Raw genomic sequence first — 45,917 nt, forward strand, 5'->3', positions numbered from 1 at the left:
CCAATGTGACAAAAGAATTTAACACGGGCTACGTAAGAGTTTATGCCAAACATTTAAATGATCGCGCCGCCAGTTATATGCCAATGCCAATGTATTCCGATGGCAGCTCAGTGCCAGGCTACGATGCACAAAAGGACACTTTGCAATCGGTCTATTTAAGCCAAACTGTGCGATTAAACGGTGATAATCAGATCTCCCGCGGTGATGTACGCGACGGCATGAATCCGAAAGTTGACAGTTTTGGGGTTGAAGCCCAATTTGATTTAGACGAAAACTGGACCTTAGACAATCGCTTCAGAATTAGTGACATCAGCGGTAATTTTATTACGCTGTTTCCTGCTGAAGTTGGCAACGCACAGGATATTGCCAACAGTATTACTGGCGATAACGCGACGCTCACTTATGCTGTTGGCCCTCAGGCTGGCCAGGAATACACTGAAGCGGATGCCATGCGGATCCATACCTTTGATGTTGAAATCAATGACTTTGGCTCTATAGTAAATGATTTGAAATTGGCGAGAAGTTTTGGCGACGTAGATGTCACTTTTGGCTACTACATGGCAGATCAGACTATCAGTATGTCATGGCTATGGAACTCTTACCTGATGGCCTTAAAAGGAGATAATGCAGAACTGTTAAACGTTAACGCCGCGGATGGAACTGCGTTTTCAGAACAAGGGCAGCTGGCATATGGCGTTCCGTTCTGGGGAAACTGCTGCCAACGTAACTACGACACCCAATACAGTACGAAAGCCCCTTATATTAATGTGGGCTGGGCCTCTGGTGACTGGTCACTTGATGCCAGTGTAAGGCGGGATAATGGCAAAGCAACGGGCACCTATGCCGGCGCTTCACAAAGCAGCCGGGATATGAACAATGATGGCGTTATCAGTCAAATTGAGCAAAGTGTATCTGGTATTGATTTAGCAAACCCGCAACTGGTCAATTACAGTTGGGGCTATAATTCGTACTCTGCTGGCGCTAATTACCAGTTCAATCGCGACTGGGCAATGTTTGGCCGGATCAGTAAAGGCGCCCGCGCTAATGCCGACCGCCTGCTATTTGGTAAAGTTAATGCTGATGGCTCAGTGGCTCGTGAAGACGCAATTGACGAAGTAAAACAATATGAAATTGGTAGCAAAAGCCGCCATGGCAATCTTAATCTATTTGCTACCTTGTTTTTCGCTGAAACTGATGAGCAAAACTTTGAAGCAACGACACAACTCTTTTTTGACCGGGTTTACAAGGCTAAAGGTATAGAACTGGAAAGTAGCTACCGGATAGGTGACTTTGACTTTCGTGGTTCAGTAACGTTTACTGATGCGGAGATCAGCAGTGACGCATTAAATCCTGATGTCGTTGGCAACACGCCTCGCCGCCAGGCAGATATGATCTACAATTTACTGGCACGTTATACCATGGATAATGCGCAGATAGGCGTTAGTCTGGTGGGCACAACTGATTCCTATGCTCAGGATAATAATGATCTGAAATTCAGTGGCTATACTCAAATTAATGCTTTTGCAAATTATGAACTTGCCGAAAACCTGACACTCTCGCTGAACGTCAATAACCTGTTTGATACCATTGGAATTACCGAAGCTGAACAGGGTAGCGTTCCGGACAATGGGATTATTACCGCGCGGACTATTAATGGTCGTACCGCTTCTTTAGGCTTGCGTTATCAGTTTTAACAAAGATTGCTAACAAATATAAAGCGGTTGCAAAGGCAGCCGCTTTTGTTTTTGTGGGCATTTAACTCATTTTCGCACAATAAAACTTAACGTTTAAGAACATCTGTAATACAGTGCTGCCGGAACTACTTTACACTTTTCGCATAAGGATCAGCTACTAAATGGCCAATGTTACGCTTAAATCATTAGCAAAACACCTTGGCGTGTCGATTGCTACCGTTTCCAATGCTTTTAACCGCCCTGACCAACTATCAGCTGATTTAAGGCGTCATATATTAAAAGAGAGTGAGAAACTCGGCTTTACAGGCCCGAATGCTACGGCGCGAAGTCTTCGGACGGGTCGTTCAGATATGATAGCAATTTTATTGTCAGACACCCTTGAGTATTCCGTCAGTGATCCTGTAGCAAATCAGCTGATTAAAGGTATTGCTGAGGTGTTACAGCAACAAGGCAAAGATATGCTGTTATTGTCGGGTAGCAAAGCGGTGCACAGCACAGCTGAAGCGCTTCCTGACGGTTTCATTATTTATGGCAGTCCTAAAAATCACGAACAGCTGGAGCGGGTCATACAAAGTGGCAAGCCGGTGATTAGTGTCGATTGCAACCTGGCTGGTATTGGCTCAGTTAATATCGACAACTACCGCTATGCTTACGATATTGCCCACTACGCCCTGCAGCAGCAACCTGGCAAGGTGGCAGTACTGGGCTTGCGTTTACTTGATTCTAACCGGGTATGTCGCATGCAAAGCCACGAGCTCTACGATCAAAATGAAGCCATCTCCCGTCGTCGACTTGATGGCTATCTGGCGGCGGTGACTGATTTAAAACGTGAAATTAGTGCAGATCAAATCTGGCATATTCCGGTTAATAACCATCACTATGCAGAAATTGCTGCCCGTGAAGCGCTGACACAACACCCGAGACCAACTTTGTTGTTGTGCATGAGCGATCGGATTGCACTTGGTACAATGAGTGTAGCAAGGCAACTTGGCTTAAAAATTCCGGAAGATGTTAAGTTGGTTGGTTTCGATGGTATTGAAGAAGCCGAGCGAGCTTATCCTACCCTGACAACTATCGCTCAGCATAGCGATGAAAAAGGCCGCACAGCAGCCAGCATGCTACTGGCCGGTGATGTGCAGCAGGACATATTGCTGGAGTGTGAATTAAGGCTGCGTGCCAGCTGCTAACAGCCTAAACTGATTAATCCGCAACTTTTGTGTTCATTTTTCGAACTCCGGCTTGATACTTAAACGTTTAAGGTGTAATTTCAAGTATGGCTTTAGCGAGCCTGGAAAACCAATAAATCAAAAGCCACCATACAGTGGTAGCCAGAAAACAATAACACTACTGGCATTATAAAACTGACAGGCAAAATGCCTGCATAAGACAGGGTAATAACATGCAACACAAACCAGTAATTACCACGGCTGTGGTGACCGAGCATACCTATACCCAGGTAAAGTGGATGACTTGCCTGATGTTCTTTGTTTTCGCTATGACCACTGATGCCGTAGGGGTGATTATACCGGAAGTGGTCAAACAATTTGATCTGAGCCTGACCCAGGCCGCAGCGTTTCACTACGTGCCAATGATCTTTATTGGATTATCTGGCTTATTTCTAGGGCAACTGGCAGATCAACTTGGGCGCAAAAAGATCATTTTATTTGGCCTGTTTATTTACACACTTGCCTGCTTCGCTTTTGCGCTTAACCAAAGTTTTTACTTTTATATGCTGCTGCTCGGCTTATGCGGCCTAAGCATCGGTTTATTTAAAACCGGTGCCCTGGCTTTAATTGGTGATATCAGCCCCAACCCCCTTAGCCACACCCGTTTAATGAACCGGGTCGAAGGTTTTTTTGGACTGGGTGCTATTGTTGGCCCGGCACTGGTCGCCGTCCTGCTGATGCTGGATATGGCATGGGAGCAACTGTATCTGGTTGCAGGTTTGATTTGCGCGATTTTACTGATTATCGCCTGGCGCATGGACTACCCTGCTTATGTCACCCAGCCAAAAACGTCTATCTGGCACTGTCTGAAACTGGTTAAAAACCCTTATGCGCTTGGCTTTTCGCTGGCAATAGCCTGCTATGTAGCCACTGAAGTGGCGGTGTTTGTCTGGCTACCCACCCTGCTACAACAATACGAAGGTCAATACACTTTACTGGCAGCCCATGCCATCACAGTATTTTTTATCTTACGCACCACGGGTCGGTTTTTAGCCGAATGGTTATTAACCCGCTTTAGCTGGACCATTTTGCTAGCCTGGTTCAGTACTGCCATTGCGTTTTGTTTTGTTTTAAGTATGAGCCAGGGTGTTGCCTGGGCATTGTGGCTGATGCCACTCTCGGGCTTATTTATGTCAATGATGTATCCAACTCTTAATTCTAAAGGCATTAGTTGTTTTCCCCGACATCAACACGGAGCGGCGGCAGGTTTAATTTTAGCTTTTACCGCATTGGCCGCAGCTGTTGGGCCATTAATGATGGGCATTGTTGGTGATATTTTTGGCGATGTCCGCTACGGGTTTTACCTGGCAACGGGCTTTGCCGTTATTATGAGCATCGGCTTATGGTGGAATCACCTGAAAAACCCTGCGGAGCAACAACTGCAGAGAATGTCACACTAATTTGTTTTATAAAGCGGTTTCTTTCCTTTTCTGCCCCGTACAACGGGGCTTCTTTTTGCTTTTGCTAACGTTATTTTCTTAACAACAAAAAAAGCCGGCCGGTAGTTTTACTACAGGCCGGCGTGAACTGCTTATGTAAATTTAACTAATTGCGCTTAACCACAGCACTTGGTAAGGCTTTAACATCATACTTTGGCTGTCAAACCGCTGCCCGGTTAATTCGTCACGCCATTTTCCTGCTGTTAATCCGGTATACAGCTGGTCTGATTCACTAAAATTTACCACACAATGTAAAGCTTGCATGTCAGCTTGTCGCTGATAGACAAACACATGTGGATTGCCACTTGCTAAGATTTCTGTGCTGCCCGGCCCTAACACGGCTAACCCGGCCCTCACGTTAAACAGATGCTGTAACTGCTGATAAATACGTCCGGATAAACTTGCAGGGTCTTTTGCTGTTAACAGCTGCTGTTCCGACACTTTAACCCGGTTTACCCAGCGGCTATCATCCTGTTTCGCTGGATCTTGCTGGTAGCTGTAGTCATTTAGCAAGCCTAACTCATCACCCATATAGAGTAACGGTAAGCCGCCAATACTTAAAATAACACTGTTTAAAATAAAAATTCTAGCCAGTGCTTGCTGAAGCTGACGCTGTTTTTGTGTTTCATCCGCATTTTGTAGTGCCTGCTCTACCCCGGTAAGCGACGCCAGCATGCCAGCGACACGACAATCCCCCGTAACAGGGTTTTGCTGAAATGGCACGCCAGTGGCAAAACTTCCGCTAAATTGACCGGTGTAAAACTGGTTTAAAAACTGGCGGTGATGCTCAGGATTAATACCCAGTTGCCAGGCCACATTGTCATCAAAGGTCCAGCCAATATCATCATGGCAACGAATATAATTTACCCAGCTGCAATGCGGGTCTATCGCAAAACGTCGCTGTAGTGATTCGGTTAATAGACGGGTTTTACGGGTTGCCAGGCTATTCCACAACAACGCCATCAACAATGGGTTATATGATAGCTGGCATTCTTCGGGCGAAATGTATTTTACTACCTCATCCGGATGCACTATTGCTTCAGATTTAAATTGTAATGCCGGTGCAGCAATGCGGGCAACCGCATTAAATGCCTGAATTAACGTGTGAGCTTTTGGCAGGTTTTCACAACTTGTGCCAGCTTCTTTCCAGACAAACGCCAGAGCGTCTAACCTTAGTACCGCCGCGCCCTGATTGGCAAGAAATAACATTTCTTCGGCCATGGCATTGAATACTGCAGGATTGGCGTAATTTAAATCCCACTGAAAGCTGTTAAAAGTTGTCCAGACCCAGCGTTGAGCAAGGGGTTCAAATGTGAAACAGCCGCGGCGTATCTCAGGGAAAATTTCACGCAACCATGGTGAATACTGCTCGCGCTGCTGCTCGGTAAAAAAGAAATAAAACTGCTGGTAATCCGTATCACCTGCTTTGGCTTTTTGTGCCCAACGATGTTCATCAGAAGTATGGTTAAACACGAAATCAAGCACCGGCCGGATACCATTCTGATGCAGCTGCTGCATTAACTTAGCCAGCTCTGGCATGCTGCCAAGCGCAGGCATCGTTTTACGGTAATCAGACACAGCGTAACCACCATCGCTATTAGGCTCAGGTGCTTTAAATAAAGGCATCAGGTGCAGATAGTTAATGCCGGTTTGCTTTAAATAAGGAATACGAGCTGCCAGACCAGCAAAATTATCGGCAAATAAATCGACATAACAGGCAGAGCCCAAAGCGTGCTGATGTTTATGCCAATCTTGTGGTTCTTCATCCTCAAGGTGCAGATAATCAGGCCGTTGCGAAACAGACTTAGCCAATAACTTTAATAGCTGTTCAAGATAATAATAACTGTCAAAACGCTCGCCATAGAGGGGCAGATATAACTGCAATAACGCAGGTAAATGCTGTTTCAGGCGAGCCTGAAACAGCGGCCAGCGATCTTTCGCTATCGCTCTGAGTGACGAACTATATCGTTTAAGTATTTTGGCAGAAAAATCGGCCAGCTCAGCTGAGTCAAGTTGTAATTCTGATATGCTTTTCTGAACCATTTGTCTCATCCTCACGCAATAACTAACCGCTATAGTTGCTTTATTTAAGCTTAAATGCAACATCTCAAAAAAAATATAGCTGTTTTTTTGCGCTTAACGTTTACTAATTACAAACTATGACGTAGTGTTATCTTAATCATTTCAGAAAGCATCAACAAACTCTGATTTCTGATGTCCCTTTAACAAAGGTTCCCAGATAATTGATAAGAGTAAAGGTTAGAGGGGCAGGCATGTCATTACCCGTATATTGTTTTGGCGAAGTGTTGATCGACTTCTTACAAGACCCGCAACAACCAGGTTTATTTCGTCGTTTTGCTGGCGGCGCGCCAGCGAATGTTGCGGTTGCCGTTGCCAAGCTGGGCGGTGAAGGACGTTTTGTAGGTATGCTTGGTGCTGATATGTTTGGTGAGTTTTTGCTTTCAGAGCTTAGCCATTACGGCGTAAATTGCCATGCCTGTGCAACTACCAGCGACGCAAAAACAGCGCTGGCCTTTGTTGCATTAAACGAGGAAGGAGATAGAAGTTTCTCATTTTATCGGCCACCGGCTGCAGACTTACTTTATACCATGGCGCATCTACCAGACGGTTTTTGGCAAACCCCGGCAATTCTTCATTTATGCTCAAACAGTTTGACAGATAGCGCAATTGCGGACACTAGTTTTGCAATGGTTGAGCAAGCGCATAAGCATGGCTGGTTGGTGTCGGTCGATGCCAACTTACGCCATAATCTGTGGGCAAGTAGCCAGGCAGATATTAGTTTGGTAACGAAGTTACTGGAACAGGCCGATATCGTTAAGCTTAGTGATGACGAACTGAATTACCTTGCTCAGCAGCAGGAAGCGAAAACCTGGCTTGAACAATTACAGGCTAATCGTAATAGTTGGTTAGTGGTTACTGCTGGTAGTAATGCAGTAAATAGCTATGCAGCACATCAATTCAGTTTACCTGTTGCTGCAGTTAAGGTGGTTGATACCACAGCTGCCGGAGATGCTTTCGTTGGTGCCTGGCTTTATCAGCTTAGTCAGCACTTATCTGAGCACAGCTGGTCTTCACTATTGCAAGACAATATCAAACAAAAACTGATACTTAGCAAAGCGATTAAAGCAGGTTCGCTGACCTGCCAACACTTCGGCGCTTTTACCGCCTTGCCAACGCGATATAAGTGGGAGTCTGAATAATATTTTATGACCCATACATTCTGCATTGTGAGGAATTATTTATCGGATAGCGTTTAGTAGAATGGCTTACTGCAAATTATTTCCGCTCACTCCAGTTACGCTGCATCTCAAAAAATAAAAATGATGCGGTCCAGGTGATCAACACCAGGCCGGTTAGTGATTCAATGCCGGTTAAATACCGCAGCTCACCCAAAGGCGCAATATCGCCAAAACCAACGGTGCTGTACACGGTAAACGAAAAATAGACACAATCCATCAGGCTGCCATCAAAGTTGCCAGTGAGCTCACCCCAGCCAGCGGCCCGGTGCATCAGATAATACGCCAGCGCAAATACCCATATTTCAATAGCGTGGGCAATCAGCGCCCCGAACACCCCCACCACAATCCGATAGCGGTGTTTGATGTTCAGGCTGGGAATAAGCCGGGTCAGCCGGTACAAAAACTCGTAATGAATAAGCACCACAATGGCGACAACCACGCTGTTTAACAGCCACACTGAAATCATGTATTGCCCCTGGGTAAAATTAAACAAACACGGCTAGCAACATACACCACCCTCATACCGAACCGCACCTTAAATCGTTTTTATAGTTCAGGGCAATCAGTTTATTTCACATAAAACCATTAGGAACTTACTATACTCTGTTCATTGTTGTGCAGCGCCCACCGTTTTAGCAAGGTAGTTCCGGTGATTAGCCGCAAACAACGCGCGACTGGATATAACAACCATAGATAACTTTAAAGGACGCGAGTAATGAAAACACAAGCATTTAGTAAAAGCATACTGGCCGTTACCATGAGTATGCTATTGGCATCAGGCGCTGCTTTTGCCAACGAGCCACAAAAACCTGAAATGGTTAAGCCAAAAGGTGCAGTGGCAACCGGTGCAGTCAAAGGCGTGTCAGTACGAGACAATCAATTCTGGTGGCCAGATCAGCTGGACTTATCAGCCCTGCGCGACCACGATACACGTTCAAACCCCTATGGCAGCAACTTCAGCTATGCTGATGCGTTTAGCAAACTGGATCTGGCTAAGGTTAAACAAGATATCAATGCCCTGCTAACCGAATCGCAAGACTGGTGGCCGGCTGATTTCGGAAATTATGGCCCGTTCTTTATCCGGATGACCTGGCACAGCGCCGGTACCTATCGCACCCTGGACGGTCGTGGCGGCGCCGGTGGCGGCCAGCAACGTTTTGAGCCACTTAACAGCTGGCCGGATAACGGTAACTTAGACAAAGCACGACGGTTATTGTGGCCGGTAAAACAAACATACGGTGAGGCCCTGTCCTGGTCAGATTTAATGGTACTGGCCGGTAATGTTGCGCTGGAGAATATGGGCTTTAAAACATACGGTTTTGCCGGAGGCCGGGCCGATGACTGGGAACCCGACATGGTGTATTGGGGACCGGAAGTGGAAATGCTGGCCAGCGATCGGGAAGATGCCGATGGCAAGCTGCAGCGACCACTCGGTGCTACTCACATGGGCCTGATTTATGTCAACCCCGAAGGTCCAAAAGGAGTGCCGGATCCAATGGGTTCAGCTAAAAATATCCGGGTCGCCTTTGAACGCATGGCGATGAATGATGAAGAAACCCTGGCATTAATCGCCGGTGGCCATACTTTTGGTAAAATGCATGGTGCGCACAAACCCGCAGATTGCGTTGGTGCAGAGCCCGCAGTAGCTGGTATTGAAGAGCAAGGCTTAGGCTGGAAAAATAAATGTGGTAAAGGTCACTCTGAAGATACCGTCACCAGTGGTTTAGAAGGCGCCTGGACCCAGGCCCCTACCCGCTGGACCTCATTGTATTTAAGCAACCTGCTTAATTTTGAGTGGAAACAAACCCGCAGCCCGGCTGGCGCCATTCAGTGGATCCCCACCGATGAATCACTGCATAAAGCCGTACCTGATGCGCATGTCAAGGGTAAGTTTAACCCGCCAGTCATGACCACCGCTGACTTAGCACTTAAAGTCGACCCACAGTATCGCAAAATTGCCGAACGCTTTTTAGCCGATCCGGAAGAGTATCGCTTAGCCTTTGCCAAAGCCTGGTACAAACTAACTCACCGCGATATGGGCCCACCTCGTAACTTTCTGGGCAGCGAAGTACCGGCAGATGTGTTGGTATGGCAGGACCCGATTGACCAAAAAACCCAATCCACCATTAACGAGCGGGACGTTAAGACGCTTAAAACCCAAATTATGGACACCGGTTTAACCGTACCGGAACTGGTGCGTGTGGCCTGGGCCTCTGCTGCCAGCTATCGTGATACTGACATGCGTGGTGGTGCCAACGGCGCCCGTATTGCGTTAGCCCCCCAGAAAGACTGGGCAGTGAACAACCCGGAGGAAACCGCTAAGGTACTTGAAGCTCTAAAAGGCATTCAGACCGACTTTAACAAAAGCAGACGAAAAGTATCACTGGCCGATTTAATTGTGTTAGGTGGTGCCGCTGCAGTTGAGAAAGCGGCCAAAGACGCCGGTTATAACATTACGGTGCCATTTAAACCGGGCCGTGGTGACGCCACGCAGGACATGACAGATGTTAATGCCTTTAGCTTACTTGAACTGACCGCTGACGGTTTCAGAAACTATTTTGATGCCGACGCCAGCTACAAATCACCAACAGAAATGCTGGTGGATAAAGCCGACCAGCTGGATTTAACTGTACCGGAAATGACCGTGTTGGTTGGTGGCCTGCGGGTACTTGATGCCAACTACATGGGCGCAAAACACGGGGTATTTACCACCAAACCGGGTACCTTAAACAACGACTTCTTCGTTAATTTGCTGGATATGGCTACGGTATGGCAAAAAACCGATAAAGAAGGCGTGTATCAGGGTTCAGACCGTAAAACCGGTCAAGCAAAGTGGACTGCAACGCCGGTTGATTTAGTCTTTGGCTCAAACTCAGAGCTTCGTGCAGTAGCCGAGGTATATGCTTTTGATACCTCTAAACAGAAGTTCGTTGACGACTTTGTCAAAGCCTGGACTAAAGTAATGAACCTGGATCGATAAGCCATAACCAAACCTGGTTATAACTATTAAGGGCCTGCGGGCCCTTTTTTCCTGGCATGCTTTACCGGAGACTCGGGCTCAGTGAATTCTTCATTCAGCCAGGTGCCACAATATTTGCAGTAACGGGCATCCTGCTCATGCTGGTGAGCGCCACAGCCGGGGCAAGCTTCATCTGAATATTGCTCTTCACGCAGTGCCCGGATCACTTCCATCGAAAACACCCCAGCGGGTAACGCGATAATGGAGTAGCCCGACAGCATAATCATCACTGAAATAAACTGACCCAACGGCGTAACAGGCGCAATATCGCCGTAGCCAACAGTGGTAAGCGTGACAATTCCCCAGTACACCGACTTTGGAATGCTGGTAAAACCGGCATCGTCCGGTTCAATCAGATAAAGCATGGATGAAAACACCACCACCAGCATCAGCACAGAAAATAGAAACAACAGGATCTGACCCCGGCTGCGTTCCAGCGCTTTTAACAATAAGCGGCCCTGCCCGACCAGGGCGGTCATTTCAAGTACCCGGAATAAGCGCAGGGTGCGCAGTAAACGCAGTACTACCAGAGTTTGTGCGCCAGGGAAAATCAGTGCCAGCCACGTAGGTAATACTGCCAGCACATCAATGATGCCAAAAAAGCTTTTCAGGTAAATTTCAGGTTTTTCAAGGCAATAAATACGCAGAGCAAGCTCTATGGTAAAGAGTACGGTGACAACCCATTCGGTATAGTAAAAAAGCGTGCCGTACTGGTCGTGATATTCCTGCACGCTGTCGAGCATAATAATGGCGACACTGAAAAAAATCAGCAGCACCAAACAGATATCAAAGCCCTTGGCAGCAGGGGTATCCGATTCATAAATTATTTGAAAAATCCGGGTTTTCAGCCTGACTTTGGCAGGGCTTAATTCAGTCATTACAGAACCTTTTCATGCACCTGAGCAGAAAAATAATAATGTTAACCCGGCCCTCTGCAGCTATTCAGCTACTTTGCCAATAAGCGAATCAGGGGAAAGATGCTTCAGGCCTGGCTCAAATATAAATGAAACGCTGATTTTTTGCTAACTTAGCAAAACTGACAACCAGGTAAACATTGTCAGCGCATCAAATTCATGTTGTTTAAACTTGAACCTGATAAATATCAACAATTGACACTAATGTGTCATATTTTTTTACAGCAGCAAAGAAAAAGAACGAGGAAAGCAAAATTTAACTATATTTTTCAATAGCATAAATAGTAGGCGCATTTCTTGCTTTACCCACCCGCTTTTTATTAAGGTAAATGAAAAGTGTTTAATTTTCACAAAAAAAATTATAAATTTAAGGAAGATACAATGAAGAAAATGTTGTTGTGCCAAGCTTTAGTCGGTTTGACGTTTCTTGGAAGTGCACAAGCATCAATTATAGAATATAACGACGCGGCAAGTTTCAATGCAGCCCTTACCAGTGGAACAACTACGCTGGAAACGTTCGACGCTGAAACTGCTGGCGCGTTAACTCCAGGCGTTGAGAGACTATTTGAAGGCTTCGGCTTTTCATTTTTAAACGTCAGAGGCGATCAGCAAGCTGGTATCGCCACAGCAAGAAACGTAAATAGTGCCTACGGTACCGCGATTAATGACACTAACTCTGTAGCCTGGGGGGAGACTCTTTTCGAAACATCTGGCACTGGCGATGGCCCGAACATCACGTTCCGGTTTTTTGCGCCCATTACCGCGTTTGGTTTTGACTTTTCTGACTCAGATTCCACTGACAGTTATAGTGTGCAGTTTGACAGTGCCGCGCCATTTGCTTTAGACATTGCAAGCCGCGCGACTACTTTTATTAGCTTTTTCGGCTTTATCAGCGATACACCATTCACGACAATCCAATTTAGTCAGACTGCAACCGGTGGTTTTACTGAAACGTTTTCAATAGACAACATCACCACTAATGGTTTTAAAACTCAGGAAGATGCGGATGATGCTGTTGCGGTCCCCGTTCCTTCAACCATTGCTTTATTCGGCTTGGCTCTGATAGCACTGTTTACGCGCAGAAAGTCTGTGTAAAAAGCGGTAGCGTAGTGAACGGATGCTTAGCATCCCTTCACTACGATTTAAATATACAAAAGGGAAAACTGTTAACTTTTCATGTGTTTAATCAATATTATTTCGTCTGTTTTGGCTTGCTTTTCTGCTTAGCTTTACCCTGTCCTGCCTGATCGATAACCGTTGCGGTGGCTTTGTTCGAGCGGCCGGTTAATACCTTACGAGAAATGCTTTTTAGCAAAGAACCGCGATTACTGACTTCGAAGCCCGGTTTGTTGATGCGGGTGATATTACTGCCTATAAGCTTCTGGATCCGCTCCAGGGTTTGTTCTTCTTCGCGGCTAACAAACGAAATAGCCGTGCCAGAAGCCCCGGCCCGGCCGGTACGGCCGATACGATGCACATAGTCTTCCGGTAAATACGGCAGGTTAAAATTCACTACATAATCCAGGCCCTGAATATCCAGGCCGCGGGCCGCGACTTCAGTGGCAATTAACACCTGCAGCTCAGCCGATTTAAAATCAGCAATTGCCCGGCGTCGGGCTCCCTGGCTTTTATCAGCATGGCATACCGCAGCATTTACTTTGCGCTTTTGCAGCTCAGCTAACAACCGGTCGGCCTGCTCTTTGGTACTGGTAAATACCAAAACCTGAAACCAATTATGCTCTGCCAGTAACTTTTCAAATAATTCAATTTTGCGGCTTTCTTCTACCGGATACACCACATGGTTTACCGTGTCGGCCGCGCTGTTGGTTTTCGCCACCCGGATTTGCTGATGGTTACGCAGAATTTTATGCGACAACTCATTTACCGCAGGCGACGTGGTTGCTGAAAACAACATGGTCTGGCGCTTAGTGGCGGTTTGTTGCAACAGGTTAAACACATCGGTACTAAAGCCCATGTCTAACATACGGTCGGCTTCATCCAGCACCACAAATTCCACGTCACTGAGTATCACATTGCCCAGCGAAATGTGCTCCAGCAAACGGCCGGGCGTACTAATGACGATATCCACACCAGCAGCCAATTTACTGGCCTGACCGCCCATTTTCACTCCGCCGTATAAAGCTGTAGCGGTTAGTGACAAAAACTGCGCATAACCCGTAACGGCTAGCGCAATTTGTTCTGCCAATTCGCGGGTTGGCGTCAGGATCAGCGCACGCGGACGCTTCGCTGCGGTCGCTTTGGGCTTATCCAGCATTTGCTGTAAAACTGGTATAGCAAAGGCAGCAGTTTTGCCGGTACCGGTTTGGGCGGTAACCTGTAAATCTTTACCGCGACGGGCCGGCACTATAGCCTGCTGCTGCACTGAGGTCATCTCGCTGTAACCATACTCAACCAGGCCGCGTTGTAACTCTGTAGCTAAATCTAAAGATGAAAATTGCATAAAGGTTCCTCTGTAGATTCGCTACAGTTAATAAGAAAAAGATTATTCAGCGTCGTCTGCATCTACGCGTGGTTTATGGTTGGCGGCCCTGGCCAGAATTTCCAAATAAAACGCCGGTAATTCCTCTGCGGCTGCAGAATCAATATGTTTATTGATTTCTGAGGTGAATATTGGCTTCGCCTCAGGCTCTGACGCACCAAAACGACAATCGAAAGTCCAGTAGTCTGTGCCCTGTGGCAACGGCTTACGACGTTCTCTGTTCAGATACTTTTTAATCTCATGTTTAATAGCATCGACTAAACGAGCAGGTTGCAGCTTAGGGTGAGTTAACGCGAATGTTTTTTTCATCAAAAATCCTACAGGTGGGCACAATCACAACACAAAGCTGAACGCGCGAAATAAAGCGCGCATTCTACATGGTTAAGCTTAAGATAACTGCTTCTATCTGCGATTTGGCAGCACATTTAAGCAGAAATGTTTAATCAGCAATCACAACTTTGCTTCAGCCCCGCCAGGGTCCGGTTAAAAATTATCTGTAAGCGTAGTGCATGGCAGGTTAATGTAAAAGAAAATGAGCGGAGAATGGACGTTAACAATAATGTTGATCACCTCGCAATAACCTGGGGCTTTACCACTGAAGCGCCTTGGCAATTGACGCAAGCATGGCTAAGCGGCATAGTGATCAATTAATAGATTGGTATACTAACTGGTAGTTTTCTTCTATGCGCAGTGCTGTTGTTTTTTTCATGCTACTGGCTTTTAACCTGAGCGCCTCGGAGAACCTGAGCGATCACGAGCAATTTTGCCAACAAAACCCCGCCCAAAGCTGCGCGCAATACCTTGAGCAACAACTCGCTGCGTTGTCCCCATTTAGCCACGGTTGGTATCGGATAAAAGGGTTTCAGCTTGATTATCTGTTTGATCAACATCAGTTTCAGCTGTTGCAAGCGGAGGCTGAAGTGTTGCTGCAACAGCAAGCGCTACCCGATATGTTAAAACTACAAGTGTATTTTTATTACGCCAAAACGTTATTTATCAATGGGCGAGCCACAGATGCACAACACTATGCTAACCAGGCTATGCTGATGCTACAGGAAGTGTACGCCGCCTTTGGCAATCCACTGCGAATAATCGAATTAGCGAACTTACAATACTCGTTGGGCGAGCTTGATCAGGCCAAACAACTGCTTACCGAGGTTGAGCTGAAATATTCGAAAAGCAAAGACATGCTGTTTCTATTTGAGCTTTACTCAAACCAAGCGCTTATCAGCCATCAGCGCGATAGACTTGACGAAGCAGCAGAGTATCGTTCCGAGGCATTACATGCCGCCATTGCATTGGGGCATAACAACAAAATTATTATAGCGATGGGCAACCTGGCTCGAACTAAACAACTGCTGGGGCAACTACAGGCGGCTTATGAGCTGTATGAACAGTCGCTGGCTTATACCGCTAACCCGGAGTATCCGGTACAACATGCTATTCATCTTATCCGGCTGACAGAAATCTGCCTGCAGCAGCAACAGCCTGCAAAAGCCCTAACATTTTATAGCCGTATCGATCCGCAAGTTTTAGGTGCATACCACCAACAACTTTATCAGGAGTTTGGCACGGCTCTGGGTGTGGCAACCCAAGATAAGTAACCTTAGTTAATTAATAAACCAAAAAACTAATGCCGCGATATTAAGCAGTACTGTTAAGCAAAACATCAGCCGAAAACTGCGTTTCTTTGATTTGTGGCGCAAGCGGTGTTGCGCCAGCCAGGCACCCGGCCAACCGCCGAATAAAGCCAGCAGATGCAAGGTAGACTCTGGAGTGCGCCAGTGGCCTTGTTGCGCTTTGCGCTTATCCCAAGCATAACAGAGGTAGGTTATGACACTGGTCAGTGCATACCCGGCTAAAACATACAGCGGCAGTTTACCAGCGTAGCATGCTGCGCCCAGCAGTATAAAAAACAGCAGTACCAGACGCATCGGCCAGGCTGACGTCGGCTTTGCTACTTTTCCTTTTTGGCGCATTTAATATCTCGTTTTTATTAGGTTTTCGGGGGTGTTTTTATATAAGGAAGTTCACGGAGCCAAATATTGATACAACTTATTCTCTGCGCCATACAGGGTAATGCCGTGTTTAAAAGCAAAGCCCAGTTTTAGTAATAAGGCACTCGAGCGCAGGTTATCGGGCTTGGTTACCGCCAGCACCGTGTGCAAGCCATGTGTTTCAATAGCCTGGCTAAGCGTCGCTGTTGCAGCCTCCCGTGCATAGCCTTTGCCGCAACATTCCGGCAAAAAAGCAAAGCCTAAATCGGGATGGCTCAATTCAGCTCTTTTTAGCAAACCACACATGCCAATCGGGGTGGCCCGTTCAGCATCTACGCCCGAATCTGCGTGTTTTAACAGAACCATATTCAGGCCAAAACCATGGCTGTTATAGCTGGCAAGCGGGCCGTTAGTTAAGTAATTTTCCGCATCGGCCACGCTGCGTACTTGCTTATCGGCAATATAACGAATAAACGACTCGTCGTTTAATAACTGCACAATAAAGTCGGCATCCTCTAGCGTAAAACGGCGGATTATTAAACGTGCGGTTTCACAGATCAGGCTCATGATGGTTAGTATTCTCTGCTGGCAATTTTTTATGGCAATCTTAACCGGCATTGTAAACAGCTTTATTGCGGCAAACTATAGATTAGACTTCGAATAATCAGGGCGAACCGAACATTTAAATAATTAGCGCTATAAAGAGATCCGTTTAACATCGTTGTGCGTTCAGGTTGCGCAAATACTATACTTTGTGAATAGCATTTTTATTAAACCCCGTCTGGAGTGTGTTACATGAAAACGTATACCGCGTTATTGTTTATAGTTGTCTTACAAGTGTTTTTAGTACACACAGCTTTTGCGCAAGACAGTAAAACGGTATTGGTACCGCTGCCCTCAGTTGATGATTTCTCCAGGGGTGAAGATGGCTGGAGCTTCGGCTTAGGCCTTGGGGTTGAATATGAGACAGCCTACGAGGGCTCGGATGAGTTTGGTGTTGAGATCCAGCCTGCAGGAGCCGTGCAGTGGCGCAGCGGTGACAATGTATTCTTTTTTGCTGGTGAAGCGCTCGGCTGGCGCGGCCTTCGTTCAGATACCTGGCTACTTGAAGCCTTAGTAGGCTTCGATGAGGGCCGCGAAGAAAGTGATTCCGATGACGGTCGTCTGGATGGGCTTGGTAATATCGAAGAAGGCTTCCAATTCGTGCTGCAGGCCCGTCGTGCCCTGGCTGATGATTGGCGCTACTGGCTGGTTGGCCGGGCCGTAGCCACAGATGAAGGTAATCTTGGGCTGTTTGGTATTGGCCGGCGCTTCGGTGATAAGAATGACGGTTCCGGCCATGAAATTAATGCGGTAGTCGTATTCCATGACAGCAAATTCGCCAACAAAGGTTTTGGAATAACTGCTGAGCAGTCGGCGGCATCGGGCTTAAACCAAACCAGCTTAAGCGGCGGCTTGCGATCGTTTGGTCTGGATTATAATTATCGCCATATCGTTAACAATAACTGGCAGATTTTCGCCGAGGCGCTTTATGAGCATTACAGTAGCGACGTTCGAAGCAGCCCCATCGCCCGCAGTAGTTATGAAGCCGAGATAGGTATTGGTTTTATTTATGTTTTTTAGATTAACCAGCACCGTCATTTTAACTAATACTGTTGCAGTTTTACAGCCAATACACTATGGTTGCCGAATGCAAACCGCCATTACTTTCAAGGCAGTCAACCCCAGCGTTTATTGCCAGTATAATACTGCTATCGCCTGCCATTCCTAGGCCGGTTTTGCCCTGCGCGAAACCGGCTTAATACCTGCTTATCACCCCATATTAAAGTTGTCTCTGTATAGCGGAGCTATAATGTATTTCTGTTATCCCAAACAATCTAACAAGATTGTTGCTCGTCTTGTTGCCATGCTGTCCTGCCGGCAGTTTCTTCCACTTTCGGCGCTGCAATTAGCACAAATGTTTCATGCTATTGCCGATATTAAAAGCCAAAGCAGCCTATGCGCCAGCGGTTTTATCCGCCCCAGCAGTAAAGTGGAGCTGCAAAATATCGACACCGGCGAAAGTGGCTGGTTACAACTGGTTGATCCGGAACAAGCGGATTATCACACATGGCGTATCTCACTATTATCACCACTTGGCTGTGTTTTGCCTGGCAAAACCGCTAACGATGTTATTTCACTACAACTATTAGGATGCGCACTGCGCTTTCGCATACTAACGGTGCTTAATGTTAAACATAGTAAACTAAGGAGCCTACGATGACCTCTCCCGCTATCACCCTGTCCACCACCGATTATGATCGGCTGGATGCAATACTTAGCCAAATTAGTGCCGACAGTATTGGCTATACAACACTAAGTCAGGAGCTCGAACGTGCCGATTTAGTATCACCGCAGCAGCTGCCCGATAATGTGGTTAGTATGAACTCCAGGGTGCGTTTTCGCCTGGGCAATGGCAAAACCAGCACGCTAACCCTGGTTTACCCGAAAGATGCAGGTCAAAGCGACAACACTATTTCGGTGCTGGCGCCGGTTGGCTGTGCGTTAATTGGTCTGAAAACCGGCGACACGATTAACTGGCCGTTACCAAGTGGCGATATGTCAACGATAACAGTAGAAGAGGTTGTGTATCAGCCAGAGCGCGAAGGCGCCTATCATCGTTAAAACCCATTGCCGCGGTCAACAATATGTTTGTTTCGGGGTCGCCGCGGCTGTCAACTTTGGTGCAATAATTCACATAGCGGTTCAATAAGTTTAGGCTTTGGCAGAATATGTATGAAACGTGTCATACTGCCACTATTAACAAGGGATAAACTGAGCCAGATTTAAACCAACAGGATAACATCCATGAGAAATCTGATCGCTTTTACCGGTCTGAAGCTGGCAGGGTTTATGCAGCAAATCCGGCCACTGAGCTGGCTTACCCTCGCCTTTATGCTGCCGTTATTTGCTTTGCCAGTTCAGGCCAGTAAGCCTTTTAAAGTGGCTATATTGATGTTCGATGAGGTGCAGATTATAGATTTTGCAGCGCCATATGAAGTATTCGGCCAGGCTAAGTTTGAGGTGTTTACCGTCTCAAAAAACGGCAAACCGGTTACCACTGCGATGGGGTTAAGTGTTAACCCGCATTACAGCTTTGCTAACATGCCTGAAGCTGATGCCATTCTGGTACCGGGCGGCGATACCGGCAAGGTAATGCACGATCAACAAGTGCTTAGTTGGCTGAAAACCCAGCAAGGGAAAGCCGAACATATTTTATCAGTCTGCACCGGCGCCCATATTCTGGCTGAGGCAAGTTTGCTGGATGGCAAAGCAGCCACCACCTTTCATCGCGCTTTAAACAATTTTGAAAAGAACTACCCGGCAATTGCAGTAAAGCGGCAGCAACGCTTTGTCGATAACGGCCAAATCGTCACCTCCGCGGGTCTTTCATCCGGCATCGATGCCTCACTGCATCTGGTAAGCAAGGTACTGGGTGAAGATAAAGCCCGCACCGTGGCGCTGCACCTTGAATACGACTGGGATCCGGACGGTGGCTTTGTCCGGGCCAATATGGCCGACCGCATGTTGCCGCAAAACGACTACAGCTGGCCAGACGGTATTTTATTTGACCGGATCAGTGCCTTTGGTGATGAAACACGCTGGCAAGTTAAATATAAGGTTACAACCAGCGCCACTGCAGAGCATTTGCTGCAGGTATATAAAAACGCTATGGCAAAGCATGCTGACTGGCAATTAAATGATACCGGCGCAGTATTACAGGCCGAATGGCGCGGCGCTGCAGAAAACGCGGGTTGGTTAACCTCAGCAGCAGTGATTAACACTGCGCCTGATAGCTATGCTATTACCCTCAATATTTATAAGCGGCCATAGGTGTAAGTTGGTAGGTGACTAATGCTGCGCAGGAAAATCGGTTTTTTATTGTTTGACCAGTTTAACGGCCAGGACTTAATTGGCCCGCTGGAAGCGTTTCATTCTGTCAATAATGTCACCGACTCGCCCTACGAATGCATTTTTATAGGCCAAAAAGCGGGCCCGTATCGCTCTGAGGCCGGTCTGACCATGCTGGCAGACATTTCTTTGCAAGAGCTGGCTCTTAATGATCTTAATCTGGCAGACGCTGCGTTACCAAATAATACCCTGCTGGATACGTTGATTATTCCAGGCGGCGCCGGTTCGCGCGCGCCACTGGTGCAAGCGGCAATATGTCCGTGGCTGCGCCAGGTAAACCCGGCTATCAGACGGATTGCCAGTGTCTGCACCGGCGCTTTTATATTGGCTGAAAGCGGCCTGCTGAACGGTTTGCAAGCCACAACGCACTGGGCGTTTGTTGAGGCACTGGCAAAGCACTACCCGCAAATTCAGGTGCAGGCAAATGAGCTGTTTGTCGACAATGGCCATATTGCCACATCCGCAGGTATTACTTCGGGTATCGATTTGAGTTTAAAGCTGATTGAAAATGATCTTGGCAGCGACATTGCCAGCCAGGTAGCCCGCTATCTGGTGGTGCATTTTCGCCGCGCTGGCGATCAGGCCCAGTATTCAGTCCCACTGCAGTTTCAGAGTAAAACGGATACCCGCTTCAGTTCCCTTACGGGCTGGGTACTGCAAAACCTGCAGCGTGATTTAAGCATAAGCAGCCTGGCTGACTACTGCGGTATGAGTGAGCGCAATTTCTACCGTCATTTTGTTGAGCAGCTAGGCGAAACACCGGCACGATATGTCGATTCACTGCGTCTGGATTACGCCCGCCAATTGCTGGTTGAAAAAACCTGGCCAATCGACAAAATCGCAGAGGCTTGCGGTTATCAGAGCAGCGACGCCTTCAGGCGTGCCTTTGTCCGAAAATTCCTGATGGCACCCAATGCCTACCGGCAGCGCTTTCGTTGATACCAACAGTTGCCAGGTAAAGGAGAACTAAGAGTCTTATAAAAGCGATAACCGGGCATTAACGCCCAAAACAGCAACGCGTAAGTGTCGGCTGGCTTCGTTTGCTAGCACTTTGCAACTCGATAGATACTAAACAAATAAGCTTTCAAGCTTCTCTTTTTGTTCAGGACTAAGCTCATTTAACGTCTTTACTGCATCTTTAAGTGCTGCTTTGGCATCTTCTGCCATTTTGAAATGTAAATAAGCCTTAATTAAGGCTGTATGAGCATTCAAAGACTGAGGATAATTTGCTCGATTCCATTTCAGTAATGCCAGCGCATCATTTTGCCGGTTTAAATATTGCAGCCACCCAGCGTAACCGTTGGCTTTATCTTCTGGAATTATAATGTCTGTTTTGAGCAGCTTCGAGCGAATGGTAAATTTCGCCTGTAAATCAGCTAACGTTTTAGGCTCACCTTCTGGAATAGGCCATTCAGAAAACAAATACTTTAACCCGGCATACTGCCCTTGCAACACGGTCGTATTGTGGGTTTCATTGCTAAACGTCTGGGACGCGACGGTCAACTTATTAGATGGATAACGCGCTAGCACATCAACAAAACGTTGATACGGCTCTGTCATTGTCAATTCTTCATTGGCTATCGACACATACAAGCGCCCTTGCAACTGATCGCTTTTTAAAGCCTGCTCAGCTAATCCAAGCAATTGATGGTTATCCGAATACAAAGACGGGCTGATGGCGATAATGCCATCAAACAAACCAGGTCGTTTCACCAATGCATTGATAGCAAACTGACCACCATGAGACGTACCGGACAGTACTTGATAGTCCAGAGTACGGTACTGTTTTTTCACAAAAGCAATCACTTCGTTCTCAACAAAATCTAAAAATCTGTCTGCATTTTCCAGTTGACTAGGGTTTTGCTTTTCTAAAGGGGTTACAGTCAGATCTCTAACGCGAGTTTCTAGCGGGTTGACAATACCGACCACTATCATCGGCGACATTTGCTCGAATTTTGCTAAATAATCTACCGTACCGGCCGTATGTGGGCCCTGAATGTTGCCATCGGTCAGGTATAACACCGGATAACGATCCTGACTATTTTGATAACCCTCTGGCAGATAAATTACCAGATCACGCTTTTCGCCCAGTACAGCACTATCAATCATAAGTTCTTGTAATACCGGTAGGCGCGCTGCAGCCCAGCTACTCCAGTGGCTCGCCAAAATGAGCAGCAGTAATCCATGAACTATTCTTTTCATTGTTTTTCCTTAATTTTATAACGCTACTCGTCACCAGGAAGCGAACCGCTTTTAGCGCTAACGCCTGGAATCAGCGAAGCGAAGCGTCCCTTGAAGCCCATTGTTAGATGCTTTTTGCCAACATGGCGATAGCACTTGAAAAGCCATCCCCATGACCAACCCTTGATACTTCAATCCGTTCATTTAATCCGGTATCACTTGTCAAGTTCAGGTCTTCGTATAAGGCTATTGGCAGTTCACGATTATCCTTGAAGCGTTTATCAGGGCCGCCTCGTTTATTAACATACTTCCACGTTCTATCCACGACCTTTGCATCTCTTGGTACACTTCCATCTTCGATGAACCTTGTTCTTTCCACCGATATTCTAAGATTCGGATAACTCACTGCGCCAACACCATTTGGCTCAAAAATAAGCACCTTGTCAGGAAAAAAGTATAAAGTTTGCTTACCAACCGGAATGGATGGAACTGAAACATTGGTTTTTACATAAGGTGGATTCCCTAAGCTCAGTGATATTGAGGTTCGCTTGATTACACTAGTGGCACCTGCATTACGTTTTCTATCTTTAACAGCTCCTTCCGCCTCCACGTGCCATTTGCTAGATGATGATGAAAGCTGCCCGAAAGAGTCGTGCAGTTCCTGATAAAGCGCTTCAATTTCAGGTTCAAGCTCGAAGAATAGAACCGTTGTTTTTCTTAAGCTGTCCTTGACCGATGCGAAAACAGTGAGAATGACTGAAACGGCTGCTATAGCAAAAGCAAGAGTTGGTGTTTCTGAACTTTTAAAGGCGACAAACGTTAAAGTAGCGCCAAGCACTGCTATAAACGGCCAGATTCTTACCTTCTTTCTATTGTCATTCATTTCAGCGACAAGGTCGGCCGATGATGAATCAACCATCTGTGTGATATGTGCGCTCTCGATTTCTCTTAATGACTCGTGCTCAATCTCGGTGTTGCTTTGCTGTAACTCTGGGCTATTTGAAGTTTGATTTCTCCCAGTGGAACCAGAGGGTAAAGTTTTTCTGTAATACAAGCCTCCGCTTCCCATATGGACATAGTTGCCCCGGGGTCCCGTCCCAAAACGTAACCCTTTAACTCCAGCTGATACGCCAACGCCGGATTTTGATAAATTGAACCTGAAGGGTCCGACGCTAATTGCTTTACGAATATAAAATCCCATCTATGGAACTCCCTTCTTTTGCATCTAATACTCATTCGGCGGGCCGCCCCGTGTTTAAACATGGGTTAACCTGCCTTTGTAAATTTAATGTAGAAACATTACCCCGGTTCTTTAAAACTTACAATAACTTATAGGTACAGCTAGTATTTATGCCGGCGACAAATACGGGGCAACCCGTCTAACAAAGCACGGGGCATTTTTAGCGGCAAGCTGGATACAAATACATCACTTAAATTCCCGGTGAGATATCGAAAGGAAGGTTTGCTTCACACCCTGAAACTTCTGACACCACCTCAGAACCTGTGTTTACTGAGCTAAAAGCTTTAGCAGTCTCTCCTTGCGGGCAAGATAAACGTCATAGCCGTCATAGCCTTTACCAGATAAAGCGAGTGCTTTTTTAACTTGAGCCAGTGATTCTACGTACTTCTCACTTTGCTCGTAGCCATAGGCCAGACCGTTGTATGCATCTGGTTTATCGGGATACAGCGTTATGCCATATTTGAACAGTTTAATCGCCTGTTCAAAATTGCCGATGTTAACGAAGTGGTAAGCCAACTCACGCACCATCCATTCCGGTGGCGCAGTCTGTTCGCCATATTGAGCTGATAGCCGCTGGTAATAAACTGCAATTGAGCTGGTGTCGCCGGTAAAGTCTCGAAGCGGCATCCGTAGCGGTAAAAACAGATTCTGATAAGCATTAAAAATGCCAGCGACTGAGGTTAACCCGTGCGGGACATTGTCAAACTCATCATTTATGAATGTTAAGCCTTTAGGCGCGTTGGCTGAAATAAAGCTTTGCAAATCGTTGTAGCGCTCTCTCATCAAGCCACTTTCTTCACCAATGTTCATATATAAATAGGTGTCTAGTTTTTTTGTTTCAGACATAAACGCTTTTGTGCTTTTCACCGATGCCCCATAATTCCACCAAACAGCTGCACTGTAAGCGAGATGCGCCTGGAAAAGTTCGGGGTTGGTTTGCAGAGCGTACAGTACAAATACGCCGCCAGCGGAGGCCCCGGCAATAACTTTAAAATCATGGGTACGGTATTTTTTATCAACGAAAGGGATAAGTTCATTTTCTATAAAACTTAAGAATTTTGGCGCACCACCGCCAGCGCCAACAGGTCCCTGAGGCTCCTGATTAACGGTTGGGTAAAAATCTCTCAACCTGTCAGTATTTTCAATGGCGACAATGATTACTTCAGGCGCAGAATTTGCTTCTTGCAGGCGCTCTAACACTGCCGAAATAAGCGGAATATTACTCTTACCGTCCAGCCGATAAATAACAGGATAGTGCTTGTCCGGCGAAGCGCTATAGCTCCTGGGAAGTTGCACCGTAATAGTTCTGTTTTCGCTCAGAACGTCCGAATGAAGGGTATCTGTCAGTATTCTGTATTCATTGTTGGAAACTGCTGCCTGCTGAGCGAAAACAGCTGAAGCAATAAATAACAAACCTACAAAGGTAACTATTATTTTGGCAATATTCCTTTTCTTCATTATTTTTCCATTTATTTTAATAACTTCAATAAAGCTGGCCAGAAACGTTGCGCTATTCTTCCAGGCCACAGCTATTTCGGCAATATCAGCGCCTGGACCGAAGTGACCAGCGTGTGCGACCAGACACCATCTTTATTGCCGTTGGTCAGATAGACAACTACGTAATGATCATCAAGATTATCATCGAACAAAATGCGCACCCGCACCTTGGTGCCACCGTCGTGGCCGACCTCGTGCCAGCGACCTGACTTACCATAGTCCCAGCCTGCGGCAAAAAATCCAAAGTTACCGTTAGCGAACTGATAGGGCTTCCAAAGACGCAGCAGCTCCCGCTTTGCAACAAGACGCCCTTGCGCGATTGCCGACATAAATTTGCCCATGTCGTCCAGTGTCATGTAAGCGCCTACGTGCGCGGCGCTGTAATCCGGCCATGCAATCGATAAATCAGGCTCAATTTCTCCCTCATTCGCCCGATAACTTTCAACAAGGCGACTTTGGGGTACGTCGGCACGATCATGCCACGTTTCCTGCAGGTCTAGCGGTTCAATGATTCGCTCGCGCACCAGTGTGCGGTATGGTTTACCCGTTATGGATTCGAGGATAGCCGCGATAACCAGATTGTTGGTATTGGTGTAGTTTGTCTGTTCGCCAGGTGCAGATACAGGCACATCTTTTAAGTTGGTAAAAACGGCTTTCAGGCTGGGCGAAAAAGGCTGTGAGAAATCATTACTGTCAAAATATTCAGGAATGCCCGAGACATGGTTTAAAAACTGTTCGATCCGGATATTTCGCCAGGATTGCGGCAAATTCTCGACATAGCGTGAGGCAGGCGCAGAAAATTCAATCTTGCCTTCTTCCTGCAATTGCATCGCCAGGGTGATGGCGAATAGCTTGCTTACTGAATATACCGGGAAAACCGTTTCAGGCGTGACAGGTGTGCCGTTTTCGAGCGCCGTCACGCCGATAGCATTGCGGTACAGAATCTCGCTGTTGTGAAGTACAAGCACGGCCTGACCAGGAATGCCATGTGTTTGCTGATTAATCCGCAGTTGAGCATCAACTGCAGTATGGACATCAACATTGGAAGTCTGGCCATTGGCAGCACAGGCGAAAAATAAGCATAGCGAGGCAAACACACCAAATTTTGTCATTTTATCTCCAACTTACACCGGCAATATAACCCGAAAACCGGCTAACAGCCGCCAAATCCGCCAAAAGCCACGCAGCGGTTTGGCGCCGCAGCCAAGGTTTTTTTGCTGGCAATAAAATTTGTGATCTGTGAGTTATTCACTGTAGCGACGGATAACAGAGACTTTGCCATTTTCTAGTTCAAGTACATCCAGTGCTACTTTGCTGTAGCTAAAATCTGAACCATCTGCTCTTTTGCCTTTTGCAGAATATTTGTGCTTAATAGAAACGGCGTTGTATCCATATTGATAGTCGATAAGTTCCGCTTTGTATTCTGTATGAACACCCAGATAATGCATCATACCTTTACGCATCAAGGCTTTGCCATCTGGTTCACGAGAGTCATCAGGCGCGTTCGGGAAATGTTGGTTGCCAACGTCATCGGTAAGAAAAGACAAATAATGTTCCAAATCTTCCGCCGTTGCATTTGGTTGCTGAGTCATCACCTCTGCCTGGTGATAAGCTTTAACAAACGCATCGTAATCAAATTCATCAGCCAGTGTGCCTGAACTAAAAAATAGGAAACCCAACAACGACATAATTCCTTTTTTCATACTAACTCCTTTTTTAAAATTTAATAACGCAGCAAGCAGTGGCCAAAACCTGCACGATAAAGCAGTATGCCCCGCCCCGTTGCTATAACTGTACGTCTTTGTAAATTTGATGTTGATGACATTACATTGTAACTGGCTTATTTACAATGATTTATAGGTGAACGCAGTCTTAGCCATCGTGACCAATACGACAACTTTGGAGAATCAGTGTGTGTGGTTTTTAACGTTAATCCAACAGCCTCAGGGGCGCATCCATCTCTTGGTGCAGAACGCGAACAACCCGCAGCTCTGACTGCAGCACACGATAGAAAACTGCGTGATGCTCTACCTGCAATCTGCGATAGCCAGTCAGCACATGCGCATAGTCAGTGCCGAGCAATGGATGGCTAAGCAGCTGTCTGATGCCCGTCTCAAGCTGATCCATGTATTTATCAGCATGCTCTGCTCCCCACTCTGCGCAGGTATAAAGCCAAATAGCGGTAAGGTCAGATTCCGCCTTCGGTGTAATGCTTAGCGTTAACACTAGTCAGCCGGTTTCATCAGTTTACGGCCAGCCGCTTTAATAGCAGATATATTCAGTGCTTTAGGCTGGCCGCTTGATTCGCCATCAATAAGTGCCTGCCTCAGAGCGGCCAGACGTTCCCTCGCCTGCTGGTCTCTGCGAATAAGATCCCGGATATACTCACTATCATTACCAAAATGACCGCTTTCAATCTGAGTTTTTACCCAGTCGTCCTGCTGCTTAGTCAGGGTAATGGTTTTCCTGTGCATACTCATAGCTCGTACCTCTCATACCGTATAGTATGACAATATCACACTATCTGCTAATGTCGAATCAATGTTCCATTTGCTGGCAGACATAACAACTACCCAAATTTTTTAGCCAGATTAGCAAGCCGTTGCCCCAGATAAGTTGCGGTAATTAAGTCAGTGTCGTTAAGTGCACCATCGGTGGAATGAGCTATTAAGCCTGACTGAAGTGCTGCAGTTACTTCTGCTGCAGCAATACTTTTCACTTTTGCTATGAACTAAACAGCCTTTTCAGCCCGTTTTTTGCGCCACAGCCTTGCCACTGCTGCCAGAATGCTGCGTAAAATCCAGGATAGCAGCGCGAACGGCACGGCAATCAGCAGCGGCAGAATGCCGCCGAAAGTAAAGGTCATTGCCATAACAAAGCCGCAGATATACTGCAGCCGGTATACCGGGAACAACAACGCAACCAGCAGCAGACTAAAAAATATAATACTCGTCAAGGTCAGCATGCCGGCGCTGAAGGAAATGGCTAATACTGCGCCATAGGAGGCAGCACCAAATAGGCCGGGCAGTATCGAGCGTGGCACCCTGGCCCATCTGGCCAAATGAGCAGGCTGTTTTTGGCAATACCAGCCCAGTGCCGCAGCTAATAGTGGCAATGTTAGCAATTCAAACCAGTTAGAAATGGCCGGCAGCGTCGCATCATTTAACAGATGATGGCTTTGCACCCCGCCACTTAACTGTTCATAAGTAAGATGTATGCCAGCCAGCAACAGTGCGGCCAGCGGCAACCAAAGAGGATATGCTGATTGCTTCATGGGTTACTCCTTAGGGCAATTTTATCTGCCTTGAAAATCAGCCATAAACTCAGCGCCAACTCACCAAATTGGCCCAGATAGTTAATGGCCAGATAACAGCAGCCGCCAAAACGGACAAAACCCGGCGTCACGCCAGAGCCTGATGTTGCAACCGCCATATTCATTCCTTAATCAATATGCTTAAAACTGCCAGCGCAGCCTTTTACTGGCGATATGCTGCACCGGGCAAACGGTTTTGCCTACAGTAGATTTGTTACCAGTCATGTCAGAAAGCTAACCGGCAGTGTGCAGTTACTTACCCCGCCGGTAGTGCTATGCTGACTAACAAACCTGCCACGCTGGCAGCGCTGAAAAACTAACCTGAGGAGAGCTACATATGCGTCCTGTTTACTGTGGATTACTATTGCTGATGCTGACCGGCTGTGGCAAAAATGAAGTTGGCGATGTATCACTGGGGGTATTTACCACCAAGGACATTAAACTGGATGCCATTGTCGACCCTGTCGTTACCGGGGTAACCTGTCATGTTTCAAGTATTGAAGCTAACCTCGACTTTTCTGACCCGTCTGACAGCTCCATCGCCTGTCGCCAGACCGGCCCTATTACCGCAGCAATGATTGCGCAAATAGATAAAAGCAAAAACGGTGATGTGCTGTTTACTAAATCAAAGAGTATCTTCTTTAAAACCATGAAAATACGTCGTATTTTAGACGCTGAAAACCAAACGTTGATGTATGTGTCTTATTCCACCAAAGAAACCTCGGGCAGCTTTAAACACAGCTTGTCTACCGTGCCACTGTGGGGAACTGAAGCTTATACCGCAGCGAGCTTACAGTAAAAGAGGGGGCAGCGATAAATACAGCGAGTAAGTAAGGTTTTAGCGTACATTTGCAGTAGTCATTGAACTGGAAGCAAACACATAACCGTAGTTGGTTAAAGCTGTCCAGTCCTTTCAACTTAAAGCCAGAGGTCTGGTTCAGCGGCGATTTATGATCACAGAGTACAATTCCGTTTACTTAACCATGATGTCGCTTATCTGGAGAGAACCGGAGTGTTGCTGAAACGGTATATGCTATCGCTTGCCACCCTATTGCTGAGCTTGGTTTTATTACTGAGCTTAGTCATGCCAGCTATAGCGCAAGAACCTAATCAGTCTCAGATCAACTCGCTTGAATGGGTAATTAACACCGCGCCCCCCTTTCACATCGTGGATGGTCCGCTTGCGGGCAAAGGTATTTGTGACGCACTGATCGACGTTATAGATCAACACTTACCCGAACTTGAAAGCAAGCGTTTAGTGTTGCCACAATCCCGTATCCGCCAGCAATTTCAGCGTAAGAAAAACCAATGCTTTCCGTGCATGATTTATCGCGCCACGCCGGGCGACACCATTCAAAGCGAGCCTACGCATTTTTATTACCCTCACGGAATTATTACTACCCCGGAGAAAGCGCGTTTAATTCAGGCGCGTCATGGCAACCCGGTTAGCTTTGCCAGTTTAATTAACGATAATACTTTACGCTTTGGCTATCCCGATGGCCGGCACTACCCTGCCGTGCAAAACATTTTAGATAAAGCACTGCAAACTGATATCAGCCGTATTTCTCACACGGGTGAAAATGCGACTGTCGCTATTCTGGCTATGATTAAAAAAGGCCGCATTGACTACACTCTGGAATATCAAATACTGCAGAATTTAGACAATGCTGAGAATCCCCCCGGCAGTTTGGTATTTTTGAAAATTGCCGAAACTCAGGGACAGCATGTGCTTGGTGCTGTCGGTTGTACCAACTCAGAATGGGGCCGGGCGGCAATAGCAAAAATAAATCAGGTACTGCCTCTCGTTCGCCAGCATCCACAATTTTTGCAAGTGCTGGGGCTGTGGTTTAATGATGATCCAGATTCAGGCCCTTACCGTGAATTATTACGCGAGCGGGTTTGGCAAGCTGACGAGTGAGGAAGAGCGTTATATCCGGCATGCAGAGAGAACAACTGCAACACCCGCCTTGGCTCGCCACAGCAACTCCTTCGCTCACGCTCACTCAAACACTCTGTGTCGACCAAAACGGGGTTCCAGCTGCTCTCTTTTAAATGTAAACGGTGCCTTTCAGATATAATACCGCAAAGCCGGACACTAACACCCGGTCATTGCTGATCTTGCAATATAAGATGCCGCCGCGTGCGGATGCCTGATACGCCACTAATTCTGTTTTGGCTAACTGCTTCGCCCAGTAAGGCGACAGTCCGGCGTGAATTGAGCCGGTTACCGGATCTTCATCACCACCGTTAGCTGGCCAGAAATAGCGGGAGATAAAATCATACTCATCTGTGTTGGTGCTGGCACTGGCTTTAGCGCTAACCACCAGATCAAAAGGCGCTAACTGCTTTAACTGCTCTGAGTTATAGCTCAGGTTTTTAACCTCCTGCTCAGTTGCCATTATCGCAAAATAGGCCTGGCGGTTTTTTAATACCGTAATCGGTGCTACTGATAAACCTGCTAATAACGCGTCCGGCACCTGCTCAACAACATCCGGGCATTGGTTGGGAAAGCTCATTTCAATTCTGCCGTCGCTATGCTGATTCACAAATAATGAACCCACCTGCGAGGTAATAAACTCAATTTCGCCCTGCCCGGCCAAATGCTGAAATATCACATAGGATGACGCTAACGTGGCGTGACCACAAAAGTCGATTTCAGTTAATGGCGAAAACCAGCGGATTTCATATTGATGAGCGGATAGCGAAAAAATGAAAGCAGTCTCTGACAGGATAATTTCACCAGCAATACTTTGCATCACTTCCGGCGCCAGCCATTGCGTTAGCGACACCACCGCCGCTGAATTATCTTTAAACTACTGCTTGGTAAACGCATCAACAATATAAATAGCTAATTCCTCGCGGGACGCCTTAGGTTTACCGTGTCAGCAACAGGCATTTCAGGTTGTTGTAGTGATAGTTTCAGGCACTGTCATCGGTTTCGCGGTATAAGTCGTAACTGACGTGTTGAGAGAACAACTGCAACACCCGCTTTGGCTCGCCACAGCAACTACTTCGGGCATCCTGCCCTTCGCAAGCCAGCAGAGCTGTTCAAATACGTTCCCGACGTATTTGTCTCTCGCTTTCGCTCGCTCAGACACTCTGTATCGACCAAAATGGGGTTCCAGCAGCTCTCTTTCACATATCGATTTAACGAATAGAGGATAGAACCTCTTTTGAAGGAGCTGGGGAGTGTCTGAGCCCCTGCTGCAAGGCAACGGGCGAGTTGCCCCGGCGAGTGAGGAAGAGTGTTGTATCCGGCATGGCGGGAGAACAACTGCAACACCCGCCTTGGCTCACCACAGCAACTACTTCGGACATCCTGCCCTTCGCAAGCCAGCAGAGCTGTTCAAATACGTTCCCGACGTATTTGTCCCTCGCTTGCGCGCTCACTCAGACACTCTGCGTCGACCAAAACGGGGCTCCAGTCGCTCTCTTTCAGGTATCGATTTAACGAATAGAGGATAGAACCTAAAAAGGGCTGGCGCTTTGCCCATGGCAAGCCTCGCCGGTTAGCGGATGCTGAAAATAAATATCACTAGCGTGCAGCAATAATCGCCCTGCCAGTTGCTGGCTGGTTGCACTGTGATACAAATCACACCCCAGTATGGGATGGCCGATGCTCAGGCTATGGATACGCAGCTGATGGGTACGGCCGCTTAGCGGGGTAAACTGCACCAGGCTGCGCTTTGGCTGGTTAAGCCGCGCCAATACTTTAAACTGGCTGATCGCGGCTTTACCGCTTTTGCAAATTTTTACCCGGGGAAACTGGGTTTTATCTTTAGCAATAGGCGCAGCAATCTGCCCTTCATCAGCAGTGACCCAGCCTTCCAACATCGCAGTGTAATGCTTTTGTACTGTGCCATCCTGAAACTGTTTATTAAGCTTAGCGGTGGCATCTGGGGTCAGCGCCACCACCATAATACCCGAGGTACCAAAGTCTAAGCGGTGCGGTAATCTGGCATCGGGAAACGCCGGGCTGTTTCCTTGCCGCCCTTGTTCTAAACGGCCATTCACTAAGTGCCCATTTACCAATCGAAAATGCACCGAGTCAAGGTTAAGCGGGTTTTTACCGGATAAACTCAACAAGCCGGAGGGCTTATTGATCAGTAATATCGCCTCGTCCTGATATAAAACATCCACAGGTTCATGGCAGGCAGGTGCAATAAAGGTATCAATAATGTCCAAGAGCCCCCCGCTTCAGCCTTTTGTATCGCTAAACAGCGCAGCTTGCATATAACGCGCTTGCTCACCCTGATAGCTGTTCAGAGCGTGCTCTGCGCTACCGGTTAGCTTAGTAACTACCCTGAAACCCTGTCGCTGCCAGTAAGGTACCGAGCCCTGCACGGCTACCAGGGCCAGTTTCGTCAGGCCCTGGCTTAATGCGTACTGCTGAGCAGTAGCAAGCAAGCGGCTGGCCAGCCCCAAGCCGCGCGCTGCCGGGTTTACGGCCATATCATGCAGGTATAGCAGCTCAGGCATAGCATTTAATGTAAAAGCCGACGCCAACGGCGTAATCTGGCCATTGATTGACGGATAACAAAATAAATAAGCTAATAACTGGCCATTAGCGTTTTCAGCCAGCCAGCAACTGTCAGCAGCGACACTTAAACGTTGCTGCAATAGTACCGGGCTTTCATATAAGGCATCGCTGTAGCAGCTATCCTGCAGTGCCACGACTGCCGTAATATCTGCCGGTTTAATTAATCGGATGGTTATTGTCATTGTCATATTCTTAACGCGGCAAAACCTGTTAAACACTACCCGCTGTTTCTACCACTAAAATCCTTGCCTCGCCCACCGGATGAGCGACATGCTCACAGCCAATACCAGCGTAAAAAATATCACCGGCATCTAACCGGCTAACCTGTTCGGTGCCATCCTGGCGGTAATGCATATCATACCTTAACTACCGGTTTTCACCTGACACAGAGTTTACACCAGACGGTTGACATAAAGAGCATTATTTTGATTAGCAAAAAGCAAGACCTGCCCCGCAGCTCCTTATTCAAAAAGAAAGGCCCGCCCCTAATATTTCAGACAAAGCCATATCGTTTTATCCGTCTTTGCCAAGCCATAAAGGTAAGTCCGGTGACAAATAGCATCCCGCGGTTCCATTTATGATTTGATCCGTACATTAATTGTACTGCTGCAGTTTATCCATTATGGTTAATACATAAATAATAATGAGCAGGACGCATGACATTATTTACAGAGCTAAAACGCCGTAACGTATTCAAGGTTGCCAGTGTTTATCTGGTTACCTGCTGGATAATCCTGCAAATTGTTGCGGTTATATCGCCCGCCTTACATCTGCCTACTTTATTCAGTACCATTACCACCGTCATTCTGGCGATTGCCTTTCCGTTTGTATGTATTTTTGCCTGGGCCTTTGAACTGACACCGGAAGGGCTTAAACGCACTCATGATGTGGATATTAACGAGTCTATTCGTGAGCAAACCGGCAGTAAAATTAATTATATTTTAGCCGGCGCGTTAGCGCTGGCATTGGCGTTTATCTCTTACCAAAACTGGTTTGTCAGTTCAGCCGATGACAGTTTAGAGCGCTCTATTGCCGTATTACCGTTTGAAGATATGAGTCGGGATAACTCCCAGGGCTATTTTGGTGATGGTATTGCCGAGGAAATTCTTAATTCTTTGGCGCGCTTAAATCAGTTGGTGGTGATAGCCCGAACATCATCGTTTAACTTTAAAGGCAGCCAAACTGATATTCGAAAAATCGGCGAACTACTTAATGTTAACTATGTACTCGAAGGCAGTGTGCGCAAAGACAAAGACAAAGTACGTATTTCCGCACAGTTAATTGAAGTTGCCACTGGCGCACATATCTGGTCACAAACCTATGATCGTGAACTCACCAGTATTTTTGACCTGCAAGATGAGCTGACCTTTGCCATTACCCAGGCACTCAAACTAAATCTGTTACCCGAGCAGGTTGAACAGGAAGCCGGGATGACCACCAATCCCGACGCCTATGAGTTATTTATTCAGGGGCGGGAGCTGGCTTATCAGCGCACATCGGAATCATTAGAGCAAGCCGCTGACTTATTGCAACAAGCCATTAAGCTCGATCCGCAGTTTTATCTGGCCAAGGCGCAACTGTATATGGTGTATAACTTTGCCTTAGACTATGGTGGCTTTACCGAGGTATTGCGCGAGTCAGCGACAGAACGCTTGTTTTGGGAGCTATTGGCGGCACCAGATTTTCCACTTAAAACGCTGGTAATGGCAAAGCACGCTGAGAACAACATTAAGCTAGAAGTTAGTCAGGTGCTTTTTCAACAAGCTTATGCACAAGCCCCCAATGACCCGCTCATTCAAAACGTCAGTACGTTAAGACTGGATAATTATCAGGATATGATTCTGCGCCGGGAGCAAATACTGAAAACCAATCCGCAAAGTCAGGTCAATATGTCCAACCTGGTTTATTTGTATTTAGTAACGGAACAGCCAGAGAAAGCTCAAGCATTGTTATCAAGAATGGAACGGCTATTTCCCGACAGCTCACTGAACTTCGTCAGCAACCTTTATTTTAGTTACGCCTACCAACAAGACATTGAAGCGACGTTAGCCCTGGTTAACGACTATCGCGGCGAGCCAAATGCAGACTATAGAAGGGCAAAATCTGCAGTCAATATCCTGACCGGCAATACCGATACCGCGCTGGATTATATGGCAGCAGAGTTACGCCAGTCACCGGATTATGCAGAGCAATTTTATAACGCCTTTTTACTACTACTGGATTTAGATATGCGAGGCAAACTCAACGAACAACAAAAACAGCGTTATCAACAATTACCGGTTAGTGAATCTACAAAAACCGAATTACTGACATACTACAAGCTGCTGTTAGGCGACGAAACCTTGTATGAACAACAGCAGCAGTTGGCAGGCCTAAGCGCAGAGGAGTTTATGCAACGCGTTGATCTTAATCGCAGTGAGCCTTATGACTACGCAGCCGTTAAAAAACGCAAAGGCGACGACAGTTATGTACTGGCACTGCAAACTAACCTTGCTAATGCAAATTCCCTATGCCAACAAACCCAAAATAAGCTCGGCTGGTGGTGTGCAGGTCTTATGTATTTCGAAGGCGATATTCCCCTCCAGCAAACCCAGAATATGTTTAAGCGCCAACCAATGCTGGACACATTCACCATAGGAATTGAGAAGTTTATCTTAAGCTCGCCCGCCTTTTACGGAATGAGCCAACACCCTGAGTTTGAGCCGCTTGCCAATGAATTTTTAGACAACACCTTTAGAAAATGGAACCCGGATTTAGTGCCGGAAAAAGCCATTAAGCATTAGAGACAATTAATCAGAGAGTACGACATTGTAATTTACACGTATCGGATTCTCTTCTTGTTTCTTGCCTTTCTAAATTGGCAAAAGGCAAGACCTGACCCTGCTACTCAATGACCCTGCACTTCCGACAACCGAATGCTTACAACGCTAACTTATCTAACTCACTTTTAAGGTACTGCGCCAACTCTAGCATGGCAAATTGCCCTGCCTTTGCCTCAGCGTCTGAATTATAATTAGTATTGGTGTTCACATCATAGGCATAGCTATTGCCATCAGCATCCTGGATGGCCTCAATACCCGCAACCTGAATAGCGTTCGCTTTCAGAAACCTCTCATACTGATCAATAAACGCCGGCCGATAGTCTTGCAGTATTTCAAATTTAGCCTTGGGCTGCGCTGGCGTTTGGTCAGTAGGGCAGAACATGTCGCCAATTGAGCAGGCATCGGCCGGGCAAAGCTCGAAGCCCTCAGAGGTATCCACTTTAACTGCATACAAAAACTTACCGCCAATAAACTCGTGCCGGATGATAAAGGGTTCGGTTGCCTTAATATATTGTTGAATTAGGGTAATGCCATCAACCGGCGCATCAAAATGTGGTCCATCCAGATAATCTTGCAGTGCCTGTACCGAGTGAAATAATTGCACCCCCTGCCCTTTACCGGCTCGATTATGCTTGGTAATAAATGAGCCCATACCAAGCGCGTTTGCCGCTTCAATAATGTGCTTTTTGCCGACTGCGGCAATGGTTTTTGGCGTAGCTATGCCTGCTTTTTCTAAAGCTAAGTACTGATGTACTTTGCTGATCTCTAAACTTAATGCACGACTGCCGTTTATTACTTTACGGCCATGATGCTCCAACCAGGCGATAACCGCGCCAGCCAGTTCCGGGGCAAAGCGGTGATCCCGGGTATGTGAGGATGCACTAATCCGATTATAAAATATGCCCTCTGGTGGCTCGGCCGATAAGTCGATTGAGCCTTCATCTAAATGCCATAACTCATAAGGGTAATTCAATTCATCAAGTCTATTCTGTAAATGAACTGTCCATTCATTGTTTTCATGTAGCACGTAAATCTTGCTCATTGGGTTTAGTCCTTAATTACCGTAACGACGCTGCACAGCAGCAATGGAATTGACGATTAGCTGCTCTAGTACATTGCTGTCAAGATCAGCCAGCCGTTTGAAATACAGACAGGCTTTGCTCTTCCGGTGCTTTCCGAGCGTGGCCAGAAGTGTTTCATCTTCAGCATCTTCACAGGACAGGTAAACGACAAGCTCCCGCCCTCTAATCGCAAACCCCGTCAGGCAGCTTTCACCGGTCCTTCCGCTTTTATAAACATAACGATACGAGCCGTAACCGACGATGCTGGGACCCCACATTTTCGGATGCTCGTTGGTAATACCTTTGAACATTGACATCAGCACCTGGCAATCGGCTTTCTGCTCGTCAGATGCCCGTGAAGCAATGTATTGTTCCACACTGGCGTCTGTTGCCTGAGTTTTAAGTTCGGCCATCTCGTCAACCTTCTCTTTTATGGGACGTTATCCAGGATACGCATAGCGTGACTGGGTTAACTGAAACAAAGTTTACACCAGTCAGGTGTTATAAGTCGTGTTCGATAGGATGGTTTACGTTTCAGCAAAAGCAAATTAGCGATAAATAAATGACACTGCCTTTTTTGAACTTTTTTCCGTCAGTGAGGGCTTTGCTCACAGGTGTTTTATAGGCAGATTGTGATTTATAAACTACGATGCATAGGTACCGTATTCTCTAACCCTATGCGGTATCACATGAAAACGATAATAATAAGGGATTTATAATGACAATAAGCAAGCAGCTATATCTCGTAGCATTACTGGTATTTGGTTTATGCACCCAACCATTCGCCCAGGAATTACCGGCAGTCGACGACAGCACCAACGCGTTGATAAATGATTATGTCAGCGACGTAACCCGTGTTGTTTGTCCTTTTAAAAATGACATAGATTATGAGCCAGGCAGAGTGCGCTGCGGCTTTATTACGGTACCGGAAAACAGAGAGGTGCCCGATAGTCGTTTACTTCGAATCATTTTCACCCACATTACTGCCCAGGCGAGTCTTGATATTGAGGACGATGACACATCAGCAAAAGAGGATGAGGAAATACTTGAATCAAGAGCAGACCCCATTATCTACCTTACCGGCGGGCCTGGAGCGGGCATAGAATTTTATGTAAAACGCTTTTTAAAGCATGATTTAACCAAAACCCGGGATTTATACATCCTTAATCAACGCGGTATCGGCGATTCTGAAGAGCTTTGTCCATACTATGATGCTACCAGCCGCGAACTGGTGCTGGCGGACAATCAAAAAGGGCAGGAAATTGAAGACGCAGAACGGATGAAGGCATGTTTTGCAGCAGCCACCAACCGGGGAGTCGATTTAAGCGCCTACAATACGGTCGAAAATGCCAGAGATGTGCGGGCACTTCGCCAGGCTTTAGGGTTCGAGTCGTGGAATGTGTGGGGCATAAGCTACGGCAGTCATTTAGGGCAAATGTTAGTTAATGTAGATCCTGAAGGAATACGGGCTTTGGTGCTCGATGCCATTGTGCCTAATGATTTAGGCGATTTAATGCGTATTCATCGCTGGGTTGCGCGCAATCACGAGAATGTGTTTACAGAATGTGCGCGGCAAGGCGCGGCAATTTGTGAGGGCTTAGAGCAGGCGTTTTATGCGGCGGGTAATGCCCTTATTGCTAACCCTGTTATGGTCGATGCTTTTGACGAAGAACTTTTTCCGTCGGGTAAAGCGAATGTGCCGGCTTTAATAGCCGCTTTTGCCCCGTTCTCTATGCTGTATGAACAAGACGAACACCCCGCTATTCCTTCAGTTATGCGCGGCTTAGTCAATATGATTGATAACAGGGACGACGAGGTATTTCAGGCCTTAGCAAATGGCGCAGGAGAATTTTCCCGCAGTACTGGTCTGGGTATGGGTAGCGCGATACGTTGCAACGATGGTTATATGGCGGCCGAAGCCAGTATTGCAGCAGAGGATTTACAGGAAGATTACGGTTTTAATCAGGGCGCATTTTCAGTCGAAGGCAGCCAGTTAATGGCTGATGCCTGCGTTGAGGCAGGTTTAGCCCCGCGTGATCGCAAGGATTATCAACTTATTCAAAGCACTATTCCAACCTTGGTAGTTAATGGCTATTGGGATCCCATCACTCCGCCAGCGCTGGCTGAACGCATTGCCCCAGGGTTTAGCAACGGCCGCTTAATCATTGTGCCTTACGCCGGTCATGGCCCTACGCGTTCAATGAGCGAATGTGCATCGCAAGTGCTCACTGACTTTTTCGACAACCCAAGCCAGAATCTTGCTGAATTAGATGCAACTTGTCTGGAGGAAGGCGCAGAGCCGCCAGAGTTTTTGGATTACCTGCAAACAGATATGCATTTAAAGCTGGCCGCGCGCGCCATGGATGAGCCAAAGAACGTTGTCGTCCCTGGATTGCTCGCCTCTACGCCTGTCATTATTTCCTTACTAGGTTTAATTATGATTTCCTGGGGGGCGATTACCCGACGCTTTAGCTCAAGTAATATCGACGTGCCAGGCCTTGGCCCGATAACTCCCCGCCTTATTGCTTTTATCACGACGCTTTTTTTACTGATGGGTGTCGGACTTATTGGGCTCGGTGTGCAAGCGGCCGTTGAAATCAGTGAAGTCAGTCTTATTGCTGGTTTTGCGCCACCTGCCAGTATTGGGGCATTACTGGTGCTGCTGGCAGGACTATTTGGTATAGCAACGCTTGTACTGACGTTAAAGGCGCATAAAAAGAGTCCCCTGAGAAAACGTTCCAGAATAGGCTTTGTTCTTGTTGGCCTTTCTGCAATTGTACTAAGTTTTCTCTTTGTTAGTTGGGGTATAACGCCTTGGTAGAAACGCTATTTGCTCTGGTTGAGTCATAAAGCGTCGTCCTAAGGAGTCTTGGCGTCAGGTGTTGTTTCTTGCCTTTTGGGATTGGCAAAAGGCAAGACCTGACCCTACACCTCTATAATAAACATGATGACGTGTTCTGGACTGTTTAGTCCCAATGTGACAGGCAGCTTATTGCTGGCGTTGTTGTCTTTTCAGTATTTTAAAGAATCTGCGATTAATGATTTGTGACAGGTTCCAATTGTACAATTCAGGATCGGTTGTGCTGTAGAACGCAATAACTATTGCGTCGAGGTCCTGGTCATATTCTGCGAAGCTCTGATACCCAGGCACCCATCCGGCGTGCTCATATTTATAAACAGAAGAATATATTTCCTGTTCGCCCTCATCAAACACCGTCCCGTCAATCAGTGCTCTTAGAAAAATGCCGACATCTTCGGCTGTGGCTAACATCCCATGTTCATCGGCTTTTAAATTATAAGGATGACCGACATGGTAACCACTCATTACCTGATCGATATTGACATCGGTAAGCGAACTGAAGGTGTTGTTAAGGTTCAGTGGGTTTAAAATGCGCTCCTGAATGAAGCGGAAATTACTATATCCCAGCACATCGTCCATTATTTTATTGATCAATAAATAGTTGGTGTTGCAGTATTCGTAATCTGTACCGGGCTTAAAGTTTGCAGGCTTGTCCAGAATTAGGGCCAGGCTGGCGTCAAAGGTTGCTGTAGGTGCGGCCCAGAAATTTGGCGCATCCGTGAAATTAGGAATGCCGCTTCGATGCTGAATAAGCAGTCTTAAGGTGATTTTATCTGCGTGCTCAATTCTTCCCACAAGTTCGGGTAAATAATCAGCCAGTGTTTTATCCAGCGAAAGCTTTCCCTCTCTCACCAGTTTGGTAACCGCCACCACATCATACAGTTTACTGATACTGGCTATCTTAAAAAGCGCTTGTGGCCTGGCGGCTATTTCAGCGTCCCGATCGTGCCAGCCAGATGCAAACTGCTTACCGGGCTGGCCGGGGTAATTGACATAGACAATGGCACCAGCAAAACCATGACCAACGGCTTCATCTAACTGCTGCTGCAGCGTGTCGGGTAACGGCAGGATCCAGGCCTTTACCAATAGCCATGGCACAAAAAACAACGAGCATACCGTTGCCACGAGCAACGCTAGCCGTACCATTATTATTTTATTTTTTTTATGCATAATACGTCGATCAGTATGTTTCTAAACGCAACGGGTGCGCTTGTGTTAAATGGCACAATAACGCCGGCGGCGCTAACAGCACTAATAGTTAATGTTGCAACGCAGGTAAGTATCAGCAATATGCATTTCATTTATCTCTCCTTGTGTTATCCAAACGAGGTTGCTACTGCTTGTTATTTCCCCGTAACCCTTCTATAGCTTATTTCTATCGCCGAGTACAAATCTTGAGTCCAAGCTGGAGCGCCATGCGGAACGGTTAGCCTTGCCAGACTGGGATCGCTTGGTGATATAATTACTTGAGTCTTACTTTTCCCGGTTTTATAAACAAGAGTGAATAAATCTTCTATCGCCGGGTCTCCCACAGCCAGACAACCAATTGAAACATCTCGGCCGTGAATGAAAATATTCGTTCCCGGACTATCTCGACCTTCCGCTTTGGCGTGCATTAAATCAAACTCATTCGGGTAATTTAGCTTCATAGAAATATGGTATGCGCTATTGGGGTTGAATCCGACTATTTCGTAAATACCTTCCGGAACCTGTCGATCACCTTCAACCAGCTTTGGACCAAGTTCACCACTAGCAGCAAGAACAGGGTATTCTGTTATTTTTTTGAACATCTTGTCTTCGTTTGCTCCCCAGATTTCCAGCATAGCGCTATCTTTATAAGCGATTAAAGTCAGATGTTCAGGCGGATAGGAGATGCCTACTTTTTCGAACATTGGCGCTAAGTTACGCCGTGTTTGTTCTTCGTATCTAGAAATCACGTCTTCAACAGTTTTCTTATCCATAAACTTTATTACCACCGGATACCAAAGTGATCTCCCATACTGATAGAAAAGGAACATCACGGCAGTGACTACCAAAATTAAGATTAATTTCGTTTTCATTTCACCCTACTTGAACAACGGTCCATGCTTTTGGTTACTACCATCCAAGCCATTGTAGCCCCCTATGAATAGAGAACCTGTTTCAGTATTGTTGAATAACTCATATGCCAGCCCATCCATCATTTTTATCTGTTCAATCTTGCAAATACTCACAAATTTTTTATCCAGTTCAAAAGGCACGTAAGAGATAGCGTTTTGATTCCAGTGGCGTACTGTTGCAAGTCAAGCGCTGCAAGCGCGCTATCTGATAGCTTTGTTATAGCTTAAACTCTCTGATTTGTATGTGATTTCCGTCTGGATCTGAAATATTGCAGACGCTAAATACGGGATTTGACCACTCCCCCGCTAGCGCTTCGCCACCCAACTTTTCAACCCGACCTCTTGCGTCTTCGAGGCTCTCTACCGTGAGAAATATTTTTACTGTATTGAAGTGGTGTTCAGGGATCTTAATTGGTGGTGTGTGGATCACGATATTGAAATCACTATCGCCAACACTGATAAAATCATCCGTTTCTCTTAGCAAGGTCATGTTAAACATACCAGTATAAAAATCAGACAATCTCTTTATATTGTTTGAGTAAACTATAACTCCGCTTTTCTGTGGTCCGCTCATATCGTTCCTATCTGCGCGATAACGCTCAGCGTAGCCGCACTGGCAAATAGCCGTTTGTAGTAAAAAAGTTTACCTTACTGATTTTCTGGCAGCTTGGAAACCAGAGCCAGTATTAAAGTGGCAACAGGCCCCAAGATTAATGAAATTAAAACCCACGCTAAGCCACTACGATATTCGTGCTGGTGCATCTAGTCGCTGAGAATAAGAACCACGATAACCAGTAATGCAGCCGCCGCCAACTGTGTCAATGTCAGTAACGGCAACAGCGTACGTTCCGTGTTTAGCAGGCTGTTGTAAGCCAACATCAGCAGCGGGGCAGGCAAGCAAAACAGAGCTATAACCACGCTGCGGCGATACTGCCGCAGCCAGAGTCTGATTTTTTGTTTTAATGTCAGTTTCAGCATTGAGCGTTACTCCTGTCCAGCGTCGTTCGCGCCTGCATCATATAGGTTTTTACGCTACCCAACGGGATCTGCATTTTATCGGCAATTTCAGTTTGCGAATAACCATAAAACTCGGCATAAACAAAAACTTGCTGTTGAATGGTTGATAAAGACGCAATCAGCGTAGCGGCATCCAGCTGTGCGGCTGTGTTGTCAGTATGGCTAAGCGTACCGGCTTCTGCAGCGAACCAACGCTGTTTAAGGGCAGAGAAAATATTACCTGAGCGTTTAGCCTGCAACATTTCATTGATAGCAATCCGCAGTAACCAGGTAGAAAACTGCGCTTGTTGCTGAAACTGCTGAATATTTAAAAAGGCCTTAACATACGTTTCTTGCACCAAATCATCAATATCTTGGCGTTGTTCGGCAGATTTAAACGCCAAAAAACCGCGCAACTTATTGTCATAACGGCTGAACAGCTCATTAAAAGCTGTCGTATCTCCCGACACCTGCACTATGGCAACCAGTTGCTCAACCGAGGCCTGTTTTAGCGACACAGCATGGTCTTAATACAGCCGTTGCCGTTCAAGCCGGGCCAGCAGCAAAAACGCCAGCCCTAACAACGCCGGCAAGATGGCTATGCCGTTTAAGGCATCGTTTAAATCCAGATTGCCATTTTGACGAAAATCGGCAAAGTAGGAAAACGCCAGAATGCTGGCTGACAACACCAACAAAAATACACCTTTACGGGTATCACGGTTTGCTGAGAAAAAGTGCCGCGCCACTTCACGGATTGTTTCCGGCGGCAACGTTAGCTGTTGTTGTAATGAGCGTTCTATCATCTGCAAAAACAGGCGTTTTTTCTTGTAGTTATACAGCAGTATTAACCCCATCAGCGCGACCAACGCGCTGAAGACGATAAGCGGAACCAAAATCTCTGCCCATTCTAGTCCATTCATACTTATTTAATTTCGTTGCCAAAGTTCTGCACCAAGGTACAGCTGCGGCAGAAGTTGTTCAAGTACCGCTGTGGCATTATCGCCATTCATAAAAATAACATAACCGTTTTGGCTTTGTGGTGAAAACACAGCTAAGGTGGACACGCCAGGATCACGGCCGCTATGCAGCAACAACGATTGCTCACCCGGGAAACCACTGAAAATCTCCCAGCCCAAGCCGAAATAATGTTGAGGCCCAATGCCGACATGATGCGCTTGCATGTCCTGGTACACTGCCGGCATTGCTTGCTGTTGCGCCATAACAAACACCATAAATTTGCTGTAATCGTCTACCGTGCTGATCAAATTGGCGGCGGCATTTGCCTTGTAGTATCTCTCTGTCTCAAACGCCTTGCCGTTGCTGTCGTGGTTGCGGGCGTAGCGGTGTTCATTCACTCCTTGTGACCACCAAAAATAGGTATCGGTCATACCGGCCGGTTCAAATACATATTGCTGTGCCAGGGCTTCCAGCGATTGGCCAAATTTATGCTCCAGCGCCCGGCGAAGATATTCAAAGCCTTCACCAGAATACTGATGTTGCGTGCCGGGTTTAAACTGAAAGCGTAACCTGTTGTCTGTTTCCAGATAGCGCCAGTTGGCAAAGCCGGTTTGGTGCGTCAGCACAATTCGGGGTGTCAGCAACAAATGCTTTGGGTCAGCTTTAAGGTCCGGGTCAACCCAGTAGTCTGCAAGAGGTTCATCAAGCTGAAGTTTGCCTGCATTAACAAGCCGCAGCGTCAGCATGGTTACCACTGGTTTGGTTAACGATGCCACTTTAAACAGGGTATTTTGCGGTGCTGTAGTATCCGGCGTAAGCTCGCCATATACTTGAGTCGATAGCAGTTTGCCATGCTCAATAATGCCCAGGCCCAGCGCGGGCACCTTATTTTGGTGTAGCAAGCTGATAATAGCTGCCGCTTGAATATTGCTGTTAACGACCTCAGCCGGCTGATGATCATAACTGAGCACATCGCTAAGCTGCCAATCGTCTCCAGCCTTTAACCAGACCGAAGTAAACCGAGCCGTGCCGGTTAGCTGGTCTGGTTTTCCCGCTTCACGCAAATAAAACTGATGTTGCCCATGCTGCACTGCACCATACAATATGCCGTCACGATGCAGCGGAAAGGTACTCAAACTGTCGGCGGCTAATTTGCGGATGGGCTTGTTCGCCATATCACCACAAATATATTTTTGCGTGTTTTGCATAAACAAAGCTTTATTCTGAAAACCACTTTTGTCGTGATAAAACCTCAGCTCAGGGCTGACAGTTGCGTCCAGATAAGCGATATCACACTCGTTAAAGCCACGCTGAAAAAACAAAGCGTCTTGTTGCGCTAGTTCATCATGCAGGCTCATATCTTGTATGCGGGTATCGGTTGCCGCGGCGAAAGGGCTTGTTGCCAGCAGTACGGCAGCAAAAAAAAGGTGCCGGGAAACAGTATTTAAAAGCGTCATATCATATCCTGTGAGTTAATTTAAAACTTAGATGCACTCAGGATCTGATTTGGATTTAATAATAGAAAATAAATTTTGTTGCTGAAGCCTCTAGGGTCAGGTCTTGCTTATTGCCTTTCAAGCCTCTAGGGTCAGGTCTTGCTTATTGCCTTTCTGGATTGGCAAAAGGCAAGACCTGCGCCTTCACTTCTATTTTTCCTTACTATACTCAACCATACCTATATGTTGGCAATAATAAAAAATATGAAGAACATAAATTTTATTTTTCTCGCAGTAATTTTGCTTAGCTGTGCTCAAAAAGAAGAAAAAACTACAACGATGGCAACTTCAACCACACAGGAACAACCTCAAATAACGGTTGAAGATAACCTGGCCATTAAAAATATTATTGATACCCACTCAAAAAGTGGCAATTTTGAGGAAAGGGAAAAAATATGGTCGGAAGATGGTCGGTGGTTACAAGCGTTTGGCCGGGTATTTCGTGGTAAAGATACCATAAAGAATTTTGAACAAAAATTACACTCAAACGCAGGTTTTGCTGCATCAAATGTGAATGTCAGGCGTGATCCTGAAATAAAATTTTTAAGACCTGACGTGGTGGTAGTTCATCAATATCATGAGAGGGAAGGACAAGTTATCAATGGCGTGGTAACCCCAACACGAAGAATAAATACAACCTATATTATCACAAAAGAAAACGGAACCTGGCTACTTAGAGATAAAGTCACTATGGATGAACGTCAGCGAAGTACAAACTAAGGGAGCAGACCCAATCTCATATTTAATTATTAGGGTCAGATCCTGAGGGATCCCCACGAATTTAACGCCTGTATTCAATGTTGTAACTCGTCTTATCCAGCAAGTGTTTACAGTGGCGCAAGGTATTGCGCCACT

45 protein-coding genes and 1 pseudogene (1 of these 46 only partly in view) are annotated in these 45,917 nt (G+C 46.6%); 17 read left to right on the forward strand and 29 right to left on the reverse strand.

All coding sequences use genetic code 11. The annotated features are described in order from the left end of the window. The 3 genes from B2X65_RS17570 to B2X65_RS17580 all read left to right on the forward strand — a co-directional run. Positions 1-1,694: the 3' portion of a TonB-dependent receptor domain-containing protein gene (locus tag B2X65_RS17570; protein WP_290614912.1), read on the forward strand. 733 nt of this gene lie to the left of the window's left edge; the window shows 1,694 of its 2,427 coding nt (coding positions 734-2,427); its start codon lies off the left edge, out of view; it ends in the stop codon at positions 1,692-1,694. A gap of 161 nt (positions 1,695-1,855) precedes the next feature. After that, a complete protein-coding gene (locus B2X65_RS17575) occupies positions 1,856-2,881 on the forward strand; it encodes a LacI family DNA-binding transcriptional regulator (RefSeq protein WP_290614914.1) in 1,026 nt (341 codons plus the stop codon). A 212-nt stretch (positions 2,882-3,093) separates the two neighbouring features. Then, complete coding sequence (locus B2X65_RS17580) at positions 3,094-4,320, forward strand: MFS transporter (RefSeq protein WP_290614916.1); 1,227 nt, start codon at positions 3,094-3,096, stop codon at positions 4,318-4,320. Between the two features lie 141 nt (positions 4,321-4,461). Here the strand turns inward: B2X65_RS17580 and B2X65_RS17585 are convergent, their stop codons facing one another. Then, positions 4,462-6,402 carry an amylosucrase gene (locus B2X65_RS17585; protein WP_290614918.1) on the reverse strand — a complete coding sequence of 647 codons (1,941 nt, stop codon included), beginning with the start codon at positions 6,400-6,402 and terminating at the stop codon, positions 4,462-4,464. Between the two features lie 230 nt (positions 6,403-6,632). Here B2X65_RS17585 and B2X65_RS17590 point away from each other — a divergent pair, with 230 nt between their 5' ends. Continuing rightward, the gene (locus tag B2X65_RS17590) at positions 6,633-7,580 is read left to right on the forward strand and encodes a carbohydrate kinase family protein (protein ID WP_290614920.1); all 948 of its coding nucleotides are present in this window, start codon (positions 6,633-6,635) and stop codon (positions 7,578-7,580) included. Between the two features lie 76 nt (positions 7,581-7,656). Here the strand turns inward: B2X65_RS17590 and B2X65_RS17595 are convergent, their stop codons facing one another. Next, positions 7,657-8,085, reverse strand: a complete 429-nt coding sequence (locus tag B2X65_RS17595) for a potassium channel family protein (protein ID WP_290614922.1) — start codon at positions 8,083-8,085, stop codon at positions 7,657-7,659. 249 nt (positions 8,086-8,334) lie between these two features. Between B2X65_RS17595 and katG the strand changes: the two genes are divergently transcribed. After that, the gene (gene katG, locus B2X65_RS17600; protein WP_290614924.1) at positions 8,335-10,599 is read left to right on the forward strand and encodes a catalase/peroxidase HPI; all 2,265 of its coding nucleotides are present in this window, start codon (positions 8,335-8,337) and stop codon (positions 10,597-10,599) included. A gap of 26 nt (positions 10,600-10,625) precedes the next feature. Here the strand turns inward: katG and B2X65_RS17605 are convergent, their stop codons facing one another. Beyond that, the gene (locus B2X65_RS17605; protein WP_290614926.1) at positions 10,626-11,516 is read right to left on the reverse strand and encodes an ion transporter; all 891 of its coding nucleotides are present in this window, start codon (positions 11,514-11,516) and stop codon (positions 10,626-10,628) included. A gap of 417 nt (positions 11,517-11,933) precedes the next feature. On the opposite strand from B2X65_RS17605, the gene B2X65_RS17610 reads away from it, so the two are divergent. Further along, positions 11,934-12,647, forward strand: a complete 714-nt coding sequence (locus tag B2X65_RS17610; RefSeq protein ID WP_290614928.1) for a PEP-CTERM sorting domain-containing protein — start codon at positions 11,934-11,936, stop codon at positions 12,645-12,647. Between the two features lie 97 nt (positions 12,648-12,744). On the opposite strand, the gene B2X65_RS17615 is transcribed toward B2X65_RS17610, so the two are convergent. Together B2X65_RS17615 and B2X65_RS17620 are read right to left on the reverse strand one after the other, a co-directional pair. Beyond that, on the reverse strand, positions 12,745-14,013 hold the full coding sequence (locus tag B2X65_RS17615; RefSeq protein WP_290614930.1) for a DEAD/DEAH box helicase: 1,269 nt from the start codon (positions 14,011-14,013) through the stop codon (positions 12,745-12,747). Between the two features lie 42 nt (positions 14,014-14,055). Next, complete coding sequence (locus tag B2X65_RS17620) at positions 14,056-14,361, reverse strand: DUF6172 family protein (protein ID WP_290614932.1); 306 nt, start codon at positions 14,359-14,361, stop codon at positions 14,056-14,058. A 374-nt stretch (positions 14,362-14,735) separates the two neighbouring features. On the opposite strand from B2X65_RS17620, the gene B2X65_RS17625 reads away from it, so the two are divergent. After that, complete coding sequence (locus tag B2X65_RS17625) at positions 14,736-15,656, forward strand: tetratricopeptide repeat protein (RefSeq protein ID WP_290614934.1); 921 nt, start codon at positions 14,736-14,738, stop codon at positions 15,654-15,656. Positions 15,657-15,662: 6 nt separating this feature from the next. On the opposite strand, the gene B2X65_RS17630 is transcribed toward B2X65_RS17625, so the two are convergent. After that, positions 15,663-16,031 carry a DUF1294 domain-containing protein gene (locus B2X65_RS17630; protein WP_290614936.1) on the reverse strand — a complete coding sequence of 123 codons (369 nt, stop codon included), beginning with the start codon at positions 16,029-16,031 and terminating at the stop codon, positions 15,663-15,665. Between the two features lie 51 nt (positions 16,032-16,082). Further along, the gene (locus B2X65_RS17635) at positions 16,083-16,616 is read right to left on the reverse strand and encodes a GNAT family N-acetyltransferase (RefSeq protein WP_290614938.1); all 534 of its coding nucleotides are present in this window, start codon (positions 16,614-16,616) and stop codon (positions 16,083-16,085) included. Between the two features lie 228 nt (positions 16,617-16,844). On the opposite strand from B2X65_RS17635, the gene B2X65_RS17640 reads away from it, so the two are divergent. The 5 genes from B2X65_RS17640 (at position 16,845) to B2X65_RS17660 (ending at position 20,939) form a co-directional block, all read left to right on the forward strand. Beyond that, positions 16,845-17,672, forward strand: coding sequence for a MipA/OmpV family protein (locus B2X65_RS17640; protein ID WP_290614940.1), 828 nt, complete (start codon positions 16,845-16,847; stop codon positions 17,670-17,672). 229 nt (positions 17,673-17,901) lie between these two features. Beyond that, a complete protein-coding gene (locus B2X65_RS17645) occupies positions 17,902-18,312 on the forward strand; it encodes a GreA/GreB family elongation factor (protein ID WP_290614942.1) in 411 nt (136 codons plus the stop codon). After that, positions 18,309-18,713, forward strand: a complete 405-nt coding sequence (gene rnk / locus B2X65_RS17650) for a nucleoside diphosphate kinase regulator (protein WP_290614944.1) — start codon at positions 18,309-18,311, stop codon at positions 18,711-18,713. Before B2X65_RS17645 ends, rnk begins: the two co-directional genes overlap by 4 nt. A 183-nt stretch (positions 18,714-18,896) precedes the next feature. After that, a complete protein-coding gene (locus tag B2X65_RS17655) occupies positions 18,897-19,922 on the forward strand; it encodes a DJ-1/PfpI family protein (protein WP_290614946.1) in 1,026 nt (341 codons plus the stop codon). Between the two features lie 21 nt (positions 19,923-19,943). Beyond that, positions 19,944-20,939: a GlxA family transcriptional regulator gene (locus B2X65_RS17660; RefSeq protein WP_290614949.1), complete on the forward strand. Its 996-nt coding sequence runs from the start codon at positions 19,944-19,946 to the stop codon at positions 20,937-20,939. A 129-nt stretch (positions 20,940-21,068) separates the two neighbouring features. Here the strand turns inward: B2X65_RS17660 and B2X65_RS17665 are convergent, their stop codons facing one another. From B2X65_RS17665 to B2X65_RS17705, 9 genes are all read right to left on the reverse strand, one after another. Then, positions 21,069-22,202 carry an alpha/beta hydrolase gene (locus B2X65_RS17665; RefSeq protein ID WP_290614951.1) on the reverse strand — a complete coding sequence of 378 codons (1,134 nt, stop codon included), beginning with the start codon at positions 22,200-22,202 and terminating at the stop codon, positions 21,069-21,071. 103 nt (positions 22,203-22,305) lie between these two features. Then, positions 22,306-23,382 carry a DUF4236 domain-containing protein gene (locus B2X65_RS17670; RefSeq protein WP_290614953.1) on the reverse strand — a complete coding sequence of 359 codons (1,077 nt, stop codon included), beginning with the start codon at positions 23,380-23,382 and terminating at the stop codon, positions 22,306-22,308. 306 nt (positions 23,383-23,688) lie between these two features. Then, positions 23,689-24,948 (reverse strand): alpha/beta hydrolase-fold protein, encoded by a 1,260-nt coding sequence (locus tag B2X65_RS17675; RefSeq protein WP_290614955.1) that lies wholly within the window; start codon positions 24,946-24,948, stop codon positions 23,689-23,691. A 2-nt stretch (positions 24,949-24,950) separates the two neighbouring features. Further along, positions 24,951-26,030 carry a serine hydrolase domain-containing protein gene (locus B2X65_RS17680; RefSeq protein WP_290614957.1) on the reverse strand — a complete coding sequence of 360 codons (1,080 nt, stop codon included), beginning with the start codon at positions 26,028-26,030 and terminating at the stop codon, positions 24,951-24,953. Between the two features lie 132 nt (positions 26,031-26,162). Next, positions 26,163-26,621, reverse strand: a complete 459-nt coding sequence (locus B2X65_RS17685) for a nuclear transport factor 2 family protein (RefSeq protein ID WP_290614959.1) — start codon at positions 26,619-26,621, stop codon at positions 26,163-26,165. Between the two features lie 226 nt (positions 26,622-26,847). After that, positions 26,848-27,144: a type II toxin-antitoxin system RelE/ParE family toxin gene (locus B2X65_RS17690; RefSeq protein ID WP_290614961.1), complete on the reverse strand. Its 297-nt coding sequence runs from the start codon at positions 27,142-27,144 to the stop codon at positions 26,848-26,850. Further along, positions 27,144-27,398 (reverse strand): type II toxin-antitoxin system ParD family antitoxin, encoded by a 255-nt coding sequence (locus tag B2X65_RS17695; RefSeq protein WP_290614963.1) that lies wholly within the window; start codon positions 27,396-27,398, stop codon positions 27,144-27,146. Before B2X65_RS17695 ends, B2X65_RS17690 begins: the two co-directional genes overlap by 1 nt. A gap of 251 nt (positions 27,399-27,649) precedes the next feature. Then, the gene (locus B2X65_RS17700) at positions 27,650-28,192 is read right to left on the reverse strand and encodes a hypothetical protein (RefSeq protein ID WP_290614965.1); all 543 of its coding nucleotides are present in this window, start codon (positions 28,190-28,192) and stop codon (positions 27,650-27,652) included. Further along, positions 28,189-28,350 (reverse strand): hypothetical protein, encoded by a 162-nt coding sequence (locus B2X65_RS17705; RefSeq protein ID WP_290614967.1) that lies wholly within the window; start codon positions 28,348-28,350, stop codon positions 28,189-28,191. Before B2X65_RS17705 ends, B2X65_RS17700 begins: the two co-directional genes overlap by 4 nt. A 218-nt stretch (positions 28,351-28,568) precedes the next feature. Here B2X65_RS17705 and B2X65_RS17710 point away from each other — a divergent pair, with 218 nt between their 5' ends. Beyond that, positions 28,569-29,030, forward strand: coding sequence for a CreA family protein (locus tag B2X65_RS17710; RefSeq protein ID WP_290614969.1), 462 nt, complete (start codon positions 28,569-28,571; stop codon positions 29,028-29,030). Positions 29,031-29,315: 285 nt separating this feature from the next. Then, positions 29,316-30,149: a hypothetical protein gene (locus B2X65_RS17715; protein ID WP_290614971.1), complete on the forward strand. Its 834-nt coding sequence runs from the start codon at positions 29,316-29,318 to the stop codon at positions 30,147-30,149. A gap of 130 nt (positions 30,150-30,279) precedes the next feature. On the opposite strand, the pseudogene B2X65_RS17720 reads toward B2X65_RS17715, so the two are convergent. The 4 genes and pseudogenes from B2X65_RS17720 to B2X65_RS17735 all read right to left on the reverse strand — a co-directional run. Continuing rightward, positions 30,280-31,032: pseudogene (locus B2X65_RS17720) on the reverse strand (PhzF family phenazine biosynthesis protein); the annotation flags it as partial. Positions 31,033-31,699: 667 nt separating this feature from the next. Beyond that, positions 31,700-32,416 carry an RluA family pseudouridine synthase gene (locus tag B2X65_RS17725; RefSeq protein WP_290614973.1) on the reverse strand — a complete coding sequence of 239 codons (717 nt, stop codon included), beginning with the start codon at positions 32,414-32,416 and terminating at the stop codon, positions 31,700-31,702. Between the two features lie 12 nt (positions 32,417-32,428). After that, complete coding sequence (locus B2X65_RS17730; RefSeq protein ID WP_290614975.1) at positions 32,429-32,953, reverse strand: GNAT family N-acetyltransferase; 525 nt, start codon at positions 32,951-32,953, stop codon at positions 32,429-32,431. Between the two features lie 28 nt (positions 32,954-32,981). Then, positions 32,982-33,125, reverse strand: coding sequence for a hypothetical protein (locus tag B2X65_RS17735; protein WP_290614977.1), 144 nt, complete (start codon positions 33,123-33,125; stop codon positions 32,982-32,984). 302 nt (positions 33,126-33,427) lie between these two features. Between B2X65_RS17735 and B2X65_RS17740 the strand changes: the two genes are divergently transcribed. After that, positions 33,428-35,554 carry a hypothetical protein gene (locus tag B2X65_RS17740; protein ID WP_290614979.1) on the forward strand — a complete coding sequence of 709 codons (2,127 nt, stop codon included), beginning with the start codon at positions 33,428-33,430 and terminating at the stop codon, positions 35,552-35,554. 136 nt (positions 35,555-35,690) lie between these two features. On the opposite strand, the gene B2X65_RS17745 is transcribed toward B2X65_RS17740, so the two are convergent. Both B2X65_RS17745 and B2X65_RS17750 read right to left on the reverse strand, forming a co-directional pair. After that, positions 35,691-36,635, reverse strand: coding sequence for an ATP-grasp domain-containing protein (locus tag B2X65_RS17745; RefSeq protein ID WP_290614981.1), 945 nt, complete (start codon positions 36,633-36,635; stop codon positions 35,691-35,693). A gap of 12 nt (positions 36,636-36,647) precedes the next feature. Next, the gene (locus tag B2X65_RS17750) at positions 36,648-37,067 is read right to left on the reverse strand and encodes a DUF1801 domain-containing protein (protein ID WP_290614983.1); all 420 of its coding nucleotides are present in this window, start codon (positions 37,065-37,067) and stop codon (positions 36,648-36,650) included. 305 nt (positions 37,068-37,372) lie between these two features. Between B2X65_RS17750 and B2X65_RS17755 the strand changes: the two genes are divergently transcribed. Continuing rightward, positions 37,373-39,475, forward strand: coding sequence for an alpha/beta fold hydrolase (locus B2X65_RS17755; protein ID WP_290614985.1), 2,103 nt, complete (start codon positions 37,373-37,375; stop codon positions 39,473-39,475). A 168-nt stretch (positions 39,476-39,643) separates the two neighbouring features. Here B2X65_RS17755 and B2X65_RS17760 read toward each other — a convergent pair whose 3' ends face one another. The 7 genes from B2X65_RS17760 to B2X65_RS17790 all read right to left on the reverse strand — a co-directional run bounded on the left by B2X65_RS17760 (position 39,644) and on the right by B2X65_RS17790 (position 45,023). Beyond that, positions 39,644-40,684 carry a serine hydrolase domain-containing protein gene (locus tag B2X65_RS17760; RefSeq protein ID WP_290614987.1) on the reverse strand — a complete coding sequence of 347 codons (1,041 nt, stop codon included), beginning with the start codon at positions 40,682-40,684 and terminating at the stop codon, positions 39,644-39,646. A 173-nt stretch (positions 40,685-40,857) separates the two neighbouring features. Beyond that, entirely contained in the window at positions 40,858-41,574 is a 717-nt protein-coding gene (locus tag B2X65_RS17765; RefSeq protein WP_290614989.1) for a L,D-transpeptidase family protein, read from the reverse strand. Positions 41,575-41,830: 256 nt separating this feature from the next. Next, positions 41,831-42,187, reverse strand: coding sequence for a VOC family protein (locus tag B2X65_RS17770; RefSeq protein ID WP_290614991.1), 357 nt, complete (start codon positions 42,185-42,187; stop codon positions 41,831-41,833). A 188-nt stretch (positions 42,188-42,375) separates the two neighbouring features. After that, complete coding sequence (locus tag B2X65_RS17775; RefSeq protein WP_290614993.1) at positions 42,376-42,591, reverse strand: hypothetical protein; 216 nt, start codon at positions 42,589-42,591, stop codon at positions 42,376-42,378. Next, complete coding sequence (locus B2X65_RS17780; protein WP_290614994.1) at positions 42,585-43,127, reverse strand: RNA polymerase sigma factor; 543 nt, start codon at positions 43,125-43,127, stop codon at positions 42,585-42,587. Before B2X65_RS17780 ends, B2X65_RS17775 begins: the two co-directional genes overlap by 7 nt. Positions 43,128-43,136: 9 nt before the next feature. Next, on the reverse strand, positions 43,137-43,529 hold the full coding sequence (locus tag B2X65_RS17785) for a DUF6249 domain-containing protein (RefSeq protein WP_290614996.1): 393 nt from the start codon (positions 43,527-43,529) through the stop codon (positions 43,137-43,139). Between the two features lie 6 nt (positions 43,530-43,535). Further along, on the reverse strand, positions 43,536-45,023 hold the full coding sequence (locus B2X65_RS17790) for a class A beta-lactamase-related serine hydrolase (protein WP_290614998.1): 1,488 nt from the start codon (positions 45,021-45,023) through the stop codon (positions 43,536-43,538). 138 nt (positions 45,024-45,161) lie between these two features. On the opposite strand from B2X65_RS17790, the gene B2X65_RS17795 reads away from it, so the two are divergent. Then, entirely contained in the window at positions 45,162-45,782 is a 621-nt protein-coding gene (locus B2X65_RS17795) for a DUF4440 domain-containing protein (protein ID WP_290615000.1), read from the forward strand. Positions 45,783-45,917: the final 135 nt, after the last annotated feature.

This window comes from Arsukibacterium sp. UBA3155, assembly GCA_002364615.1.
GTDB lineage: Bacteria > Pseudomonadota > Gammaproteobacteria > Enterobacterales > Alteromonadaceae > Alishewanella.

Bases quoted from the DNA above. Each gene is read 5' to 3' on its own strand.
- B2X65_RS17685 (WP_290614959.1), bottom strand. From the start codon at position 26,621: ATGAAAAAAGGAATTATGTCGTTGTTGGGTTTCCTATTTTTTAGTTCA.
- B2X65_RS17735 (WP_290614977.1), bottom strand. From the start codon at position 33,125: ATGCATTACCGCCAGGATGGCACCGAACAGGTTAGCCGGTTAGATGCC.
- B2X65_RS17645 (WP_290614942.1), top strand. From the start codon at position 17,902: ATGTATTTCTGTTATCCCAAACAATCTAACAAGATTGTTGCTCGTCTT.
- B2X65_RS17790 (WP_290614998.1), bottom strand. From the start codon at position 45,023: ATGACGCTTTTAAATACTGTTTCCCGGCACCTTTTTTTTGCTGCCGTA.
- B2X65_RS17655 (WP_290614946.1), top strand. From the start codon at position 18,897: ATGAGAAATCTGATCGCTTTTACCGGTCTGAAGCTGGCAGGGTTTATG.
- B2X65_RS17665 (WP_290614951.1), bottom strand. From the start codon at position 22,202: ATGAAAAGAATAGTTCATGGATTACTGCTGCTCATTTTGGCGAGCCAC.
- B2X65_RS17745 (WP_290614981.1), bottom strand. From the start codon at position 36,635: ATGAGCAAGATTTACGTGCTACATGAAAACAATGAATGGACAGTTCAT.
- B2X65_RS17700 (WP_290614965.1), bottom strand. From the start codon at position 28,192: ATGAAGCAATCAGCATATCCTCTTTGGTTGCCGCTGGCCGCACTGTTG.
- B2X65_RS17670 (WP_290614953.1), bottom strand. From the start codon at position 23,382: ATGGGATTTTATATTCGTAAAGCAATTAGCGTCGGACCCTTCAGGTTC.
- B2X65_RS17695 (WP_290614963.1), bottom strand. From the start codon at position 27,398: ATGAGTATGCACAGGAAAACCATTACCCTGACTAAGCAGCAGGACGAC.
- B2X65_RS17630 (WP_290614936.1), bottom strand. From the start codon at position 16,031: ATGCGCCAAAAAGGAAAAGTAGCAAAGCCGACGTCAGCCTGGCCGATG.
- B2X65_RS17575 (WP_290614914.1), top strand. From the start codon at position 1,856: ATGGCCAATGTTACGCTTAAATCATTAGCAAAACACCTTGGCGTGTCG.
- B2X65_RS17740 (WP_290614979.1), top strand. From the start codon at position 33,428: ATGACATTATTTACAGAGCTAAAACGCCGTAACGTATTCAAGGTTGCC.
- B2X65_RS17635 (WP_290614938.1), bottom strand. From the start codon at position 16,616: ATGAGCCTGATCTGTGAAACCGCACGTTTAATAATCCGCCGTTTTACG.
- B2X65_RS17590 (WP_290614920.1), top strand. From the start codon at position 6,633: ATGTCATTACCCGTATATTGTTTTGGCGAAGTGTTGATCGACTTCTTA.
- B2X65_RS17640 (WP_290614940.1), top strand. From the start codon at position 16,845: ATGAAAACGTATACCGCGTTATTGTTTATAGTTGTCTTACAAGTGTTT.
- B2X65_RS17610 (WP_290614928.1), top strand. From the start codon at position 11,934: ATGAAGAAAATGTTGTTGTGCCAAGCTTTAGTCGGTTTGACGTTTCTT.
- B2X65_RS17750 (WP_290614983.1), bottom strand. From the start codon at position 37,067: ATGGCCGAACTTAAAACTCAGGCAACAGACGCCAGTGTGGAACAATAC.
- B2X65_RS17770 (WP_290614991.1), bottom strand. From the start codon at position 42,187: ATGAGCGGACCACAGAAAAGCGGAGTTATAGTTTACTCAAACAATATA.
- B2X65_RS17715 (WP_290614971.1), top strand. From the start codon at position 29,316: ATGCCAGCTATAGCGCAAGAACCTAATCAGTCTCAGATCAACTCGCTT.
- B2X65_RS17755 (WP_290614985.1), top strand. From the start codon at position 37,373: ATGACAATAAGCAAGCAGCTATATCTCGTAGCATTACTGGTATTTGGT.
- B2X65_RS17595 (WP_290614922.1), bottom strand. From the start codon at position 8,085: ATGATTTCAGTGTGGCTGTTAAACAGCGTGGTTGTCGCCATTGTGGTG.
- katG (WP_290614924.1), top strand. From the start codon at position 8,335: ATGAAAACACAAGCATTTAGTAAAAGCATACTGGCCGTTACCATGAGT.
- B2X65_RS17615 (WP_290614930.1), bottom strand. From the start codon at position 14,013: ATGCAATTTTCATCTTTAGATTTAGCTACAGAGTTACAACGCGGCCTG.
- B2X65_RS17760 (WP_290614987.1), bottom strand. From the start codon at position 40,684: ATGCATAAAAAAAATAAAATAATAATGGTACGGCTAGCGTTGCTCGTG.
- rnk (WP_290614944.1), top strand. From the start codon at position 18,309: ATGACCTCTCCCGCTATCACCCTGTCCACCACCGATTATGATCGGCTG.
- B2X65_RS17775 (WP_290614993.1), bottom strand. From the start codon at position 42,591: ATGCTGAAACTGACATTAAAACAAAAAATCAGACTCTGGCTGCGGCAG.
- B2X65_RS17680 (WP_290614957.1), bottom strand. From the start codon at position 26,030: ATGACAAAATTTGGTGTGTTTGCCTCGCTATGCTTATTTTTCGCCTGT.
- B2X65_RS17605 (WP_290614926.1), bottom strand. From the start codon at position 11,516: ATGACTGAATTAAGCCCTGCCAAAGTCAGGCTGAAAACCCGGATTTTT.
- B2X65_RS17765 (WP_290614989.1), bottom strand. From the start codon at position 41,574: ATGAAAACGAAATTAATCTTAATTTTGGTAGTCACTGCCGTGATGTTC.
- B2X65_RS17585 (WP_290614918.1), bottom strand. From the start codon at position 6,402: ATGGTTCAGAAAAGCATATCAGAATTACAACTTGACTCAGCTGAGCTG.
- B2X65_RS17730 (WP_290614975.1), bottom strand. From the start codon at position 32,953: ATGACAATAACCATCCGATTAATTAAACCGGCAGATATTACGGCAGTC.
- B2X65_RS17705 (WP_290614967.1), bottom strand. From the start codon at position 28,350: ATGGCGGTTGCAACATCAGGCTCTGGCGTGACGCCGGGTTTTGTCCGT.
- B2X65_RS17620 (WP_290614932.1), bottom strand. From the start codon at position 14,361: ATGAAAAAAACATTCGCGTTAACTCACCCTAAGCTGCAACCTGCTCGT.
- B2X65_RS17660 (WP_290614949.1), top strand. From the start codon at position 19,944: ATGCTGCGCAGGAAAATCGGTTTTTTATTGTTTGACCAGTTTAACGGC.
- B2X65_RS17625 (WP_290614934.1), top strand. From the start codon at position 14,736: ATGCGCAGTGCTGTTGTTTTTTTCATGCTACTGGCTTTTAACCTGAGC.
- B2X65_RS17710 (WP_290614969.1), top strand. From the start codon at position 28,569: ATGCGTCCTGTTTACTGTGGATTACTATTGCTGATGCTGACCGGCTGT.
- B2X65_RS17580 (WP_290614916.1), top strand. From the start codon at position 3,094: ATGCAACACAAACCAGTAATTACCACGGCTGTGGTGACCGAGCATACC.
- B2X65_RS17785 (WP_290614996.1), bottom strand. From the start codon at position 43,529: ATGAATGGACTAGAATGGGCAGAGATTTTGGTTCCGCTTATCGTCTTC.